This is a genomic window from Chryseobacterium arachidis (genome assembly GCF_900129245.1).
In the GTDB taxonomy this organism is placed as follows: domain Bacteria; phylum Bacteroidota; class Bacteroidia; order Flavobacteriales; family Weeksellaceae; genus Chryseobacterium; species Chryseobacterium arachidis.
Genome location: NZ_FQUT01000013.1, coordinates 1 through 57,671, shown reverse-complemented (window position 1 = coordinate 57,671; position 57,671 = coordinate 1). Strand labels below are relative to the sequence as shown.

Below are 57,671 nucleotides of genomic sequence, written 5' to 3'. Positions count from 1 at the left end.
ACAAAGGACAGTCTTACATATTAGACGGAAATGGAATAAATACAGGAAATTCCGACGGATTTATAGGAGCTAAAATTGTCGCCAATAAAAATGTAAATGTTACCAACGGAAATTTCAACGGACAATATGCAGGCAATTTCCCTTCAAGTTCGGATATCCTTATGGATCAGGCAGTTCCTGTCGACCGGCTCGGAAATGAGTTTGCATTGGTAAAAGGTAACGGCAGCATCGGCTCAAACATGGAAGGAGCTTTGGTAATCGCTACAGAAAACAATACTGAAGTTCGTGTAAATAACGAGCTTACCCCAATAGCAACATTGAATATCGGAGAATATTTCATGATTCCAGACTCTAAATATCAGCTTCAGGGAAGCGGCCATTATAATTTATATATCAGAACTTCAAAAAATGCTTACATCTATCAGATTTTAGCAGGAGCCAATACCGCAGGAAATGAAGTTGCAACCGGAGGTTTTAATTTTATTCCGGCTCTCAACTGTTATTTACCCAAACAAATTAATGAGCTTGGTTTAATTAATGAAAATTTTGTGTATTCCAACGGGAACCCGACCGGAATTCTTAATATCCCTACAAAATTAAACCTGATTACAGAAAGAGGAGCAGTCGTTACAGTAAACGGAAGTGTTCCTCCTGCTACCACCGGACCTTTTGACATGACAGGTACAACGAATTGGGTAACCTACGGAATTCCTAACGTAACAGGAACAATTACTGTCGTTTCTACCAAAGCTATTACCGCAGGAATCAATGCAGGAACCGACGCAGTTGGGTATGGAGGCTTCTTTGCCGGATTCCCGACTCAACCGGTTATCTTGAAATCAGGAGGAGATTGTATTCCGGGTATCGTCCTTACCGTCGATCCAATTATCTATGATACTTATCAATGGTATAATGGTGGAGTTTTAATTCCTGGAGCTACAGGATCTTCCATTACGCCTACCCAACCGGGATATTATACCTGCTCGGTTACAATGGGAAGTTGTGCCCCTTTGGTAACAGAACAATTTAAAGTATTAAACTGTACAAAACTTTCTTCAGTAACCTATGATGTATGTACAACAAAAACGATTACGCCGGCATTTACAAGCTCAACACAAACACCGGTTGCTTCAACAGTTGCTATTCTTACTGCTCCTACTTTAGGCACGGCTACCATAAACCCAGCCACCGGAGTTATTACATACACAGTAACCAACCCTGGAACTGTGGGAACAGATACCTTCACTTACACATTTTGTGGAAATAATCCTGATTTTCCGGACTGTGAAACAATAACCGTAACAATTAATATTCAGACATTAACTGTAACCAATGCGACAATAAAAGCGTGTGACAATGGATCAGGACAGGGAGTATTCAATTTGACAACAGCGAATGTTACCACAAATAATCCGGTAACCATTACCTACTATCCTTCTCTTCTTACTGCTCAGAATGAAACTCCAGGCACTTCTATTACAGCCCCTACAACCTATACTGCCACAAACGGGACTATTGTATATGCTGTCGTTAAAAATACCATCGGATGTAAAGAGATTGCAGAGATCACCTTAAACTTATATCCTTTTGCAACGGTTGTCAACAATTACACGGGAACATTTTGTGATGATAATTTTGATGGGACTGTAACCGTAGTCTTACCTAATATCACCCCTATTGTATTAAGTAACCCTACTTATTTTACCGGAGTGAGATATTACGGCGATATCAACGATGCCAATGCAGGAAATAACAACACCCTCCCGAATAACTGGAGCTATACTGCGACAACAACAATATACATCAGAGTGGATTCTCCGGACGGTTGTCCGCCTGTCATCAAACCGCTTATATTTACAATAGGCGCAAAACTTCCTCTGATAAAAACAACGCATACAGTAAGCATCTGTGATGAGGACCTGGACGGTATAAAAGAAATGAATCTTCTGACCTTCATCAATCAGTTTACGACCGATCCTTTGGTAACCGCTACCTTCCATCCTACTTTATTGGATGCTCAGAATAATACGGCTCAGATTACCAATCCAATGAACATCACGGGGACCCAGACTATTTTTATCAGGTTTGAGAAACCGGGAGCTTGCCCAAATGTGGCTTCAATTACCATTACAATCAGAATTCCTAAACATTCTGTTGTTTTAGATAATGTGGTTATTTGTCCTAAAACACTGACAACTTTAGATGCAGGCCCCGGATTTGACTCATACCTTTGGAGCACAGGAGCTACCACACCTTCAATTTCAAACGTCGGCCCGGGAAGTTATTGGGTAGATCTTACTTTTAACGGATGTACATATAGACAAAACGTTACTGTTACAGAATCTTCGGTTCCGGTAATCACCACCATCGAAATTAATGGAACTACGGTAACCATTGGAGCTTCAGGTGGAACTCCTCCATACGAGTATTCTCTGGATGGTGTCAACTGGCAGGATTCTAATATATTTATGAATGTACCGCGCGGAAATCATATAATCCATGTTCGTGATTCTAACAGATGCGAAGAAGCAACAAGACCTTTCGTGATTATCAACTTAATTAATACGATTACTCCGAATACTGACGGATACAATGATGCGATTGACTATTCAGCTTTAATGGACAATGATAATATTGTCTTCAGAATATTCGACAGATACGGAGCAGAGGTTTTCAGAGGGAGTAAAACCAATAAGTTTATCTGGGACGGTAAGATCACCGGAAGGCCTGTGAATACGGCAACCTACTGGTACTTTATCAGCTGGACAGAATTTGGCGGAACAACAACTGTAAAATATTCAAGCTGGCTTCTTGTAAAGAATTATTAATCTGAAAAAGTATGGAATTGATATTATTTATCATAACCCCATGAGATTATAACATTCCTTAACAATTTGAAACTAAAGTTTAATATAACTTTAACCACATTAAAGCCCTGAGACAGCTATAAATTGTTGTAATTCTGTGTAATTTTGCCCTAATTATATGAAGAAGCTATTTACCTTATTCCTGTTGGTTTTTCTGGCAAAAATTAACGCTCAAATGTATTCCGGGGAAGTTTTTTTGAGAGACAACTCTGTTTTATATCTCAACCAGGTGTATGTTACCAATCTTAATACACAAAAAACAGTTCTTACCGATTACAATGGTGATTTCAATATTCCTGCGGTTCCGGGAGATGTTATCCGATTCACTTCTATTGTCACAGAAAGAAAAGATATTAAACTGACTCCTCAAATGATGGTTCAAAAAAATTTGCTGGAACTAAAAATTGCTTATTACGAAATTCAGGAAGTTGTGATCAACAGATTTAAACCAACCGGTAATCTGCGATACGATGTCAACGCTATCCGAAAAGAAGATAAGGGCTTAGCCATTAAAAAAGTAATTGGATTGCCGGAACCGAAAGGTGACGGAACGCCTCCACAACTTCCGGTTGCCGGGCTTCGTGACGGAGGGCTTACCTTCAGCTTAGAAAGCATCTACGACATTCTTTCGGGGGAAAGAAAGAAAAAACAGCGTTATGTTGCTTATGAAAGAATGAACAATTCGGTTACCCAAATTAAAAACTATTTAGGAAAAGACTACTTTACAAGATTTAAAATTCCTGAGAATCTGATTGATAATTTCCTTCAGTTCGTGTATAGCTCGGAAAATATCGAAGCTTACGTATTAGCAGGAAATTTTGAAGCTGTTAAAATTCCGATTGAAAAATATTTGCCTATTTACCAAAAAAGGCTTAGAAACTCTCATCTTCAGGAAGTTGTAAAATAATTAATCTCCTTTTTACGAAGAATAAAGAATGTATATTGTATAAATGCGATATACATTTTTTGTTTTTCCCCAAATAGTGTTTAATTTTATTGCGTCTATAAAAGATTGGTGCGATTTTCGCTGCCTCTTACAGACTGATAACCAAAGAGCAAACACAATTAAAAGAAGAATAGAATTTTATTTTTTAATTTAATATTAGTGAATGAAAAAGCTACTTATACTTTTTAGTGCAATACTTTCCGTACAACTTTCAGCCCAATCCAGAGGCAAAGATTACAGTGACATTCTGAAGAGCAAAAACATCTATGAAATCAATGCTTTTTTAAGAGATGCCCATCCGGATGATCCTAAAAGATCTGTCCTTAAGCCAAGAGTAATGGAAATGATGAAAGAGTATATTAAAACGGCTAAACCCGGAGATCAAAAAGTAAAGCAGATGCAGGAGTGGCTTGCAATGCTTAAAAGAAGACCTTCCACCAAGATATCTTTTGATGAAATGAACGCCATCATCAAACAAAAACAGATTGCCAGATATCAAAAAGAATTACAGACTGGTCAGTCTGCAGTTGCATATACACCAAGTTCTCCTCAAAATGTTTATGTTTCTGCTTCCGTATCAAAACCCGCCGCCGCCATTCCCGACACGGAAGCTTCTGAATTTAACATGCTGATGGCAGAAAATCCTGTAGAGCATAAAAACAAAACAGTAAAAATCTTAAACTCTCTTTTTGATAACGATCCTAACGCCAAAGAATGTATCGTCATGATTGAAAACAGATCAGACTGCAATATTATTGTCAGAATAGAGGGAATCGGGACAACGAAATACAGGCTTCCCATTCCGGCGCATGAGGATAATTCAATTGTAGTACAGAAAGGAGATTATTTATTCACAAGTATTGTTTGTGGCGCACAATATGCTTCGCAGAAAACGATTCAGAAACCTATCATGGTTGCATTAGGAAGCTCATCTAAAAAATAATATTTTTAGTATTTAAGACAAAGCATTTGCCTAATTTTCATTAATTTTGCAAGATTTTAGAAATGTCTCATGGGTAAAAATAAATTAGCAAGATTCGCCGAAAACAAAATACTACCAAATGTTATTCAACCGACAAGAGAAGATGCTTTGAACGGCTTCGATCTTAAAGGAAAATGGAGAACGGATTTCTTTAAAAATGATCATCCTATCGTTTTGGAACTGGGTTGTGGGAAAGGAGAATACTCGGTAGGCCTTGCCAAAACTTTCCCTGAGAAAAACTTTATCGGAGTCGATATCAAAGGAGCAAGATTCTGGTTTGGGGCGAAGGAAGCTGTGGATAACGGAATGACAAACGTAGCATTTCTGAGAACTCAAATTGAGCTTGTAGATTATTTCTTTGGTGAAAATGAAGTGGATGAAATATGGATCACCTTCCCGGATCCCCAGATTAAATACAAACGTACCAAGCACAGGCTTACTCATCCCGATTTTTTAGAACGATATAAAAAATTCTTAAAACCGGGAGGAATTGTTCACTTAAAAACAGATTCTGAGTTTCTTCACGGCTATACTTTGGGATATTTACAGGGTGCAGGTTATGAAATCATTACTGCTCACCACGATATTTACGGCGCACCGGAATACGATCCGAATACACCCCATTTAAGAGATATCAGAACATATTATGAAGAATTGTTTTCTGCTAAAGGAAAAACAATTACTTATATAAAATTCAGAATAAACTAAAAAAAACGATAGAGGATGTATTTTTACATCCTTTTTCAATTGAATACAATATGAAATTGAATACTTATCCTTCGAAAATTTTCATGAGAACCACTACTTTCCTTTTGGCTTCAATGATGGCAACAATATTCCTGAACAGTTGTGAAGCAAGGCAGTACAGAACAACAAATATTCCGGTAAAGAAAACTCAACCTGTTTCATCCAATACAGGAACCCGTATTTCTCCTGCCGCGCAGACTGAAACAGAATATCAGACATTAATGAAGACCTATAAATCTGAAACGGCAGCCGTTTTAACGGATCTTTTAAACGGTTCCGATGACAGTCCGAATACGTCAATTACGGTAGAAAACAAATCCCGTTGCAATATGGTTTTAACAATAAGCGGTAACAATTACTTTAAAAAAATTCCGATCGGAGCCAATAAAATAGGTTCGGCAATGGTCCCAAAAAATCAGAATTATAACCTTTCTGGGATGATATGCAATGTAGTGTATCAGAAAACTAAGTTCATCAGTTCTTCTTATAATATTACACTTTCGAATTAAGTTAAATAATAGATTAAGCCTACTATAAAATAAAATTGAGCCCTTATCAAAAAATAAAAAACCGCTGAATTTAATCATTCAGCGGTTTTTCTATAGTAAAGAAAATCTTTAATTATTCAGCATCGAAATCAGCATCTTTATCAGCAGATACTACTTCTCCTTCTTCTTTAGATTTTTCTTTATCAGCTTTTCTCTGAGACTGACCTTCTTTGATAGAATCTGAAACAATGCTCAGGATCATATCGATAGATTTAGAAGCATCATCGTTTCCAGGGATAACGAAATCAACTTTTCTTGGGTCAGAGTTTGTATCAACAATACCGAAAACTGGAATACCTAATTTCTTAGCTTCAGTTACCGCGATGTGTTCTCTCATGATATCTACAACGAAGATTGCAGAAGGAAGACGAACCATGTCTGAGATAGAACCTAAGTTTTTCTCCAAGTTAGCTCTTTGTCTGTCTACCTGTAATCTTTCTTTTTTAGATAAAGTTTCGAACGTACCATCTTTTTTCATTTTGTCGATAGCGTTCATTTTCTTTACAGCCTTTCTGATTGTAACGAAGTTCGTTAACATACCACCAGGCCATCTTTCTGTAATATAAGGCATATTAAGTTCAGCAGCGTGTTTTGCAACAACTTCTTTCGCTTGCTTTTTAGTAGCTACGAAAAGAACTTTTTTACCTGCAGAAGTTAATTTTTCTAAAGCGTTACAAGCTTCATCCAATTTAACTACTGTTTTATGTAAGTCTACAATGTGAATACCGTTTTTCTCCATAAAAATGTATGGAGCCATATTTGGATTCCACTTTCTAGTCATGTGACCGAAGTGTACACCAGCCTCTAGAAGGTCTTTTACATTTGCTTTTGCCATGTTTTCTGTTTTTGTTAGTTTACTTTCCGTTTTTTAAACAATCAACAACTTCTTTAGATGGGAGAAGTGTTTGGATGCTAAACGTAACGGGCAATTTTTAAAATTAGATTAATAGATTTCAGATATAAGATAGCAGACGAAAAAAGGTCTGAAATCTGACATCTCCAATCTGATGTCTGAAAAAAATTAACGTTTTGAGAATTGGAATCTCTTTCTTGCTTTTTTCTGACCTGGCTTCTTTCTTTCCACCATTCTTGCGTCTCTTGTAAGTAAACCAGCTGGTTTCAATGCTAATCTGAATTCAGCGTTGATTTCGCATAAAGCTCTTGAAATACCTAATCTGATAGCTTCTGCCTGACCAGTATTTCCACCACCGAAAACGTTTACAGTAACATCGTACTGACCAACAGTTTCAGAAAGGATGAACGGTTGGTTCAATTTGTAAACCATCACGTCTGTAGAGAAATAAGTTGCAGCTTCTTTACCGTTTACTGTAATAACACCAGTTCCTGGCTTTACATAAACTCTAGCTACAGAAGTTTTTCTTCTTCCGATTTTGTGAACTATAGACATAAATTAATTATTTAAATTCGTTAACATTAATTGTTTTAGGCTGTTGAGCTTCATGTTTGTGCTCAGTTCCTTCATATAAGTAAAGGTTCTTTAATAAAGCAGCTCCCAATCTGTTCTTAGGCAACATACCTTTTACAGATTTTTCCAATACTTTTAAAGAATCTTTCTTTTGAAGTTCAGCTGCAGTCATAGACTTCTGTCCTCCAGGGTAACCTGTATGCCAGATATAAGTCTTGTCGTTCCACTTGTTTCCAGAAAGAGTAACTTTCCCAGCGTTCAAAACGATTACGTTATCACCACAATCTACGTGAGGTGTGTAGTTCGTTTTGTGCTTACCTCTCAAAATCTTTGCAACCGTAGAAGCTAGTCTTCCCAACGGTTGTCCTTCAGCGTCTACCACAACCCATTCTTTATTAGCAGTAGCTTTGTTCGCTGAAACAGTTTTGTAACTTAATGTATTCACACGTTTTAGTTAAAGATTAAACATAATTTTCCCTTAAAAGGGTGTGCAAAGGTACAAATTATTTTCGGAATGCAAAAACATATTTTATTTAATCCGCTGATTAACTGTTTTATTTTAAAAATACGCATCTCTGCCAATTGTAGCACAACCTTGAATATAAGGTAAGTTATTAATAATGTGATCGGTGTTTAGAGAAAAATTTCCAGATTAGCCTCGAAGCGTTTTATTCGCTCTGAAACTCGCTATTAAATAATACGCCACAAATACGGTTGAAAATTTTAAAATGGAAGGAATGGCAAGCTCCAAATTGAAGATCACTGTTCCGACAGCCACTAAAATTCCCATCGCCACGAAAGACAGACCTAGCTTTTGCGGTAACGTGAAATTCGGTGTGTCCAGATAATAGGCAACTCCCCATGCAAAACCAAAAGCAAGAGCATAATAAATATCAAGCCCGATATTTTCTGAACTGTAAAAGAAATAATTGATCAAAAAACTCAGAACCGTTCCCAACGCAAAATAGAGCAATGCTTTTTTCATACCTTATATATATGATGCAAAATTAGAGAAATTAATTTGAGATTCAGAATAGGAGTAATCTTAAAATAATACCTCAACTTAACCTTTACCTTTACTATAAATCTTATTTTAAACGAATGTTTGTTCTGTTGGTTAAATTCCAACACCTTAATTTTAATTAATTATTTAAAAATCAAAACATTAAACTTAAATCTCAGGTTTCTATTTTATTATTATATTTGAAAATTCAGAAATTTTCTAGTTTTTTATGGAAACCCAAAAATATACTCCCAAAAATAAAGTCAGAATCGTGACCGCTGCATCATTGTTTGATGGTCATGATGCTGCAATCAATATCATGCGTCGTGTGATTCAGGGAACAGGATGTGAAGTCATCCACCTTGGTCACGACAAATCTGCAGAGGAAGTTGTAAATACAGCTATTCAGGAAGATGCCAATGCGATTGCCTTAACTTCTTACCAAGGTGGTCACAACGAATATTTCAAATACATCTACGATCTTTTAAGAGAAAAAAACTCGCCGCAAATCAAAATCTTTGGCGGCGGCGGCGGTGTAATTCTACCTGAAGAGATCGAAGATATTATGGCTTACGGAATCGACAGAATTTATTCTCCGGATGACGGCCGTGAGCTTGGTCTACAGGGAATGATTGACGATTTGGTTCAACGTTCAGATTTCGCAACAGGAAAAGAAGTGGAGGCAAGTGATTTAGATTCAATCAGTTTTGAAAACTCTACAAGCATTGCAAAAATCATTTCTGCCGTTGAAAACTTCTCAGAAGAAAAACCGGAATTGGTTGCTGCTATCGACGAAAAATCAAAAGATTTAAATATTCCGATCATCGGTATCACAGGTACTGGTGGAGCAGGAAAATCTTCATTAACAGACGAATTGGTAAGACGTTTTATCCGTTCAAATCCTGATAAAAAAATTGCCATTATTTCAATAGACCCTTCGAAAAAGAAAACCGGAGGTGCACTTTTGGGAGACAGAATCCGTATGAACGCGATCAATGATCCAAGAGTTTATATGCGTTCGATGGCGACAAGAGAAAACAACGTTTCGGTTTCTCCGTTCATCCATTCTGCTTTGAATGTTTTAAAATTAGCTCATCCAGATGTTATCGTCCTTGAAACTTCAGGGATCGGGCAATCTGGTTCGGAAGTTTCGGATTTTGCTGATGTTTCAATGTATGTGATGACTCCTGAATATGGGGCTTCTACACAGTTGGAAAAAATCGATATGTTGGATTATGCCGATTTGGTGGCTTTAAATAAATCCGATAAAAGAGGAGCTCTTGATGCACTTCAGGCGGTTAGAAAACAGTTCCAGAGAAACCATTTATTATGGGAACAGCCATTGGATGAAATGCCGGTTTATGCAACAAAGGCATCTCAGTTCAACGATCACGGCACAACTGAATTATACAACAGATTGGTTTCTAAAGTCAACGATAAATTTGCTGGTTTAAATCTACAAGGTTTTGTTGAACAGGAAATTACAGACGAAGTAACGATCATTCCTCCAAAAAGAGTTCGTTACCTTTCTGAAATCGTTGAAAACAACAGGCAATATGATGCCAACATTGAAAAACAAGCTGAATTAGCAAGAACAATGTATCATATTGATGGCGTTAAAAAAATCATTTCCAATGAAACTTTAGACGCTGAATATCAAAAAGCAGAAAAAGAGCTTCAACAGGAAAACATCGACTTCCTAAAAACCTGGGACGATACGAAAAAGGCTTTCCATGAAGAGTTTTATTCCTATTTTGTGAGAGGAAAAGAAATTAAAGTGGAGACCTCAACAGAATCTTTATCCCATTTAAGAATTCCAAAAATTGCGTTACCAAAATACAACGATTGGGGCGATTTGATTAAATGGAAAGGTCAGGAAAATCTTCCGGGAGGATTCCCTTTCACAGCGGGAATTTATCCTTTCAAAAGAACCGGAGAAGATCCAACGAGAATGTTCGCCGGAGAAGGTGGGCCGGAAAGAACCAACAGAAGATTCCACTACGTTTCTGCGGAAATGCCTGCAAAACGTTTGTCTACGGCTTTCGACTCGGTAACATTGTATGGACAAGATCCCGCTTTACCACCGGATATTTATGGTAAAATCGGAAATGCAGGAGTTTCTATTGCGACTTTAGATGATGCTAAAAAACTATATTCAGGTTTTGATTTGGTTAATGCATTGACATCCGTTTCAATGACCATTAACGGACCTGCTCCGATGTTGTTGGCTTTCTTTATGAATGCGGCTATCGACCAGAATGTTGAAAAATATATTGCTGAGCATAAGCTTGAGGCTAAAGTTGAGGAAGTTTTAAAAGCAAAATTCGACGATAAAGGTTTAGCAAGACCGAAATATAACGGCGAATTGCCACCTTCCAATAATGGTTTAGGTTTAAAATTATTAGGAATCACGGGAGATGAAGTCATTCCTGCAGAAGCTTATGCTGAAATTAAAGCTAAAACCATTGCAACCGTTCGTGGAACCGTTCAGGCTGATATTTTAAAAGAAGACCAAGCTCAAAACACGTGTATTTTCTCTACTGAATTTGCTTTGAGATTAATGGGTGATGTTCAGGAATATTTCATCAAAGAAAAAGTAAGAAACTTCTACTCTGTTTCAATTTCAGGATATCACATTGCGGAAGCCGGGGCCAATCCGGTTTCTCAGTTGGCATTCACGTTGGCAAATGGTTTCACGTATGTGGAATATTATTTGTCGAGAGGAATGGACATCAATGATTTTGCACCGAATTTATCGTTCTTCTTCTCCAACGGTATCGACCCTGAATATTCAGTAATCGGGCGTGTGGCGAGAAGAATATGGGCAAAAGCTATGAAGTTGAAATACGGCGCTGATGAAAGAAGCCAGATGTTGAAATATCACATTCAAACTTCAGGACGTTCACTTCACGCTCAGGAGATTGATTTTAATGACATTAGAACAACCCTTCAGGCGCTTTACGCAATTTACGATAACTGTAATTCATTGCACACCAATGCTTATGACGAGGCAATTACCACTCCGACTGAGCAATCGGTAAGAAGAGCAATGGCGATCCAGTTGATTATCAACAAAGAATTAGGATTGGCGAAAAATGAAAATCCGCTGCAAGGTTCATTTATTATTGAAGAATTGACGGATTTAGTTGAGGAAGCTGTATATGCAGAATTCGACAGAATTACAGAAAGAGGTGGAGTTCTTGGTGCAATGGAAACGATGTATCAACGTTCAAAAATCCAGGAAGAATCGATGCATTACGAATGGTTGAAGCACACTGGAGAATATCCAATCATCGGAGTAAATACTTTTTTAGGGAAAGACGGCTCGCCAACCGTTCGTCCGGGAGAAGTGATCCGTTCGACTGAGGAAGAAAAGCAATTCCAGATTGAAATGCTTCATAATTTCCAAAATTCTAATCAAGATAAATCTGCAGAAGCTCTGAAAACTTTACAACACGCAGCAATCAACCAACAAAACTTATTCGAAGTGATGATGGATGCCGTGAAATACTGTTCTCTTGGACAGATTACCAATGCTTTGTTCGAAGTAGGTGGTAAGTACAGAAGAAATATGTAGGCCGGTCCATAGCCGGATACGCAATTATTGACTACTAAACGTATCAATAATTATAAATCAAAACCTCAAGGAATTTTCTTTGAGGTTTTTTTGTATTTTTATAAACTAAACATCTATTTTATCCGTTACCACACTACAAAATAACTATTATGAAAATTAATTTTAAAAGTATATCACTTTTAATCGCCATCAGTCTATCTTCAACCATACTAGCCCAAAAGCGGACGGAAGATTTTACCATCAGTCTTCCTGCTCAAAAAGCAGATAAAAGCTATTATAAAACCATTACAGTTATTGATAACAGAATGGATACAACTTCCATAGGAATTGTTCAGCAAGGAGCTTTGAACGCAAAAGCAAGAGTTGTTCCTACCTCACCTCTATCCAGCCAGTTTCAAAGTGTATTAAATAGTGTAAATGGTGAAAATACAGAAAACGGAAGTCTGGTTTTATATCTCAAACAATTGTATTTCGCCGAAGTTTCTAAAGCATTTACAGAGTTTGGCTATTGTTATTTTCAAGGTTTCCTGTTTGCTAAAAATGAAAATGGAACCTATTCCCTACTCGAAAAAACAGATACCGTTGTAGATCATAAAGACTCGGACGTCACAAAAGACATCTTAAGAAAAGGCAGTGAAATGCTTGGTCAATTTATTGCTAAAAATGTATCCAAAAAACCTGAGACAACTGAACAATATACTTTTGATCAGATTAAAAAATTCGATGATATTGATAAACAGTCGATAAGTCTGTTTAATTCATCTCAATTAAAAGATGGTGTTTATAAAGATTATGCTTCCTTAAAAAATCAGCAACCTCAACAGGAAATCACCAATGCAAAATTTTATGGAAATATGCCAAAGATTGTAAGAATCTACGAAACTGCTGACGGGAAAGAAAAAGAGATCAAGAAAGATGACATCTATGCCATAGTTTACAAAGGTGAACTTTACATTTATCTTCCTATTGAAAATCTTTTTACCAAAGCAGAAAAAAGAGACAATGATTATTATTTCGTAGGAAAACTAAGATCCGGAGGCCTCAATATGGGTAATGTAGGTATCGGAATGTTTTTTGGAGCCATGGGAGTTTTACTAGCCTCCAATCCTGCTTATCCTTTCGAACAGAAAATAGATTATATCAACGGAGCTTTTATTCCTATTAAAGAAATTCAGTCTAAAAAATATTAGCACAAAACTGCTTCAAGAGTTATAAACACTGACTACTGTTATGTAATTAAAAATAATATTTTAAACCTCCCATTATATATCCATGTAAAGCTGTGACAGACGCCTCATCAGTTCCTAAAAGCGAGACTGAGCTATTGATATAATGGAATGAATTCAGATTCAAAACATTATTCATAGTTAGGTTGTATTCAAACAAAGAATTTTCTTTTCTATAGGAAATTTGTCCTCCTAATAAAAAGTTTTTAATTGTATTCTGTTGTGTTTTCTGAATAAGATATTCACCAAGAAAACTGCCTATCCACTCTTTTTGAATATTCGTTCGAATTCCCGCAGATAGTTTTAAATTCTGCTGGCTCGAAGACGTATTAAAAAGGCTCTGCTCAAAGAATGATTTGGTAAATGTGTATCCTACATCGAACTGAACAGAACTCTCTTTAAAATTTGTTCTGAGTCTTTGACCAATTTCAAAATTTTTCAGGTCTGTCTGATTATGCTGATGATTAATAAAATTGTTGGTACGGGTATACAAACCTGTAAATTTCGATTTCAATGAAAAATAACCGCCGATTCTCCGGTCATCCGAAACAATCAGAAACCATCGGTCATCCAAGTTTCCGATAACATTCAACGTTTCTGAAAACTGTCCGTAATTACTTACATCCGATGAAAAATTAGAGTTTGCTTTTTCATATACCAGCATGGCAAGAAAATGATTTCCTTTGTTTAAATTAAAACGAATAAAATTAAGCTTGAAAGCATTTGTACTCATCAAAGTCTCAGGAAGCAAGGAACTGTTTGCGATGTAAGACAAATTGCGATTATAGTTTCTATTGTATAAAAGTTGTATAAATTCAGGAGATTTGTATTTATTAGCATACTCCAGGGCGAAAACAGTTTTCACATTAGCCTTGGGTTGGAATTTTATTTTAAAATTTTTCTCAAAGTATGTTTTTTCAACCTGATTGAAATTGAGAAAATGAGCGCTGAATGTTCCAGAAAAATCAAAGGCGCCCACAAATTTCTGTGCAAAGATTTCGTTGAGAAAATGATTTGTTTTTAATATTCTGCTTTCTGCTTCATCGGTAAAAATTTCAGACATTGAAGCATTCTCATTTTTGTTGGAATACCCGGAGCGCAGATTGACTGTCATGAAACTGAATTTATTTTTCAAATAAAAATCTAACGCATATTTTTTAGAATCCGAATCTAAAATCTGCCCCAAGCTATTGAATGGATTTTGAAAAAGATTTTCTGTGGAATTGATATCAAGATTGGACTGGTAATTATTTTGTTGTTGTGAAAAAGCAAACGTCATTTTAGAATTCCCGAAATTCTTGTTCCATGAAAGAAAATTTCCAAAGTTTGAGCTTTTAACACTATTTCCAATGTCAAAAAAACTGTTTTTAATAAATGTATTTCTGTCAATATCCTGATTAAAATGATCTTCAGAAGGATTGTATCCAAAACTGTAATACAAAAAGCTATTGTCTGTAAAAATTCTTTTTACTTTAACCTGAAGTGTCCCAAAATATCCGTTATTTTTTTCAGATTTGCTTTCGAAAAAGTTATAGTTTGCCGGCTGCCCGGGAAATGCAACCCTGTTAATTGTTGAAAATTTTTCCAATTGCGAGGTATCAAAAATTGAAAAAGCAGTTACTGATAGTTTTTTTCCCGATTTTGAATATTGCAGAGCTCCGAATAAATTGTCCTTAGATTTTATTCTTCCGTCATTATTTAAAAAACTCGGAGTATCTACACTGGTAACACCATCTGTATTATCTATTTCTTCCTGCTTATTCATTTCATAAAAATCCATAATTCCGATAGGATCTTTAGCAATGGAATTGGCATCCGAAATTAAAGCTAAGTTACCTGCCTTGCCAAATTTAAAAACATTGGCATGTCCGAGATAGCTTCCTTTATTTCCATAGTTAGCTTCAGCATTCCCTGTAATTCTGGCCTTGTATTCATCTTTAAGCTTTAGATTAAGCGCACTGGACTGATTGCCGCTGATGGTGGTATAGTTCTGCCAAAGATCAATACCTTCAATCATATCGGCCGTTATATTTTGTGTGGCCATTTTATGATTTCTCCCAAACAGCTCGTTTCCCTCCACCAGAACCTGCCCCACAACATTACCATTATTGGTTACTTTTCCGTTTTCATTGATGTCAAGTCCGGGCAATTTTTTAAGCAGATCTTCTACTGTCCTCTCTGTTCCGTCTTTTACAGCTTTTATATTATATGAAATGGTGTCTCCTTTCGCCGTTGCAATTTTAGGTCGCGATTTTATTTCAACTTCTTTTATTTCTGTGATTTGATTTTCTAAAACAACTTCAAAATCTGACCTATCATTCGTATTGATTTCAACCAGTTTTGCTTTATAAAGTATTGAGGTAAATTTTAATGTATAAATTCCTTTTGTGGGAATATTAAAATCACAACTTCCATTCTGATCAGTTTTTTTAAATTGTAATGTCTTCCCATTTTCCTGAAGCTGGACATTAACATTGCTAAGCTGCTTTCCAAATGAATCTGCAACTTTAATTTTAATATTCTGTGAAAAAAATATCTCAAATGAAAAAAAAAGTAATAATGATATAATGTTTTTCATCCCCGATTAAAACACATTATTATTTAGAATTTTCCATTCTTTTTTTATTCATTTCAAATACTTCACGACTGTGATTTCTCATTTTTTCCAAACCTTCTTTATTTTTTAATTTTAGCTCTTCTCCTTGATAGACTTTAAGATTTGGATCCATTTTTTTCAGATCTGTAGGTTTAACATCGTTTGAAATATGAGTTGCATAACATAGATAGTTAGGAGTTTCAACTTTTAAAACCAATCCGGGTAAATTATTGTAATTAAAAGGACCTACAGAAATAGGAATTTCTTCCGTATACCAAACTCTACTCACTGATTTACCGTTTTTTAGTATTGCTAATTTACAGGTATAATTCTCAATTTTCAGAGTTTCATCTTTATATTCAATTTCAAAATTGTTGTCCGGATAATATCCGTAAAACTCTTCTACTTTAAAATCATTTAAACGAAAAAAACCGTTTTTATCTTTTACTTTGAAATATTCGTCTGCCTGCTTATCATTGAAAGATTTATCATTAAAATTATCTTTAGTAAAATAAGAATTACCGTCAGAATAATATAGTACATATTTTTTTGCCTGTTTATTCTGATTTTCAATTTTTTCAAGTATCTCTTTTTTTACACTTTCCGCTAAACTAGCCTCTCCTCCAAACGAAGTTTTCATATGAAATACCGCTTCATAATTAACCTTTAATTTTTCTTGGGAATATGCTAAAAAAGAATAGCAAAAAAAGAATAATATAATATATTTATGCATTTAGAGAAACTTCTATAAGTCGTTTATATTCAGTATTTATGAGTGTATTTAATACTATTTTTTGAACGTCATTCTTAGAAAGTCTCAAAGTGATCCCTGCAAGTAATTCCGTTGCAAAAAGATTTTTTTTCACGGTTTATTTATTTTTAATTATTCGACAAATATAGAGGTAAACTTCAAATTACTCTAATAATGTGTGATTTAATATATTATGTTAAACATCAATATACATGAAGCTACAAGAATTGATATTGAATTTTAAATTCTCAATATTAAAAAACTTGGCATCTCCATTCTATTACTTTTTTAAATTGGGCTCACTAAAAATGAGAATTACTATTTTTGAAAGATTTTATTTATTCATGAGACCAAAAGCCATCTTCAACTGGAGCAGCGGAAAAGATTCTGCGCTTGCCTTATACAAAACTTTACAGGGAGACCAATTTGAAATTACCTCTTTGCTGACAAGTATCAATAAAGAATTTCAAAGAATTTCTATGCACGGCGTTCATGTTTCATTACTGGAAAAACAGGCTGGAAGTCTGGGCTTTCCTTTAATTAAAATGGAGCTTCCGAAAGAGCCATCCATGGAAGAATATCGTGAGATTATGAGCAAAACCATGAGTGAAATAAAATCTCAAGGCGTTACTTACTCCATTTTTGGGGATATTTTTTTGGGAGATTTAAGAAAATACCGTGAAGATCAATTACAATCCATTGGAATGGAAGCCGTTTTTCCGTTATGGAAAATCAATACAACAGATCTCATCTGCGAGTTTTTAGATTTAGGCTTTAAGACAATTATAACCTGTGTTAATGAAACTTATCTGGATAAAAGTTTTGCAGGAAGAATTATTGATCAAGATCTCATTAGAGATTTACCCGAGAATGTTGATCCTTGTGGAGAAAACGGAGAATTCCACACCTTTACTTTTGATGGACCTATTTTTAAAAGCCCGATTGATTTTGAAATTGGCGAAATTGTTAAAAAGACGTATCCTAAACCCAAATCCGACGACAATCAGGGAGAAGAAGAATATGTCTTTTGGTTTTGTGATCTGATTTCAAAATAATAATCAGAATTTTTCGTTTTGGCTGTAAACTAAAATTATGAAAAACTATCTGAGAATTGAAAAACCCTGCGAAGAATCATTAGAAAATATGCATGATGTTCCGGGAGGAAAATTCTGTGACTTGTGCTCAAAAAAAGTGATTGATTTTTCGAAACTAAATGATGTTGAAATTTCAAAAATTTTAGAGGAAAACACGAGTAAAAAAATTTGTGGAATTTTCCATAAAAACCAACTGAATCGTCCTTTACATAAGGAAAAAACATTATCTTATCCACCAAGAAAAATAACATTTTCAAAAGTTGCGGCGGGATTGGCTTTAACAGCAAGCATCATTAACTCTTACCCTGCCCAAACTAACAATTCCGTTACAAAAGAATTGGTAAATTCTCCCATTTCAAAAAGGCAGGCAGACAAAAAACAGGATAAAGTAGATGAAGGAAAATTTATGATTTCAGGAAGAATTATTTCGGGAGACAAACAACAACCTCTTGTGGCAAGCGTAAGTTTAGTAACAGCTTTAAAGGCTTACAGTACAATATCGGATAAAGACGGCTATTACTCTTTGGAAGTTCCCAAAGAAATAGTAAAGCAGGAAAATTTGCTGGAATTTAGTCCTGGTCAATACATGTATGATAAAAAATTAGTGATTTATACGATCAAAGATCTTGAAAAAAAACAACTGATAAAATTAAATTACAATAGTCTTGACACTTTGATGGGTGAAGTTTCTGTCGGTCCGCCGGGAGCCGGAGAAAAGTCACTTGTTATTGTAGATGGAAAAAAATTAGACTATAAATTGTTCAACAAAAGCCGCTGGCTGTATTATAATAAATACCAGATTTACTACATCCCGAAGGAATTTGTTAAATTTTTCACTACTAATGATACCATTCAAGACCTCTTCATTGTTTTTGTAAAACCAAAATAGCTATTCTTCTTAAAAGAATTTCCACCGGCGTAAGTATTTTTTGATATAAATTCATTCACCATCTTCATCGTAGGCATACATATTGCTCAGAAAATGAAAAACAAATAATGACCAGAAAATTACTTTTCCCTTTCCTATTAATTTTGTTAATTAACCTGATTTCATGCCAAAAAGAAATTCCGGTAAAAACCATTGATAGAAGTGCAGTCGTCGACAGTACCATCACAGCATTCCAAAAAAAACTTCTGAAAAATGAAATTGATTCTGTTTTTAAAAAATATCAGTTCAACGGAAGCATCGCAGTTTTTAAAGATTCAACAGAACTTTATAGAAATAATCAGGGATTGGCTGACTTTAAGCATAAAATTCCGATTGACAACAATACCCTTTTCGCTATTGGTTCGGTAAGCAAACAGTTTACGGCAGTTTTGATTTTACTCCAGATGGAGCAGGGAAAACTGAATATTCAGGATAAAGCATCAAAATATTTAAAAGAATTTCAGAATAAAGAATACGAAAATATTACCGTCCATCAACTGCTGAATCACAGTTCAGGGCTTAATACTTTAGGCGGAAAACTTGAGTTCAAAAGTGGTTCCGGATTTTTTTACTCCAATGACGGTTTTAACGCTTTAGGAAAAATCATAGAAAAAGTATCAGGAAAATCCTATGATGAAAATGTTCTGGAGCTCTTCAAAAAAGCAGGAATGAAGCACTCTTCCACAGGAAATGTTTTTGAAGGAAATGATTTCGCAGGAGCTTATCTTGGAAACGCAAAAAATTTTGAGAAAATTCAGAATATGCCGAAAAGATTAGGCAACAAAGAAATCGGAATTCCTGCAGGCGGAATTCTCTCAACCATTGATGATCTTCACATTTGGAATAACAGATTATACAGCGGAAAAATTATCAAGCCGGAAACCTTACAGCAATTCGGAGCCAAAAGCGCAGAAAGAAACCATCCTGTTTTTGGAAAAATGGGTTATGGCTACGGAATTATGATGAATACCGGAAACCCGGAAGCTTACTTCCACAGCGGATATATCAAAGGCTCTCCTTCTCTTAATATCTATTATCCCAAAACAAAAACCTCAGTGCTTATTCTCTCTAATATTGCCGACGAACAGAATGGAAAAGCCTTTATTTTTAAACCTCATAAAGACATCAAAACAATCACTGACATAATTGAAAGCACAATAGAAAATATGAAAAATGACACTCTAAAAACTTTGGCTAAAAAATAATTTTTATTTGGAAGAAACGCCGATAAAATTTTTCATTCTGGCTAATGTTTTTTTATGTTCGAAAAAATTAAGCAGCCCGAAAATAACCATTACCTGGATGATAAAAGGAATAATTAAAGTAGCCAGAACATACAGCATCTCACGATCGTCATGCATTCTGAAAAACAGATACGGATAAATTCCTTCCTTTGCAGTAACCTGTCCCATGGAACTCATGCCAACAATCAGCAAACCCACATTCTGCTGATACATGGAATAAAACAGCCTGCCTCTGTATTTAAAATCCTGCTTTATGTACTTCCAGATTTTATAGTTAAAAGCCCATACTCCCACCGTAAAAAGAACAAATGAAGCATTCTGTACTCTGAAAAGTGCACTATAAACCTCCTGATTATCTGCTAAAAAGATAAAAATAATATTAACGGCAAAAGAAACCAACCCCAATAATAATGATTTCTTAAGAAGGCCATTGTATTTTGCTTTCACGATTTTCTTGACGATCACCGGAATTTCTTCTTTAAAAAATGCCGTGTATTTGGTCATTTTGAATTCATCTGCCCACAATTTCTGAGTTTTGTGAAAAGCTTCCTCAAAATCCAGGTTTTCATTTATCTGAATGTCTAAAATCTGAGAAACCATGTGATCTTTCACTTCCAGTAAAATATCCAGTGGAAGCTTATGAAGCATAAGATAATCGGTTACCTGCTGATCCTGTTCCTTGTTGATCATACGAATAAAACATTTATTTTTTTGATTCTGAAATACAATAGCTGAATCTGGATTATGAAAGCATATGTAAGAGCCATGTGGTTCAATGGAGATTTCCAGAGAATATCTTCAGAACCGGATATCAGATTAGTTAACGGAATAATAAGTAACATCAATACTATATTTTTCAATAATAATGGGTGAAAAGACATCCTTTGATATTCTGAAAATTTCATTTTTTTGATGATGAAATTGTAAAAAGCAAACCCGAAATGTAAGATAAGCAAACCTCCCTGTAAGCACAGATATATATTTTCATTGAAATAAAAAACACAGATCATCACCAAAGAACATGCAAGCGCAACCATCATCATTTTCCGGAACCTTCTCTGTATAATTTCTTTCTCGATTCTTGTAATTCTTTTAAAGGAAAACAGATCCGCTTTTACCATTTCAAGTTCTTTTGCCCAGCTTAATTTGGCTTCCAAAAAAGCTTCCTGAAAACCAATATTATTTTTCATTTTTTCAGAAATTTGTGAAATAAAATGGTCTTTAATCTCAGAAAGTAAAGCAGGACTCAACTGTTTTGAGATCAGATAAGATATAATTTCTTTTTCTTCTAACGGAGTCATCATATATTAAAAATCGTATTGAGGTTAAATAAATAATTCTTCATTTCAAGCTCCTGCTCTGCCTGCTGCTTTTTCCCTTTATCGGTCAGCAGATAATATTTTCGGTTTCTACCGTTAATTTCCTGAACTTCTGATGTGATGATTCCGTCTGCCTCCAGCTTATGCAATAGCGGGTACAGCGCACCTTCTGTCATTTCCAACTCGCCTTCCGTCAATTCCTTCGCCCGCTGAGTGATCTGATATCCATACATCTTTACTTCTTTTGAAAGCAGTTTTAGGATAATATTCTGAAGCGTCCCTTTGTAAAGGCTGTTCTTTTTCATCTCAAAGATTTAATACCTTACAAATCTATGCATAATTTTCTTATGTATTACGTTTATTTTTAAAATTTCTACCTTTATTCTATGAAAAAAATGTATTTCATTGCTGTTTATCCGCCACAGGAAGTTATTGACGAAATAAAAATATTCAAGAAAGATCTTGCAGAAAACTATGACAATTCGAAAGCGCTGAAAAACGATGCGCACATTACTTTATTTCCACCATTTTCGAGAGAGTTGGAACTGGAAGAGGATATTCATGAAGCTTTTCAAAAAATTAACACCAATATCTCACCTTTTGAAGTTGTACTGAATGGCTTCGGAAGTTTTGTCAATCCTAAAAATCCTGTCCTTTTTGTTCGGCCTGAAAATAATGAGAATTTACAAGAACTTTATTCAAAGGTTACGGAGAAATTTAATTTTATAAAATATTCGTTTCATCCGCATATTACTGTCGGGTATAGAAATCTTACCCACGAAAATTTCTTAAAAGCATGGGAAGCCTATCAGCATAAAAATTACAAAACTAAATTTATAGTTGACAAAATATTACTCCTTCGTCATGATGAAAACTGGGTTCCAATTGCCGAAAAAAAGCTGGAAAAGCTTTAGTGATTCATAAAAAAATCGACTGCTGGAGCCGATTTTAATTTTATATCTCCAATGATATTATTCGATAACAATCTTCTGAGAAATGATCAGTCCTTTATTTTCCTCCACATTCAGCATATAATTACCGGCCGGCAGTTTATTAATATCCACATAAATCGTGGAAGAGTCTTTTAATTCAGATTTTACCGGAATTAACTTCCCTGAAACATCATATAACATCACATGGATATTTTTAGAGAAATCCTGTTTCCCTTTAATATAAAATTCATTATCCGCAGGATTTGGGTAAATAGCAAATCTTCTTTCTGCAGCTTTTACTTCTGAAGTTCCCAAGGTTGTTTTATTTAAAGTCCAGGTAATATTGGTAAAATGAACCGTACTGTGATTATTTACTTTCACTAAAGGATTATTATCGTTCACCGAAAAAAGTAGTGTATTGTTTCCGCTGTTCAGCTGATTCGGGGTGATGGTCACCGTATTGCCCGTTGAAGAAAGCGGAGTTCCGTTCAATGTCCAGGAATTGACTAATGTATTGGGAATCGGAAGAATTTCATTTACCGTAAAAGTAACATTGGCATTCCCATTTACAGAAGAGCTGTTTACCGGAGTATAAGAATCTACGGGAGAAACCAATGCATGGATTTTTTCAATAATTGCTTCCTTACAGACTGAACAAAACTGCTGGTTCAGATACCTCATCTCACAACTTTGGTGCGGACGGTACCAGGAAGGGCTTTCGGCATGAGCATATACTCCTACCCCATTCAGCCCTATCCAATTGGCCCACTTTATCGTTGCCGGATTTGAAGTCTGTGTTTTGTTGGCTCTTTCACCCGTACCTGCAAACCAATATTCATCCGCTAAATTACCAAAAGAATGCCCCAATTCGTGCACAACAATTTCATTAGCCGAGCTGTTTAAAGAAGCAAAAGCATACGTTCCTCCACATCCGCCATATTCTGTAGTATTCCCTAAAATATAAGCAATATCAAAATCCGGAAGATTAGCAGACAGCACCTGGGTCACTTTAGTCGTATTTCCGTAATAACAACGATGTACCCCGTTATCAAAAGAAGAACTGAAATAATTATTGGGATTGGCTACAGGAAAAGCAGGTTCTGTAACATCAGTAGCTGTTCCGGGATGCTTTACTCCTGATTCAGGAGAAATAACCTTTATGGCATATGCATTAAAATAATTTTTATATTCTACGTAAGGACTTTTTGTAAAGAGATAATTAACCGTATTCTGGGCCGAAGTTACAAAAGACGGAAGTTCAGCCGAAGTGAAGCCATCTCCCAACACGGCAATATTGATTCTTTTATTATTCGCTCCGTTCTGCAAAACCGGAACTGTCTCAAAAGTCTGGGCACAGCAGAAGCTTCCGATAAAAAGAGATAGTATAATTTTTTTCATGATTATAGTCTTTGAGTGAATAATAATTGTTTACCTGTTGTCGTAATCTTTTCCACTTTTACCATTTGATTTTCTTCAGCACAAGAATATCTTACACTAAATTCAGCATCCTGCAAAGAAATCTTGTTTCTGCTGATAACTTCTCCATAAATTTCTCTTGTAGGGTTCAGCGGATTTTCAATAACCTGTCTTGTAATTTCTTTTCCGCTTGCATCGGTTATGGAAATAACAAAATCCCCAATTTCGCCATTGCTTTCATCAGAAAGTGGGTTGGATTTTAATATTCCATCCACCATTTTCTTTTCCTGTAACGTGATTTTTTCCAAACCGGAACTTGTTTTTTCTGCTTTAAAAAAGAGATAAATAATCTTAGAATTATTCTCAATGCCTGTAATAGCAACAGTCTTGTCGTTTTCCTGTAAATATTGAACCTGCAAAAAATTGGAAGACAAATAAAGAGGAAGACTCAGAAAAATAATTAAATTTCTCATAGTTATATTTTTATGTAAGTTAAGAAGTTTTTTAATTGTATTATATTCAATTGAATTTTTTCATTTTGAAAAATTTTAGAAAGTCATATCTTTGAAGCAATGATTGCAGAGAAAATTATTTTAGGTATAGACCCGGGAACTACGGTGATGGGATTTGGAATTATTTCCGTGAAAAAAGGTAAAATGGAGATGATTTCCATCCATGAACTTTTACTGAAAAAATATCCCAATCACGAAACCAAGCTTAAATATATTTTCGACAAAACATTAGCCTTAATTGATGAGTTTCATCCCGATGAAGTTGCTCTGGAAGCTCCTTTCTACGGGAAAAATGTTCAGAGTATGCTTAAATTGGGGCGGGCACAGGGCGTTGCCATGGCGGCAAGTCTTTACCGAAACATTCCTATTACAGAATATTCTCCGAAAAAGATTAAAATGGCCATCACCGGAAACGGAAACGCCAGTAAGGAACAGGTGGCAGGAATGCTTCAAAATTTATTGAATTTAAAAGAATTTCCCACAAAATACCTTGACGCTTCCGACGGTCTTGCAGTTGCCGTTTGCCATCATTTCAACTCGGGCACGATTGCTGACACCAAATCTTACACAGGCTGGGAAAGCTTTTTAAAGCAAAATCCCGATCGCCTGAAATAATTTATTGAGTTTTATATTCTGAAGGAGTAATCTTAAAATCGGTGGTTGGCTTTCCGTTTTTGTCGTAATAAAAATACTCCATCGTCACATCTCTATCCCGGAACTCTTTTATTTCTGCCGAAGTTTTGATAATTTTAAGAGCACCGACTTTTGCCTCACTTTTAAACGCTTCTATCTCTTCAGGAGTTACATTTTCTTTGACATCATCCGTTAAAGTATAGCTGTATCTTAGCGTTTTACCAGGCTGTGCAGAAACACTGTCGAGACGCACTCCGTCACTTAAAATCTGCGGTGTCATTTTATTCATACTCGCTGCGACATCTTTAAGTTCATCATCGGTACTCCGTTCTTTTTTACAGGATACCAACATCAGCGATACAGATAGTAATGTACATTTAAATACGTTATTCATAATTAAAATTTTTGTGGATTGTTACCTAAAGATAAGATTATTTAAATTAATATTTTAATTTATTGAAATTCAAACATTTAATTTAAAACCTCAACTTACTTGGTAAAACATAATACTATCTTTTACATTGGTATGATTTTTAATAGTACATTTGTATAAATTTTCTGTCATGAAAAACAAGCAACAAACTATAAATCAGGTAAATCATAAGATCAATTGGTTTCAGAAATTTCTGATGGTATGCTCCGGAGGAAATATTCATATTTTGAGAAAAACACCCAGCGAATGGAACAAGTTTGCAGGGATCGGAGGCATCGTCCTTTTTACCGCCGTATTTGCCACTCTTTCTGCCGGCTATGCGATGTACACAGTATTCGACAACATTTGGACGTCGATCGGCTTCGGTGTTTTGTGGGGTTTAATGATTTTCAATCTTGACCGGTATATCGTTTCGTCCATCAAAAAAACAGGAACCTGGTGGAATCAGATTCTGATGGCTATTCCGCGTCTGGTTTTGGCTACTTTCTTAGGAATTATTATATCCAAACCTTTAGAGCTGAAAATTTTTGAAAAAGAGGTAAACAAACAATTAAATACCATTATTCAGAGAAATAAAAAACAGCTTCAGGGAGAAATGAGCGGAAGAATCCTTCAGCAAAGCGGACCATTTGAAACGGAAAAGAAACAGATTTCTGATAAGATTGCACAATATCAAAAATCGTATGACTCTGCATCAGTAGAACTTGAAAAAGAGATCTTAGGAAAACAATCCGGCCTTACCAGCGGAAAAGAAGGCTTCGGACCGAATGCCAAACGAAAACAGGAACTGAAAGAACAAAGAAGAAACGATCTTGAAAACTACCAAAAACAGGTGGCTCCAAGGCTGGAATATTTAGACAAAGAAATCTCTAAAGTCTATACCAATCTTGAAACCGAAAGAAAATCTACGGAAACTTTTGAAGATAAATTCAATGGTTTTGCAGCGAGATTGCAGGCTTTGGATGAATTAGGAAAAAATTCTGCCATTATCGGTTTAGCCGCCACTTTTATTATGGGATTATTTATCTGTCTGGAAATTTCTCCGGTTCTGGTAAAGCTGATCTCTCACGTGGGGCCTTACGATCACCTTTTGGAAAAAACGGAAAATGATTTCAGATTGTATTCAAAAGAAAAAGTAGAAAAAGGAAATGCCCTGACCGACTTCAGGATCGATGATTTTAAAGATAAACTGCATAAATAATTTTTTATAAAAATAATTCAACCTTTCGGCTCATCTGGAAGGTTTTTTATTTTAATAACCAAAATATGTAGAATTATCTCTAACTTTACGTCACCTAATTAAAACTAATTTTTTATCATGAAAAAACTTGCACTCGGATGTACTTTGCTGTTAAGCATTGCATCAACTTCTATTGTAAAAGCACAAGCTTCAGAACCTTTCTTAGGACAAATCGCATTCGTACCTTATAATTTTGTTCCTGCAAACTGGGCTCCATGTAATGGTCAAATTTTATCCATTGCACAGAATACAGCCTTATTTTCGCTTTTAGGCACCACTTATGGAGGAAATGGAACCACAACATTTGCATTACCTGATATGAGAGGAAGAGTTTTGGTGCATGAAGGACAAGCTCCCGGAGGGCCTACAAACTATACAATGGGCCAAACAGGCGGAACGGAGTCTGTAACATTATTGGTAACACAAATGCCTGCTCACTCTCATACTGTGAATGCGGTAACAGCAGAAGGTAATCAGAACTCTCCTACCAATGCTCTTCCTGCAGATACAAAAGGTTTGGATAAAGAATATTCTGATGCCAATGCTAATACGACCATGAAAGCAGCAATGGTAAATACAACAGGAGGAAGCCAGCCTCACGAAAACAGACCTCCATTTGTTACTTTAAAATGTATTATTGCATTATACGGAGTTTACCCATCACACCCATAAGCTATGAAAAAAATTTCTTTTTTGTGTCTTGTTCTCGGGAGTTTAGCTTTCGGACAGACTATCATCTTTAATGGTTGTCATAATATATTTGATGATCAGAATTTTGTTTTTACAAAAACAGGAGTAGATGCCTATAATAAAGGTATTTATATTACAACACCTCTGGATGGACAACCTTGTGGCGGTTTAGGATCTTGCGAATTTAAAATCCAATGGAATAACACTTTAAGTAGATGGGAGTTTCTTGCCGATGAAGGCTATGGGACTTTTACAAACCCTAACTTAATTTATTATAACTCTACAGGAAATAATAATTTCGCACAAAATCCACCCGCAATTACGTTTGGAACATGGGTAGAAAATACATTGTTTACATCACAATCCGGAGGATGCGGAGGAAATTTAACCCCTTCTAACGCTACAATGACAGGAGACTTGCACAGTACTTCACTCGCAACGTCTGATGTAAATGCAGATATCTCTAAAATACAGATTTTCCCGAATCCTGTTGCCGATGTAATCCGAATTTCAGGGATTAATAACGGACAATCTATTCAGATTTATAACATGACCGGACAACTGGTGAAATCAGAAGTGTTTGATTCAAAAATAAATGTTTCTGAACTAAGTTCCGGAGTCTATTTATTAAAAATCAATACTAAAAATTTCCAGTCTCATGAATTCAAATTCGTGAAAAAGTAAATTATATTGTCACTATTTATAGATAAAGCCTTCGGTTTCCGGAGGCTTTTGTTTATTTCATAAACTTAAAAAAAGAACGCTTCACAACCGTTATTCAATAAAATAATTTCTATAAAATTTAAAAAACAAAGAATCTCATTATTCATAAATTAAATTATTCCTAATAATCTCCTAACACAAAGATTAATAAGTGATTAATTTTCGTTTTCCGAAAAGCAATTGTATAATCCTATATATTTGTATTACAGTAAAATAAACACATATGAATAATACAAGAAACTCTACAAGTGAAACCGGTCATGCAAAAAACATTGCCAATTTTCAGGATCTTATCTCTTTTTGCAAAGGATATGGCACAAATTATAATCCGGTAAAAGAAGAATTAAAAATCCCAAATCTAGAAGCACTGTATCAAAACGCACTTCTATCGCTTGAAGACACATACTCTAAAAAGATCAGTTTTAATAGTGCTACCAACCAGAGAGCAGAGGCTTTTAAAAATCTAAATCCACTTGCTACAAAAATTATCAATGCATTAGCCGTATCGGAAACCAACCCTATCATGCTGAACAATGCAAAATCTTTCAACAAAAAGCTACAGGGAACCCAAAAAACCAAACCACAAACCACCATTGCCGAAGAAGAAACAGAGCAGGTAACAAAATCAATTTCCACATCTCAACAAAGCTATAACAGTAAGATTAATAACTTTTCCAATCTTATTCAGGTACTCATGCAGAGTGAAGCATATAATCCCAATGAGGAAGATCTTAAGGTGTCTTCTCTACAAAACAAATTACTGAATATAAAAGATAAAAACACAGCACTTATCATTGCCTATACAGAATATTCCAATGCCAGAATATTAAGAGATCAGGTACTATATCACACAACAACAGGATTATTTCAGACAGCAAAAGAAATCAAACAGTATGTAAAATCTGTTTTTGGTGCTACAAGTCCCCAATACAGACAAATTTCAGGAATTCAGTTTGTGAAAGGAAAATAAACTTTCAAATTTATTATCAGATAATATAAAACCCTTGCATAGAAATTAATTTTTCAGGCAGGGGTTTTTCATTTTCTAATTCCTAAACAGTACTTTTTTATTCCTAATCACATATGTTCCTATTCTCAAATTATATTTTTATATCCTAGTATATGTAATTAAAAAAACCAAAATATTTTTTTTTATTCTTATGGAATATTTTCTTAATCCTAAATTATATTTTATCAATCTCGTTTACTATTTTTACATTCACGGTTACTATTTTTGTATTCTAAAAAACTAAATTCTCCTCCCCATCTACACTTTTATTATTCTTTGATAATATTTTCATACCTCCATTCATCTTTTTTATATTCTTAACTAGAAATTTATGAAATTTGTTTTAAAAACCACTTTTAAATATTAATATTTTAATTAATCAAAATTATATTTCCTTCTAAAAGATAGAATTATTAAAGAATGAAAATATCTCAAACAATATTGAGATAATAATATTTCAATTTGTTACAATTATGTAATTATCAATGGATGAAAACATATCTTTTCCGAAATTATATAAATCAAATTTCCGAATTCCTCTTTCATTACATAACAGCCAAAAGCCTTTTTAAAGCGAACTTTGCCAAAAATTAGTAAAAGTTATAATTATGGCAAAAATTAGATTTTTTAAAAAGAAGACAAGAATAGCAGCATTCAGCTTACTTATGTTTTTTTTAAGTTTAAACGTTAATGCGCAATGTTCTTTGACAGGATGGTCAAAGTTGGCACAGGGGGAAAATTTTAGTATTGCACTAAAACAAGATGGTACTTTGTGGATATGGGGAAGAAATTTGTATGGTATCCTTGGAGATGGCACAGGGGCACATACACAAATCCAGCACCCTACACAGATTGGAACAGATAATAACTGGACAGATATCTCTGTAGGTCGTTATTTTGCATTAGGAAAAAAAGCTAATGGAGACTTATACGGATGGGGAGCTAACGATTATGGGCAATTAGGATTAGGAAACAATACCAATGTATTCACACCTACATTAATTCAGCAGAATGTTACTGCATTTTCTGCCGGATACTTTCATACATTAGTTGTGAAAGCAGATGGTACATTATGGGGTACAGGATATAATGACTGGAGCGGTCTTGGAGTAGGAACAAGTGTAGGATGGTACAATACATTCCAGCAGGAATCAAGTCAAGCTACAAACTGGGCATCCGTTCTTGGTACTTACTACAATTCATTTGCCATTAAAACAGACGGAACATTGTGGTCAGCTGGAGCAAATGTTGAAGGGCAGACAGGTTTAGGAACTCCAGCATCTTTAGGAACTAATGAAACTGCAAACTTTACACAAATTGGTACCGATACCAATTGGAAGTCGGTAGCAGGTGGTATTTACCATACTTTAGGATTAAAAACCAATGGAGAATTATGGTCTTGGGGACATAACAATAACGGAAGACTAGGATTGGGTACCACAGGAGGAATTCAGTATACACCACAACAGGTTGCTGGTAATACTTGGGCATCCATAGGTGCTACAAACGAAGCTTCTTCTGCTATTAAAACAGACGGTTCTTTCTGGACATGGGGTAACGGATCTTATGGTGTTTTAGGACAAGGGACTCCATATAGCGGAGCCGTTAATGTTCCTACACAAGTAGGTACAGATACCAACTGGCAATCAATTCCTGTAAGATCAGGAGAGGTTTCTGCCGGAGGGATCAAAGCAGATAGCACATTATGGTCTTGGGGATGGGATACATACTGGCAATTAGGAAATGGAGACGGAGTTGCTGCTGAAAAAGGAAGTCCTACGCAGGTTACTTGTGTTGACAATGCAGTATTAGCAGTTAATGACAATATCATTTCTCAGAAGAAAACATCTTTATATCCTAACCCGGCAAAAGATATTGTAACTCTACAATCCGAAAAAGCTATTTCTGAAGTTAAAATTTATAACGTTGCAGGATCTCTTGTAAAATCATTCTCAAAACCATCAGACAATACAATCAATATTTCAGAATTATCTGCAGGGGTTTATTTTGTTAAGATCAATGATTCTGTAGAAAGCATCAAATTAATCAAGAAATAATTATCAATCACATGTTGGAATATAGAAAGAGCAAAAATAATTCATTTATACTCCTCATGTTTAAAAGATGATATAAGTTTTTACTTATGCCTGATAAAATACGAACCCACTTCTTCTTAGGAGTGGGTTTATACTTAGGATAAGTTTTATCAAGCCAATAGTTTAAACAGATTTAATTAAAAAACGGCGCAATTCCTTAATTTATTGAGGAACATTTTTTGTATAACCTTAGTATGCCTTCATCAGTAGTCAATACTTATACTTATTTTCCTCAGACTGAAACTTTACGAATCATTTATCAGTCGGGGGCGGTATATGATTACCTCAATGTCCCGGAGAAAATTTTTGAAAAATTTAAATCTGTACAATCCAAAGGAAGATTTTTAAATTATGTGATTAAAACAAAGTTCAGCTATAAAAAGATCAACTAACAAACATATTAAATACAAAACACGGCTGTCTCAATATTGAAACAGCCGTGTTTGTTATATTTAATTTATTATTACAAAGAATAATTAGGCGCCTCCTGAGTGATAATAACATCATGAGGGTGAGATTCTTTCAATCCGCTTCCTGTGATCATTACCATTTTGGTTTCGGTTTGTAAAGCGGTAACATCTTTAGCTCCACAATATCCCATACCTGCTCTAAGACCTCCGACTAACTGGAAAATAACTTCTTCCAATTTACCTTTGCTTGGAACTCTTCCTTCGATACCTTCCGGAACGAATTTCTTAGCTTCACTCTGGAAATATCTCTCTTTTCCACCTCTCTTCATGGCAGAAAGACTTCCCATCCCTTGGTACGTTTTGAATTTTCTTCCCTGGAAGATAATTTCTTCACCCGGCGCTTCATCAGTTCCTGCAAGAAGTGAGCCTAGCATTACTGCTCCTGCTCCACTTGCAATAGCTTTTACAATATCTCCTGAAAGTTTAATACCCCCATCAGCGATTACTGCAATGTTTTTAGTCTGAGCATATTCGTAAACGTTATAGATCGCAGATAACTGAGGAACTCCAACACCTGCAACAACTCTCGTTGTACAGATAGAACCTGGGCCCACACCTACTTTAAGAACGTTTGCTCCAGCGTCAATAAGATCTTTTGCCGCCTCAGCCGTTACGATATTTCCACCCACGATATCCAAATCCGGATATGCCTGTCTGATTTCTCTAATTTTATTTAAAACTCCGATAGAATGCCCGTGAGCAGAATCGATACCGATGATATCAACTCCCGCTTTTACTAAAGCTTCAATTCTTTCCAAAGTATCTTCACCTACACCAACACCTGCTCCAACGATTAACCTACCGTTTTGATCTTTGTTGGCATTAGGATATTCTAACTGATTGTCGATATCTTTAATGGTAATTAAACCTACCAATTTATTTTCAGCATCTACAATAGGAAGTTTTTCTACTCTGTTTTTAAGAAGGATTTCTTTAGCTTTTTCAAGGTTGGTATTTTTATCAGAAGTGATCAGATTTTCTTTTGTCATGATCTCTTCTACCTTTGCTTCAAGATTCTCCTGATATTTTACGTCTCTGTTGGTAATAATCCCGATCAATACATTATCTGCATCTACAACCGGTAAACCTGAGATTTTATATTTCGCCATTAATTCTTTAGCTTCACCTAAAGTATGATCTTTTGAAAGGGTAACCGGATCAGAGATCATCCCGTTCTCAGAACGCTTCACTCTGTTTACTAGTGCAGCCTGTTCCGCGATCGTCATATTTTTATGAATGAAACCCAAACCGCCCACTCTTGCCAGAGCAATCGCCAATTCTGCTTCCGTAACGGTATCCATCGCAGCGGAAACAATAGGAACATTAAGCGTAATTTTGTCGGTAAGTCTTGATTTTAATGAAACCTGATTAGGTAAAACTTCTGAATAAGAAGGGACTAGAAGCACGTCATCGAAAGTGATGGCTGTCTCTACAATTTTGTTATGAATAGACATCTTTACTTTCTTGCAAAATTAAGACTTTTCGGCGAGATACGAAAATTGATTTTGATAGTTTAAATAAAACTTAATAATCAATAACTTAAATCAAAAAAACCGCTTCAATTAGGAAACGGTCTTTTTTTACAAAATAAAATTTGATATATGATTGTATATGAATGTGTCTATTTATCGGATGCGGATGCAATCATTTTCGAAATATCATCAGCCGTAAAATTACCTTTTACATCTACTAAAATGATTTCTTTATCAGAATTCACAGTGATCAGCATATTTTTTATGACATCTGTTTTTTGCTTCACCCGGATATTCACCTGTTCGCCTTCATGCTTTATCGTGGCCCAATCTTCATAATGATTATCAAGTAAATAATCCGAAAAGTCTTTCAGCAGCTTTGGATTACTATTTTCTACGGTCATCACCTTTATTTTCGAAACCTTACTGGCAAGCCTGATCACGTCTTCACTCTCCCCGTCTTCTCTCAGTGCTTTTCTGATATAAGGTTTTGCCAACAGCATCGGAACATTGATACTTGTAAATTTTGCTCCTTTAAAATCACGGCCAGATTCTGAAAAATAGGCTATATTAGGCTTTTCTGAAACAATACACGACTGCATTAGACCTAACATACAAATAATCAGAATAATGTTTTTGAAAGTTTTCATGGTTTTTAGTTTTTATATATATTCTAATCAATTTGCTTTAAAGCACCACCGGAAATTTTACTGATATTGGATTCTATCTTAGGATTTCCTCTGTATCTGATGATACCTCCAGAAGAAGCCTTTGCTTTCAGCTCCTCGACAGCATGTCCCGAAACAACTGCTCCGGAAGTAGATTCGGCATCCAAAACATTAAATTTAAGACCTTCTGCATTACAAACAGCACCACTGCTTACGTCAACAGCTCCCCAATTGGCCTTACCGCTGAGATTGGCAGCAGAACCGCTCGATCCTTTGATGTTGATATCTTTGGTATTAATTTCTGAATTGATTACAGCCCCAGAGCTCAACTCTACATTTGCTTTTTCTGAGACAGTAAAGCTGCCGTTCACTACAGATCCCGAAGAAACATCTACAGTCAGGTTATTTTCACGTATATTTTCAACAGCATTAAATATCGCTCCGGATGAAGTCTTGATAGTATTAATCTTCGGAGAAGAAACATTAATGTTTATATTTTTAAACTTTAAATTCTTCTGTCCTTTATTATCAACATATACTTTTAGTACCCCGTCTTCAACTTTGGTAACGATGTATTGAAGCTTATCTGCATCGGCAACGACTCTAACACTCGTAGGGTTTTCCTGCGTAAAATTAACAACCAGCCCGGTACTCACATGGATTCCCGAAAAATTGCCAACATTTCTGAATTCACCGTTAACATAAGAATTCGTCTTGCTTGAAGTAAAGCTGCTCGCTATTTTATTAACCGTAACCGTATTGGTTTTCGATTCGGCAGAGCTGATGATCCTGTTCACATCCTCCATTTTCATTTTCCCGTTCAGAATGAAAATAACATTCTCTTCCTTAGAATCAATATTAAATACAAGATTTTCAAGAATATTGTTTTTCTCGCTTTCAGCCAGGAACTTCATGGAAACATCATTGCTTTTTAACGACATCAGTTCATTAAAATTCAATTGGCTTAATGAATGGTTTACCCAATCGGTTTTTTTCTGATTCATTTCAATAATACCCAGGTTTTCAGACTTCAGATTATCCGGAAAAGTAGCTTTTGAAACAATCAGTACTTTAAACCCGTCAACCTGCTTCATGATCGGTTGGATCTTATTAAGGTATTCGCTGCTGATATCAATTTTATCCAATAGATTGAACATAGGCTTCTTGATATCAATGGATGTTACTCCTCCTTTATTTTCGAAAGACTGAAAGAGCTTATCGAGCTTCTCTGTCTGTGCAGAAAACGTCACAAGACTATTGAGAAACAAAAATAATATGGATAGTATATTTTTCATGACTTTAGTATTCGTTATCAAAGTTTTCATTTTTCTGGGCAGAGGCTACAGTTTTCTTAAACTCACTGCCCATCTTCATTAAGGAATAGGTGGCTACATCTATTGCCTCTTTTTCGTTGGTAATTCTCTTTCCGTTGACGATGACGTAAGTATCCTTATATCCTGCAGAATCCGTTTTTACATCAGAATTATAGACATATTGAGGTTTTCTGTCTTTTTTCATTCTCCCTCTTTTAGGCAGAATATCATCCAGATAATCTTTCTCTGCCACTTGGCTTTCCTGAAAAACAGAATCTTTTTTCGCCTTTGGGAGAGTATCATTGACATGGTTTACCGCTACCTGCTCTTCAGGATTGCTGTTTTCTGCAATAAAATCATTCTTTTGATCTTTAATCTGATTTTCGACCAAGTTTGCCCTATCCTGAACAGCAGATGTTTTATTGTAATTAAACATAAAGCCGATACTAAAAAGCAAAACAAGACTTGCTGCCATCCAGAACCATTTCGGAAATGAAGGTTTTGTTTTAGTGTCTATCGGGATAACCGGAGTTTCGGCCTCATCAGATTTTCCTTCTGCTTTTTTAAGGAAATCCTCAAAATCCCAATCCATTTTCTCTTCCTTTATATGTTGGAAGACCTCATCGTATTTATCTTGAAATTTGTCTTTGCTCATAGCTCATCAATTGTGAGATTTGTTCTTTTACTTTTTGTCTGGCCCGCATAAGATTTACTCTTACTGCATTCTCTTCCATTTCCAGCATTTCGGCAATTTCCGAAACTTCGTATTCTTCTACATCTTTCAAATGGATTACCATTTTCTGTTTTTCGGGAAGCTGATTGATAAAACCTATAATATGATCTTTCAGATTATTCACTTCCATACTGTAAAGTTCCGACCGGTGAAGCTGCATATCAGCGAATCCCAATTTTACATCGTGATGCTTCAGCCGGTTCAGGCATTCGTTCCGGACGGCTTTCAAAGCATAGGACTTTAAGTTTCCGCATTGTTCGAGCTCCTCTTTTTTCTGCCAGAATTTCAGCATCAGATCCTGTACGACATCTTCCGCCTCATCGTTGCTCATGATAAACCTTTTCGCAAAGCGATACATCTCATTTTTGAGAATGAATACCGTATTACTAAAAGTTTCTTGGGTCATAAGTTTTGTTTCTAATAATAAGACAATCTGTTTTTACAATTTATTACATTAAAAACAAAAAAACTTCAAAAAATTTTCTGAAGTTTCTATTTTATTTCAAAAACATACCCATTTTAAACCATTAAGTCGGATAAGAATTTTAGAATTATTAAGTTAAAACTTTGTTGTAAGACATGTAACTTAATGAGTTAATTTCATCTTAAAGCTCAAATATATTTTAATAATTTTCAAAAATATGTTTAAAAATAGACTTATCCTCATCCGTTAAAGACACTTTTCTTCTTGCCATGACTTTTTCCGCAACCTCGTACGCTTTGTCTAATTTAAATCTTTCATCATCTTTAAAACCACCCCATGAGAAGTTTTCAATCAGGTTTGGAGGGAAACCTTCTTTGAAAATATTTGAAGCAACTCCAATTACCGTTCCTGTATTTAACTGAGTATTGATAGCCGTTTTAGAATGATCCCCCATAATCACTCCCGCAAACTGCAGGCCTGTATCCTGAAAATCTTTGGTTCTGTAGTTCCAAAGCTTTACGTTTCCGTAATTATTTTTAAGATTGGAAGAATTGGTATCGGCTCCCAGATTACACCATTCGCCAATCACAGAATTTCCTACAAAGCCGTCGTGCCCCTTATTAGAATACCCGAAAATAATAATATTGCTTACTTCTCCTCCAACTTTCGAGTGTGGACCAACTGTAGTGGCTCCATAAATTTTTGCACCTAAATTAAATTTAGAACCTTCACAAAGTGCAATCGGACCACGAAGATTACAGCCTTCCATCACCTCTGCATTTTTCCCGATGTATATTTTTCCGGTTTTGGTATTGATGGTTGAAAATTCTATTTCTGCACCTTCTTCAATAAAAAGATCTTCTCTATTTCCTAAAAATCCGTTGGTAGGTGATAATTCCTGCGACGTTTTTCCTTTGGTTAATAATTCAAAATCAAAATCTATGGCTTCTCTATTATACGTAAAAAGATCAGTCGGTTTTTTAAAGAAAACAAGTTCTTCTTTAATGTCCGTCATTTTTTCGATCTGATGCAGAGAAAAACCATCCATATTGATTTTCGCAGCCACCAATTCATCTTCATATACCAATGCTTCACCCTGCTTTAAATCTTTAATCTGCTGTACAACCGTTTCTGTCGGCAAAAAATTCGGAACTAAAAACAGGCTTTCTCTTTTTTCCGGTTCATTGTATTTTTGCTGAAGATACATTTCCGTAAACCAGGAAACTTCTGTATTATCTAAAATTTTCTGCCATCTTTCGGAGAAAGTAAGAATTCCGCATCTCATTTCTGCAATCGGGCGGGTAAAAGTAAGCGGAAGAAAATCTTCCCAGTATTGTGCATCGGAAAATACGAGTTGCATCGTCAGTTTTTAGTTTAATGTTTAAAATTCAAAGTTTAAACAAAAATACAAATAAAAAAGTCTCCCAAAAATTGGAAGACTTTAAATATTTTTAATAACAAAAATTACTTAGCGAATTTTTTGTATTTGTTCATGAACTTATCAACTCTACCTGCAGTGTCTACTAATTTAGTTTTACCAGTGTAGAAAGGGTGAGAAGTTGAAGAGATTTCCATTTTGATCAATGGGTATTCTTGTCCTTCGTACTCGATAGTATCTTTTGTTTCTGCAGTAGATTTGCAAAGAAACACCTCGTCGTTACTCATATCTTTGAAAACAACAAGTCTATAATTTTCTGGGTGGATTCCGTTTTTCATAATACAATTTTTAAAAAATTAAAGTTTGCTTTCGAAATAGTAATGGATATTTCTCTGCTAATTTTAGGGTGCAAAAATACAATATTTTTTCTAATTTCCAAATACCGTCTTAATATTTTTTTCTTCACAAGAAATTTCAAGTATTTTCGTTACATTTGAAACCTATTTAAACTTTAATTTCGATGAAATTCAAATTATTACTGGCTTTTTCTTTCTGGATGCTTGTTATGACTGTATCTTGTAATAAAGACGACATCAGTTTTGACGCTCCTTCTCAGGAACTTAGTTTTTCAAAAGATACGGTATTCTGCGACACCGTTTATCATCAGGTTCGTTCTGAAACCTATGCGGTGAAGGTCTATAATAATGAAGATAAAGATGTTCTAATCCCAAGAATCCATCTTGAAAAAGGGGCTGCTTCTTTATATAAAATCAATGTGGACGGAAAGCCCGGCTATGATTTTAAAGATATTCCTTTAAGAAAAAAAGACAGCCTCTATATTTTTGTTGAAATAGCGCCCACAGCTACCGGCCCTGAGGCTATTGCAGAAGACAAAATATTATTCCAGACTCAGGCGGGACAACAGCAGGTAGTTTTATTCTCTGTGGTGCAGGATGCAGAATTTTTTATTAAAACGCCTACCAACCCGAATATTATCAGTACCAGCACGACATGGACCAATACTAAGGCTAAAATTATTTACGGAGATTTAACGATCGATCAAAATACGATTTTAAATATCCAGCCGGGGACAAAAGTATATTTCCACAAAAACAGCGGAATGAAAGTTCTCTCCGGATCTACTTTAAATATCAACGGAACTCTGGCCAATAATGTCATTCTTCGTGGCGACAGAAACGATCTCGCTCATGACACAATTCCTAAAAACTGGAATTCTATTAAAATGGACGCCGGCTCTACCCTTACTATGAATTACGCAAGACTTTTCGGAGGGATGAGAGGACTGGAAATGAAACAGACCAATGCCACCATCAATAATTCTTTCATCCACACATTCCAGGAGTACGGAATTTATGCGGTGGGCTCTACAGTAACTGCCAACAATTTGGTTATGAACAACTGTGGGGAATCGGCAATCGGGATTTTCAGAGGCGGAACTCATAATTATACTCATGCTACCATTGCCAATTATTCAGATCTTTTGCATTCTTACAACAGAAACGGGATTTTTGCAACCAACGAATGGAAAAACGAATCTAACCAAACAGAACAGGGAGCATTGATTCTTAATGTAAGAAACAGTATTGTATATTCAGACAGAGAGAATTCTGTAGTTTTTGAACAGACCCCCGGACAGCTGTTTAATTTTACCCTTCAAAACTGTCTGATTAAATATTCGGGTACATCTGAGGCCGGATTTAATTTTGATACCAGCACAAGTGTTATTCAGTCCGATAAAAATCAGGATCCTTTGTTTGTTAATTATTTTGCGGCTCAGATGAATCTGAGAGTCAAGCAGGGTTCTCCGGCTATCGGAAAAGGAAGTACAGCGGTAGCTGCAACAGTTCCGACTGATATCGCCAATGTTTCAAGAACATCAAATCCTACCTCAGGAGCGTATCAGTATTTCTAAAATGAAAGTTAAAAAATGGAGATCAATATCTTTAAAATAGCAGTTTTCTTACTATTAATTTTGGTATATCTTACTGTAAGAAAACTTTTCAAAAGGTTTACAGATTTTACCGAAAATATTGGCAATTCTGTATATAATGAAGAAGAGCTTAAGAGATTAAAAACAAAAATTGTTCAATTAGAACAACAGATTAACAATGAACCTTAATGGAAATTACAAATCTGCAACAGCAAGTTGATGAATGGATAAAAACCATTGGTGTCCGTTATTTTAATGAACTCACCAATATGGCCATGCTGACGGAAGAAGTTGGCGAAGTCGCAAGAATCATCGCAAGAAGATACGGTGAGCAAAGCGAAAAAGAAAGCGATAAAAGCAAAGATCTGGGTGAAGAATTGGCAGATGTTCTGTTTGTAACCTTATGTTTGGCCAACCAGACCGGAGTTAATCTGCAGGAAGCTTTCGACAAAAAAATGAAGATAAAGACTGATCGCGATAAAGACCGCCATCAGAATAATGAGAAACTGAAATAATGAAGATGGATGATGGAAGCCTGAGGTTTAACACTATTCTTAAACTTCCAGCTTCCTGCATCCAGCTTCCAACTTAGAAGAACAATGAAGAAGCTAGAAAAATCAAAACTACAAGGAAACAAAACCATACAAATCAGCGGTTCGAAAAGTATTTCGAATCGTTTGTTGATTTTAGAAAGTTTGTTTAAAAACATAAAAATCGGGAATTTGTCGAATTCTCAGGACACCCAATTGCTGAAAAAGGCACTTTCGGAAGAAACTGAAACGGTAGACATCCATCATGCGGGAACGGCGATGCGTTTTCTAACTTCGTATTATTCCATTCAGGATGGAAAAACGACGATTCTGACAGGTTCCAAAAGGATGCAAGAAAGACCGATCAAAAATCTGGTAACGGCTTTACAAAATCTTGGCGTTGAAATCGAATATTTAGAAAATGAAGGTTTTCCGCCTTTGAAAATTACAGGTAGAAAAATTACCGAGACTAAAGTTGATGTTCCCGCAAATATTTCAAGTCAGTTTATCACTTCCCTCCTATTGATTGCGGGAAAATTAGAAAATGGTCTGGAAATCAACTTAGTGGGTGAAGTAACTTCAAGGTCTTATATTGAAATGACTTTGGATATTTTAACCAAATTCGGAATTAAAAACAGCTTCGTTGGCAATACGATTAAAGTAGAATCAACAATCAACCAAGAATTATCACCCGTCAACTACGAAGTAGAAAGCGATTGGAGTTCGGCTTCTTATTTCTATTCTTTTGCGGCGTTGGGAAGAGAGACAATTTATTTGAAAAGTTTTTACAAAGAATCTACACAGGGAGATTCGGCGATTGCAGAAATTTACGAGAAGTTTTTCGGAATTAAAACAACTTTCACGGAAGAAGAGCATCAATTAAAGCTTCAACCTATTGAAAATTTCCAGTTTCCTAAAAAGATCGTTTTGGATATGAACAATTGTCCGGATATCGCACAAACGCTTTGTGTAACAGCCGCAGGTTTGAAAATACCTTTTGAAATTTCAGGATTGGGAACGTTGAGAGTAAAAGAAACCGACCGATTGCTGGCTTTACATAACGAACTGAAAAAACTGGGTACAGAAACAGAATTTACGGATTTAACGATAAAATCAATCAGCTTTGGTGAACCACAGGAAAATATCTCCATCGCAACCTATCAGGATCACAGAATGGCAATGAGTTTTGCTCCATTTTGTCTGATGAAAGAATTGCATATTGAAGAAGAAGATGTAGTGGAAAAGTCATACCCAATGTTTTGGGAAGACCTGAAGATTATTTTAAATGAAAATTAAATGAAAAAGCTTCTTCTCATCATATATCTTTTAATTTCTTTGACATTTCGGGCGCAGCATCTTTTACCGAATGAAGAAGTCATCTATTCATTTGAAACCAAAAATGGAAAGAAAATGACTTTGGTAAAAGATAAAAACAATAAATACATTCAGTATCGTTTTGGAACTAAAAACAAAATTGAAATGGAATTTCCAAAAGAAAGAAATAAAGAAAGCTGGAAGCAGTTTACATACAATTCTTATCATAGAGGCGGAGGAAAACAGAACGCAGGAATGGATCTTAATTATTTATTATTTAAAAATAACAATTATAAATATCAAATCTTCAGAACCTATCATGCAGAAGATGAATCATTTTCTACTGGAATTACAATAACAGATACTAATGGTAAAGAAATTGAGATTACGGGACTTTACAAAACTCAAAAAGGCTGTATGTGTTATTTGGAAGATACAGAAGTAAAAAAGGAAGATTTCGGGTTATAATTACTAAAAAAATAATCTCTTTCTTAATCATTTTACCAATATCAATTCTTAATACTCAAGAATTGGAAAACTTTATAATTCTAAAGGTTATACTAAATTTGTAAAAACAAACATGATTGAAAGAGAGGATATTGGCTTAACATTTTAAACTTAAAAAATTGAATAAAACTATAATCATCACCGGAACCTCATCAGGAATTGGTTTCGTATTAGCAGAATATTTCGGGAAGAAAGGTCATAAAGTCTATGGCCTGAGCAGAAAGCACACCGAAAGTCAGTATTTCAAATCTATTCCGACCGATGTTACGGATAATGATGCCGTGCAGAATGCGATTGCGGAAGTTCTGAAAACAGAAAACAGGATTGATGTCCTGATCAACAATGCCGGAATGGGAATGGTAGGAGCTGTAGAAGATTCTTCGAAAGAGGATATTTTAAAATTATTTAATCTAAATCTTGTCGGAGCCGTTCAGATGATGAGTGCGGTAATGCCGAAAATGCGAGAAAACAAGTTTGGACAAATCATCAATGTTTCCAGTATCGGAAGTGAAATGGGACTGCCTTTCCGTGGATTTTATTCGGCTTCAAAATCAGCTTTAGACAAAGTTACTGAAGCGATGAGATACGAAGTTTACCCTTGGAATGTGAATGTCTGTTCGTTGCATTTAGGTGATATCAAAACGAATATCGCCGAAAACCGGGTGCGAACAAAAGTTTCAGAACCGTATAAAAATGTCTTTGATAAAGTTTATGCTTTGATGAATTCTCACGTGGGCGACGGAACGGAACCTTTGGAAGTGGCTGAATATATTGATGTGCTTTTAAGCAAAAATAAATGGAAAGCTCATTATTATTTTGGTAAATTCGGGCAGAAAATCGGAGTTCCTTTGAAATGGATTCTTCCGCAGGGGACCTATGAGAATTTGATGAAGAAGTATAATAAACTGGCGTAGTTTCAGTTATTAAAACAAATTTTATTTTAAAAATTAAATATATTTTTAAACCATTAAAATATATTTCAAGAATTTAAGATGATTAAGAGAGATTTTATTCTCACTCCGATTAAAATCAGAATGATTAATCTTAATGGTTAAATAAATTTAGCATTGAAGTTATTTCTAAAAATATTTTTTGTATTGTTTTGCGTTTTTGTAAAGGCGCAGAAGAAACATTATTTCCTCATCGACTCAGAAACTAAAGTCAAAAAGAAGGTAAAAGATTCTGCTTCGGCTGTAAAATTTCTGGATTCATTAGCCCAAAACAACTATTTTTTCACCCAACTGAAAGAGGTAAAGAAAAAAGGGGACAGCACAGAAATTATTTTTGATAAAGGAAAAAACTTCAACGAGACTTACGTTAATCTTTCGGATTCTATTTCTCAGAAAACTAAAATACAGAAAGAGTTTTTCACTAAAAATCTAGATTCAACAAAAAAAAGCATCAATAAAACCTATATTGACGACGGTTTTGCTTTCAGCAGAATAAAATCTAAATATAAAGGGCAGAAAAACGGTTATCCCATTGTTGAGCTTGATATTAATAAAAACGATAAACGAACGATCAATAATTTTGTAGTGAAAGGCTACACCAGCGTTCCCAAAAGGTTTATTAAAAATCTCGAGAAAGAATTCAAAGGAAAAACCTATGACGATAAAAACCTGATTGCAATTAATAAAAGTTTTCAAAGCCATCAGTTCGTAAGTCTTGAACGTCCTCCGCAGACTTTATTTACTAAAGATTCCACGAGTATTTATCTCTTTATGGAAAAGAAAAAGACCAACAGCTTCGACGGGGTAATTGGTTTTGGAAATGATAAAACGGATAAATTTACCTTAAACGGAACCCTGAATGTTAATTTCAGGAATATTTTCAACGGCTTTGAGTTGATTAACCTGTATTGGCAGAGAAACCCTGATAAAGGTCAGAATTTCGACCTTCAGACGGATATTCCTTATCTGTTTAAATCCAATGTCGGCTTAAATATGAAAGTGAATATTTTCCGTCAGGATTCTACTTTTGCCAATGTGAAGGCACTTCCTGCGTTTTATTATCACATTAATTCCAGAAATAAAATAGGGCTTAGAGGAACTTTTGAAAGCTCCAGCATTATCGATACACTGTACGTTCAGGGAAAAGATTATAATAAAAAAGGGATCGGGATCTGGTTTGAAATGGTAGAACCTACCGACATCGACCTGTTCCTTTACAAAACAAAAATAAATGGCGGCTATGATTATCTGACGACGACGTATACCAAAGACAACATCAGATCCCCGCAAAATCAGTTTTACTTTTTCGGGGAACATAATTATCACATCAACGGAAATCATTTCCTCAACATTAAAGCGGAAGGTGCCATGATGGATTCCAAGATTGAGTTTTCTGCCAACGAATTGTATCGTTTCGGAGGATGGAATTCCATGCGGGGATTCAATGAAAGTTCCCTCGCCGCCGACTTCTATTACTACGGAAGTTTAGAATACCGGTACCTCATTGGAAATCAGGCGTTTTTTGATGTTTTCGGGCAATACGGGCAGCTCAACAATAAGTCCCTAAATGTGAAACCCAAACTGTATAGTGTCGGACTCGGTTTCAATTTCTTTATTCCGATCGGTTTGATGAGTTTCCAGCTCTCGAACGGTAATGAATTCGGAAATCCTTTTAAGTTTAATGACATCAAAATCCATTGGGGAATATTGAGTAGATTTTAACGGAAAGTACTTTTATACCTATATAAATAATACTATTAAAAAAAGCAAAAAATTTCTGATACTACCACAATTTCAGATTTTATCATTGTATTAATTTTTATTATTGTCTCATATTGAAATCATATATTTATTGTAATATCAGCTTAAAATTCAGGTAACAGTACCTCGCTAAATTTGCCTTCAAAAAAATGAAGAAAACGTTAGCTACGTGTGCTGTATTTTTACTTCCTCTTTATCTTTCCGCTCAGGAAACTCATATTACCGGAAATGTGAAATCCGAAAACGGTACTTCCCTATCCGGAGTAAACGTTACCGATAAAAATACCGGAAAATCTGCCACAACAGATGAAAACGGAAATTTTACCATTTCTGCAAATCCAAAGGATATTTTGGAATTTTTCTCTCCGGATTTTTCTGCCTACCTCATTGAGGTTTCAAATAAAAGAAACTACACTATTGTTCTGAAAAAAGTCAATGAAAAACAAATTGACGGAGTGGTGATCACAGCATTAGGGATCGCCAAAAAGAAAGAAAAGATAGGATATTCCACTCAGGAGGTAGGAACCAAACAATTTGAAACCATTACCACACCGAGTATCGGAAATTTATTCTCCGGACAAGTGGCAGGTTTAAATGTATCAAACCCTACAGGAATGCAGCAGGCTCCGGAATTTACATTAAGAGGAAACTCGAATCTGGTTTTTGTCATCGACGGGGTGATTGTAGAAAAAACAGTTTTCCAGAACTTAGATCCAAATAATATCGACAATATCAACGTGTTGAAAGGAGCCACTGCCTCTGCTCTTTATGGTTCGAGAGGAAGGTTCGGAGCTGTTTTGATTACTACTAAAAGCGCTAAAAAGAAAGGTTTTACAGTCGAGTTTTCTCAAAATACAATGGTAACGGCAGGATTTACCAACCTTCCCAAAACACAGACAGAGTACGGAAACGGTTCGCATGGAAAGTATGAATTCTGGGACGGGGCAGACGGTGGAGTAAACGATGGAGACATGATTTGGGGGCCTAAATTTGTTCCCGGATTAAAGATTGCGCAATGGAACAGCCCGATCAGAGATAAGCAGACGGGAGAAGTTATCCCTTGGTACGGAGGTGTTGCCGGAAGCCAGTACAATGACAAATCGAGATATGAAAGAGTTCCGATCGACTGGAAATATCATGATAACCTTGATATTTTTCTGAAACCTGCGGTCATCAACAATAATAATTTTGCGATAAGTTATAAAAACAATAAAGACGTTTACAGGCTTTCCGGGAATTTTATGAATTATGATGATCGGGTTCCTGAATCGTATTTACAACGTTACGGAGTGAACTTTTCTTCCGAAAATCATATCGGAGAAAAATTGATTTTTGATACGAAGTTTAATTTTAATCAGACTTTCACTCCCAATATTCCCAACTACGATTACAACCCAAGCGGGCACATGTATACGATTCTGATCTGGATGGGAGGCGATGTAGACGGAAGAGATCTTAAAAACCACCTTTGGATCCCGGGGCAGGAAGGCAAAGCACAGGCAAACTGGAACTACGCATGGTATAATAATCCGTGGTTCGGAGCCGAATATTATAAGAATAAAAACAGAACCAATGTCATCAATGTGCAAACCGGTTTAGAATATAAAGCGACAAAAGATTTTTCGGTAAAAGGAAAAATTTCATTGGTTGAAAATCACAATAAGCAGGAAATTTTAAGTCCCTATTCTTATTTCAACTACAGTGCTCCGAGAAGCGGAGGATATATTTTGAACGATACCAAAACCTGGAACCTTAACTACGATGTATTAGCAACGTATAAAAAGAAAATTTCGGAAAACTTTGATTTCACCATCAATGCCGGAGGTTCGGCTTTTTATTATAAAAATGATGTTGATAATGCTTCAACGGATGGTTTGAAAATTCCGGAACTGTATACATTGGAAAATTCCAACGGAGCGGTAAAGTATTATGATTATCTAAAAGAAAAGCTTATTTACAGTGCCTACACAACGATTGATATTGGTTTGTACAATGCCTTTTTCTTAAACGTTTCAGGGCGTAACGACTGGTCTTCTACCTTACCGAAAGCCAACAGATCATACTTCTACCCTTCTGCCTCATTAAGTGCCGTAGTTTCGAATCTGGTTACAATGCCTGAAGCTATAAGCTTATTAAAATTATCTGCTTCCTGGGCAAAAGTAGCATATGATTTCCAGCCTTATTCGATAAGGAATTATTATGTTAACAATAACGGAATTACCTTCAACGGAAACCCTACCTATTATTACCCGACTACTTTAAATGTTGAAAATTCATTAAAGCCGGAACAGACAAAATCGTATGAATTAGGTTTAAGCGCAGGTTTATTCAACAATAGAATCACTTTAGATGCTACCTATTTCAGAACATTGGATTACAACAATATTCTTCAGTTCCCGACAGCACAATCTTCAGGCTTTACTTCTCAATACGTTAACGGAAACAAATATACAACGAAAGGTCTTGAAATTTCATTAGGTTTAACACCCATTAAAACTGCCAACTTTTCCTGGAAATCTTTGATCAACTGGAGTACTTACGAACAGAAACTGACTTCCATTTACAATAATATGCCGAATTATAACAATATTAAATTAGGTGAAAGAATGGACAGCTATTACGATTATACATGGCAAAAATCTCCGGACGGAAAAGTGATCCTGAATGCCAATACCGGTATGCCGACAAGAGCTACAACGCCCACAAATCTGGGACATTTTAATCCCGACTGGACGTTTGGTTTCAGCAACACCTTTAAATATAAAAAATTCACTCTTAATATCGGAATCGACGGAAGCATTGGAGGCGTGATGAGATCGCAGGTGGTAGAAAAAATGTGGTGGGGAGGTAAACATCCGAACTCTACACAGTTCAGAGATCTTGAATATGCGAATCCGGGGACTTATTATTTCGTACCAGATGGTGTGAATTATAACGCTGCAACCGGAACTTACACTCCACACACCAAGGCTATCAGCTTCCAGGATTGGGCACAGAACTATCCTTATCAGGCGAGAGTGACGGAAGATGAAAGCGAATTATTTGCCAACGTGTTCGACAGAACTTTCGTAAAACTGAGATCTGTAATTCTTGAATATGATTTCTCTTATCTGCTGAATCCAAAAGGATTTGTGAAAAACTTCACGGTAAATGTTTCAGGATACAATCTTGCAATGTGGAAAAAATCTAAAAACCTGTATTCGGATCCGGATTACAAAGTTGGAACTTCAAATGATATTCAGGATCCTTCCAGCAGATGGGTCGGAGTTGGGTTTAATCTTAAATTTTAATTAAAACGTCTAAATCAAAATGAAAAATATTATAAAATCAATTTTTGTTGTCGGATTATTAGCTTTGACTTCTTGTGAATCAAACCTTGATAAGATTAACGAAAATCCAAATGATCAGGCAAGTGTAGATCCAAAATTTTTGCTGACATATGTTTCATCCAATGCTTTTCAGGTAAACGGTGACAATATGTATGCTTCAAGAATGATGATCGGAACCGACGGGGAAAACACCTACCAGTATATGAAATGGAGCGACGCTTCGTTTGACGTATACACCAAAGGTCTTTTGAATACCGTAAAAATGATGCAGGAAGCAGAAAAGATCAACAATAAAAATTATCAGGCGATTGGGAAATTTTACAGAGCCTATTATTTCTTTAATTTAAGCTTAAGGTTCGGCAGTATTCCCTACACGGAAGCGGTAAAAGGAGAATCACAAATCACTCAGCCGAAATATGATTCTCAGGAAACAGTGATGGCAGGAATTTTAACGGAATTAAAAGAAGCCAATGATTTAATTAATTCCAACGATAAAATTGAAGGTGACATCGTCTATAACGGAGATGCCACCAAATGGAAAAAGTTAATCAATTCTTTCCGTCTGAAAATTTTAATGACGATGTCTAAAAAAACAACTCTCGGAAGTTACAATGTCGCTACAGAATTCGCTTCTATCGCGGGAAGCCAGTCTTTAATGACTTCTGTTACAGACAACGGTGAACTGAAATTTGCAGATGCCGCCGACAGTAGATACACGATGTTCAACAACAGTGGGTACGGTTCCAGTTTATATATGGCAAATTATTTTATTGATTTGTTTAAAGCAAGACAGGATCCGCGTTTGTTTACATTCGCAGCGCAGACAACCGGAGCAAAAGAAGCCGGAAAACCGATTACCGATTTCACGGGTTACAACGGAGGAAATCCTACTTCTCCGTATTCTGACAACGCAGCTTTGATTACCGCAAAAAATATCTCTAAGGTCAACGACCGTTTTTACAAGGATGCGACCAACGAACCTTCATCCATTTTAAGCTATTCGGAATTGGAATTTATTTTGGCTGAAGCTACAGCAAGAGGCTGGATTTCCGGATCGGCAAAAACACATTATGATAACGCGATCAAGGCAAGCTTCACATTTTATCAAACCTATGTTAAAAATTCAAATCAATATTTTGCAGGATTTGATGTGAATAATTATCTGGCAACCCCATTGGTTATCTACGATAACAGCGCGACATTACCGACTCAGTTAGAAAAAATCATGACCCAAAAGTACATGACGATGTTTCACCAGGCACAATGGACTTCCTACTACGATTATCTAAGAACCGGTTTCCCGAATTATCCTTTACAGACAGGAGTTTCGGCACCTTTCAGATTCAGATATCCACAGTCGGAGTACAATTATAACAGTGCTAATCTTCAGGCTGCTTTGGCTGCACAATACGGAGGAAATGACAATATCAATTCTAAACCTTGGTGGTTACAGTAAAACGTTGAACTTTGTTTAAAATTTTATACATATTTTCAAACATTAAGAAATTAAGATTTGAAATAACTCCTGCTTAAAAAGCTTAAGAAAATCAATTTATTGACTTAATTCTTAGCAATATAAAATTTCTTAAATCCTTCATGTTTAAATAGAAAATAAACTTCGCTTATTAAGATTAAAAAAATTGAGATTATAATTTTTAAACAGAGAATAAATAATTTTAATATTAAATAAAAGAAATCGCAAGGAAAAACCTCTTAACTTGCGGTTTCTTTCTATTACCATTCAATATGAACAGAAGAGAATTTTTAGAAAAATCGAGCCTTTTACTGGCTGGTTTGGGAACTTCGAGTATTTTACACCCAGCAATTTTAAAGGCCTTGGAGATTGAACCTGCCGCTCTGTCCACCTTTTATGATGCGGAACATGTGGTTATTTTAATGCAGGAAAACCGGTCTTTCGATCATGCTTTCGGAGCGCTGAAAGGGGTGAGAGGATTTTTAGATCAAAGAACTTTTATCAAACAGGATGGTCATTCGGCATTCTTTCAGAAAAATGATGCCGGAAAATATGCCGCTCCTGCCCGTCTGGATTTGAGAAATACAAAATCTACCTGGATGAGCTCGCTTCCCCACTCTTGGGACAATCAGCAAAAAGCTTTGAATAAAGGAAAATATGACAAATGGTTACAATCGAAAGCTTCCGGAAACAAAGATTACAAGGATATTCCGTTGACGTTGGGCTATTACAATCGTGAGGATTTACCGTTTTATTATCAGCTGGCGGATGCATTTACGATTTTCGACCAATATTTTTGTTCGTCTTTAACAGGAACGACGCCCAATAGACTGTTTCATTGGTCGGGAACGTTGCGTGAACAGCAAAGCGGAAAAGTAAAAGCAAATGTTTACAACGAAAATATCGATTACGATAAAAACCATCAGGCAAGATGGAAAAGTTTTCCGGAGATTTTAGAAGAAAATAATATTTCATGGAAAATTTATCAGAACGAAATCAGTCTTCCGAAAGGAATGTCCGGCGAGCAGGAAGCCTGGCTGAGCAATTTCACAGACAATCCGATTGAATGGTTTTCAAATTTTAATGTAAAATTTTCGAAAGGATATTATCAGAACATTCCGAATATTATTTCTTATTTAAAAAAGGAAATTGAAAAAAATCCAAGCCAAAAAGAAAGACTGGAAGGAATGATTGCTGAATTAGAAGAAGACAAAATTAAATATCACCCGGATAATTACGCTAAACTTTCGCAGGAAGAAAAAAACCTTCACGAAAAAGCATTTACCACCAATTTCAACGATCCGGATTTTTGGAACTTAGAAATCGGACAAGATGAAACCGGTGAAAGACTGGTTGTTCCGAAAGGTGATGTTTTATTCCAATTCAGAAAAGATGTTGAGGATAAAAAATTGCCGTTGGTTTCCTGGCTGGTTGCCCCGGAACATTTTTCCGATCATCCCGGTTCGCCTTGGTACGGGGCCTGGTACATTTCTGAAGTATTAAATATTTTAACCAAAGATCCTGAAACATGGAAAAAAACAATCTTCATTATTAATTACGATGAAAATGATGGATATTTCGATCATGTTTTACCTTTCGCACCCCCGATGAATCCGAGTCAACCTGTTGATATCAACGGGAAAGACGGTGTAGAATACGTAAATAAGAACCAGGAATACATGCTGAAGGAAAAGCTGAAAGATCACGAGCGAATTGAAGGAACGGTTGGATTAGGTTTCAGGGTTCCGATGATTATCGCTTCTCCTTGGACAAAAGGCGGTTTTGTAAATTCTGAAGTTTCAGATCATACGTCTGTGTTGATGTTTTTAGAAAATTTTATTCACAAAAAATTCAATAAAGATGTGAAGGTTGAAAATATCAGCGATTGGAGAAGAGCAATTTGCGGAGACCTGACTTCAGCGTTTAATTCATCGAATGTAAAAATTCCTCAGATGGATTATTTAAATCAAAAAGATTACACAAAAACCATCAATGCAGCCAAAAATAAACCCATTCCTAATCTGAAATGGTATGCTGAAGAGGAATTGAATCACAATTTACTGGAAATTCAGGAGAGAGGTTTAAAACCATCGAATGCGCTTCCGTATAATTATCACGTGAATTTTGAAGAGGGAAAAATTAAAATGGTAAATCTCAAAGAAAGAGCCGTTCCGTTATTAATGTATGACAGAACCAATTTTGATAATGATAATTTCCATTTTTCTTATGCTTTATATTCCAAACAGCAATTGTCACACACCGTAAAAGCGGGAAAATATGATTATGAAGTTTTCGGTCCGAATGGTTTTTACAGAAATTTCAAAGGAGATCAGGTTCCTCAGGTAAAAGTCTCGTTAATGAACGGTCTTTCGGCAAATGAATTAAAATTAATGATCACAAACGATTCTGCCAGCAATGCTTATTTTATTATTGAAGATCTGTATAAAAATACGCAAAAGAAAATCTCCATACAGCAAAACAAAACCGAAGTTCAGATTGATATAGAGAAAACAAAAGGCTGGTACGATCTTAGAATAAAATCCGGGAATAATATCTGGTATTTTGCCGGAAGAACAGAAACCGGAAAAACATCTGTTTCAGACCCGCATTGGGCATAAAAATATACAAACTGCTATTTAAAGTCTTATACATTATGTATGAGACTTTTTATTTCTATGCTCCGGATCATAAATTATCTGCTGTTTCCTTCGTATTATTCGGAATAAATTAAATGTATTTAATATATTGATAACGAAACAATAAGTATAAAAAATTATTGTTAAAAATATTTCATACTTTGTTGAATTTTATTAACTTCACGCTACTTAATATACCACCATGAAAAAATTTAATTCAATTTTAACATTGTCCTTAATTGCATTTGCTTCGGCGAATCTGTATGCGCAAGACACGAACACAGACAATCATACAATAACGATTTCTGTACCGGAGGTAGCCTTGGTAGACATTGAACCTGCCGCTACAAAAAACATCACACTAGGATTTACAGCACCTACTGAAGCAGGTAACCCGGTTGTTGCAGATGCAGCCAATAACACGCTTTGGCTTAATTATTCTTCTATTAAGTCTGTTGCTGATCCCACTCGTAACGTATCTGTAAAATTAAATGCTATTATTCCCGGAGTTGATATCCGTGTAACTGCAGCGGCGGCTACAGGAGCCGGAGGAGGAACATTAGGAACTCCCGCAGCTCAGCTTACACTGAGTGCTGCAGACCAGACTATTATCTCGGGAATAGGAAGTGCTTATACAGGCAATGGTGCTAATAACGGTCATAACCTGACGTATTCATTGGCTCCGGGAAGTGGTCCTGGTGGAGTTGCAGTTTATGCAGATCTACAGGCAACTGCTACCACTGTTGCAACAGTTACTTACACTATTTCGGACAATTAACCTGTCCTAAATTCCATCTTATACAAGCAAGAAGAAATTGTCATCTTTTTCTTCTTGGTCTTGTATTATCAACGTATCAAACACTAAACTTTACATCCTTATGCTAAAGCGGATTCTTTTATTGGCAATTTTTATTCTTCAGTTATCTTTTTTAAAAGCGAGTATTGTAGTTCTGAACGGGCTTTCCCATAGTTATCAGGTAGAACATGGAAAAGTATACAAAGGAAAGATTGAAATAGAAAATACAGGCCAACAGTCACAAAGCGTAAAACTTTTTCTCCAGGACTACAGTTATAATGCAGACGGCACCACCAACTATACAGCCCCTCATACCAATCGCAAAACCAATAGCGACTGGATTAAAATGAACACCAATCTGGTTACTTTAAAAGGGAAAGAAAAAACGGAAATCCATTATGAAATTCTTGTTCCTGATAAGATTGCCGAACCGGGAAGCTATTGGAGTGTAATTATGGTAGAACCGGTAGAAGAAATAAAGCCTGACAATAATAAACAGGGCGTAAATATTACTTCAATTATCCGTTATGCCATTCAGGTGATTACAGATATAGATTCGGAAAATGCAAAACCGGATCTGAAGTTTGAAGGCGTAAAAATCGAAAAAGAGGAAGGAAGGCAGATTGTAAAAGTTGCTATGGCCAATAAAGGAAATCTTTATTGCAAACCAACGATAAACGTTGAAATTTATAACAAAAAAAACGGACAAAAGCTGGGGAGTTTCTCTAGTCTTGCGTCGGGATTATTACCACAAACCTCAAAATCTTTCCATATTGATATCAGCGGTATAGCTCCGGACAGCTACAATGCAGTACTGATTGCTACGGATGAAAATGAGAATGCATTCGCCCTCAATGTGGAACTAGACGTAAAGAATGATTAAAAACTGTGCTTTATATCTATTTATTTTATTTCCGGTATTCATTTTTGCTCAGAAAAAAAATTTTGTAAGCAAAAAAGATAGTCTGCTGCCGGGAGTTACTACTTCTATTTCTTTTACGCTGGAAAATCAGGCTTCCGAAAACAAAATCTACGATATTACAATTGAGACTTCAAATTCTCATATTGCCCCTATCTTACAACATGGAGAATTAAAAATCTCCGCCAACGGAAATAGCGTCTACATTGTTCCTTTAAAAATTGCCACCGAAACTCTACAGGGAAAATATTCTGTAATATTAACCGGAACAGAAAAAAATACCGGTGAAAAACTGATAAAAAAAACAGAGTTTTTTGTTGCCGGAAGCAGAAAACTTACAGTGAACCATCTTCATACTCCTGAATTTGTAAAAGCCGGAGAAACGATTACATCTACTTTTCTGTTAAAAAATAATGGGAATGTTTCTGAGAATTTGATTTTAGAAAGTAAAAACGCCATTATTGAAGAAGGTTCTTCATTAATTTTACCTCCGGGAGAAAGCAAGATCATTACCGTAAAAAAAACAACCAATTCCGATCTTGGTAAAAATGAATATCAAAACCTGAATCTTACGGTATATTCTGCAGATCATTTAAAAGAGAATCAAACTGCATATTCAAGTGTAAAAATCATTTCGATAAAGCCTGTTGAAGACGATATTTTCCACAGATTACCTGTGGCAACCTCAGTCAATTTTATTGGTATGGAAAACAGAGGCGATTATCAGGATGGTTTTCAGGGGGAGATTTACGGAAAAGGAAGTTTGGATAAAGACAATAAAGGCCAGTTGGAATTCCATGCTATTACAAAAAATCCTGTGGAATTCAATTCTTTTACCCAATATGAAGAATATTTTGTGAACTACAGACGAGACAATTTATATATTCATCTCGGAGACAAAAATTATTCGTCTTCCTTTCTTACGGAATATGCCAGATATGGCCGTGGTGCTGAAGTCCGTTTTGATTTCAAAACAGTAAGCTTTGGTGGTTTCTATAATCATCCAAGATTTTTTAAAGATATTAAAGATGAATTTAACATCTTTTCGAAAGTTAAAATAGCCAAAGAATCTGAGATTACTGCCGGATATTTATACAAAATTCCCAGAAAAGAAGATTTCGGATTAAGCTATTCTAATATCAGGCTGATCTCTAATGCACATCTGCCGTATGTTACAGGAAAATTTAAACTGACCGATCAAATAGAAGTTTCCGGAGAAACATCCTACAGCAAAACCAAAGAACATGATGGAACGGCTTATATGATCCAGACTGCGGCAAATTTCGAAAAACTGACCGCAAATCTGATGTATATGAAAACAAGCCCGCATTACGCAGGATATTTTAATAATACTGAAAATTTTAACGGAAATGTTCAATATAGCCTTTCAAAAAAAATCAGTTTACTGGCAAATTTCGTCCAGGATGCCAAAAATTTCCAACGGGATACCTTACTGTATGCAGCTCCCTATCGGAAATTCCTGCAATACGGAATTCAATACCGTTATCTGAAGAATGGAAATATTCAACTTTACGGAGGCTACCAAAGATATGAAGACCGTTTGCTGCCGAAAGAATTTGATTATAAAGAAAACTTTTTGAGATTTACTATCGATCAGCAGTTGGGTATCTTTAATGTCAATGTACAAGGTCAGTTCGGGAAAACCAACAATTATCTGACCGGATTTTCAGGAAACACGAGTTTTTATACGGCAAATATCAACTTTATAAAATTCAATACTTCCTTTAATATTTATGGAAGCTACGCTCTTACATCGCGCTACGAACTGCAGAAACAGGAGCAAATCTATTATGGTGCACGTATCTTAAGCAGACTTTCGGATAAGACGAGTTTCAGCATATTTTATCAAAACAATTATATTCCTGAAGATTATTACCGAGACAGAAATCTCTTTGAAATATTATTTCATCAACAGATTTTTCCGGGACATGAATTTGATCTTTCAGGAAGATATTCCCTACAGCGTGGAGAATTGGGAAATAAAGATTTTATATTCTCCCTGAGATATACTTTTCGTATGAATGTTCCGACGCAAAAAATTGCAGATTACACAACACTTTCCGGAAATATAGAAAATCTCGGGGTAAGAAAAGTTGAAGGCATCAGACTGTTGTTGGGAAGCCATCTATCCATAACAGATAAAAATGGCAATTATATTTTTAAAAATATTATCCCCGGAGATTATGTTTTAGAAATTGACAGATCGAGTACAGATATTAATGACATCTCTACTGTAAATATTCCTGCTTCATTAGCTTTAACCCATAAAGAGAATATTTTTAATTTTGGGATGACAGGTGCCGCAACGGTTCAGGGAAATATTCAATTTACGGAGGCAGACAATCAGGTAAACTTCGCACAATATCCTATCAAAAAAGATAAGAAAAGAAATGATAATATTATTGTTGAAGTTTCAAGTGACGACCTTATTTTTAGAAAGATGGCAGTAATTGGTGAAAGTTTTGACTTCACTTATCTCCGCCCCGGCGACTGGAAATTAAAAGTATACAGAAACGGACTAGACAAAAGATTTAAAATACCGATCGATACCCAGCAGTTTACCCTGAAAGCTTCTGAAAAGAAAAAAATTACAATTAATGTAATCAAGCAAAAAACAGAAGTGAAGTATCAACAGGAAAATATAAAAGTAAGCTATAACGACGCAAGAAGAAGATGATGAGTTTTATAAAATTTAATATACTAACCTGTCTCATTTTATCCTGTGGTGTTTTTTCACAAACTTCAGGGAATGCTGATATTTCCTTAACATTACCTTCTGTTACTCTAATGGATGTCGAACCTTCCGGAACAATTGCTATGAATTATACGGCCCCTACAGAAGCAGGAAATCCGGTAACCACTCCGGCAGCAAATACGACCAAATGGATTAATTATACATCAGCTTATCCTACCACCGGAGTCAGCCGCAGAATAACAGCTTCTATTAATCCTGTTATTCCCGGGATTGATATAAGGATACAGGCTTTAGCCGCATCTGGCGGTGGCGGAACTTTGGGAACACCAACAGCACAAATTACTTTAGGAACAACAGCACAAAACATTATCACCGGAATCGGCAGAAGTTTTACCGGAAATGGGAATACCAATGGACATCGATTAACCATTACTCTTACAACTAATACGTATGCTAATATAACAGCCCGAAATTCGACTCCTGTTATAATAACCTACACTATCACCGAATAAAGTAAAAAAAAAATGAATTTCCACAATATTATTACCCAGCTAAAAATATTTACAGTAAAAAGTATTTTGGTTGTTATTTTTACAATCAGTTATCATTTGCTGGCTCAAACCCGTTCCATTACCGTAACAGGAACCTGGGCACCCACAATTCCCGCCATTACTGAAGCAGGAAATAATTATCTCGGAACCTATGAAAGTGCAACAAACCAAGTTCTAATAACGGCTGCCGTACCTGCACTTTCAACATCAAAAATTTCTGTTCATTACCTACAAAACCCAACCTGGAATTCATCTCTCATTCTTTCCGTTAAAAGAACGGGAACCGGCGGTAGCCTTTGTATCGGATGCAGCATGACCGGGGGAAATACAGCCTATATCCCTGTCCCACTAAGTACGTCTGTTGATTTTTTTTCAATTATCTCCGGTGTATCGCTTTCAACATTTTCAAACATTCCTATACAAATACAATTATCAGGAGTTTCTGTAACCATTCCTTCCGGAAATTATAATAGCCGTTTAGTTTTTACAATTGGCCCATAAAAATAAAACTATTTTCAGGAGCTAAATCCCGCTTTCTGCTATATCTTTTTTGCCATTTCAAAATCCTTGCAAAAAAGGATGTCGCGGCAATCGGGGCTAGGTTTAAGTCATAATTATTAGCATCTGTTGTCATCATGAACGCTTCTAGCAATAGGCGATAGGCAATAGGCAATAGGCAATAGGCAAAGCTAACTCTTTGAGTTTTAAGCCTGGATTTCTTTGAGTTTCAAACAAAAAAAAAGTCCCACAGAATAATCTATGAGACTTTTAATAAAAACTGGCGGCGACCTACTCTCCCGCGTTAGCAGTACCATCGGCGCTGGTGGGCTTAACTTCTGTG

52 protein-coding genes (1 of these 52 running past the window's edge) are annotated in these 57,671 nt (G+C 35.6%); 33 read left to right on the top strand and 19 right to left on the bottom strand.

What is annotated here, in order from left to right:
• From BUA89_RS18290 to BUA89_RS18270, 5 genes are all read left to right on the top strand, one after another.
• Window positions 1–2,828, top strand: partial view of a T9SS type B sorting domain-containing protein gene (locus BUA89_RS18290; RefSeq protein WP_072961866.1) — the 3' portion only. 574 nt of this gene lie to the left of the window's left edge; the window shows 2,828 of its 3,402 coding nt (coding positions 575–3,402); its start codon lies beyond the left edge, outside the window; its stop codon occupies window positions 2,826–2,828.
• A gap of 157 nt (window positions 2,829–2,985) precedes the next feature.
• Entirely contained in the window at window positions 2,986–3,774 is a 789-nt protein-coding gene (locus BUA89_RS18285; RefSeq protein WP_083531737.1) for a hypothetical protein, read from the top strand.
• A gap of 202 nt (window positions 3,775–3,976) precedes the next feature.
• A complete protein-coding gene (locus tag BUA89_RS18280) occupies window positions 3,977–4,756 on the top strand; it encodes a DUF6759 domain-containing protein (RefSeq protein ID WP_072961864.1) in 780 nt (259 codons plus the stop codon).
• A gap of 69 nt (window positions 4,757–4,825) precedes the next feature.
• Entirely contained in the window at window positions 4,826–5,503 is a 678-nt protein-coding gene (gene trmB / locus BUA89_RS18275; protein WP_072961861.1) for a tRNA (guanosine(46)-N7)-methyltransferase TrmB, read from the top strand.
• 50 nt (window positions 5,504–5,553) lie between these two features.
• Window positions 5,554–6,051 carry a DUF6759 domain-containing protein gene (locus BUA89_RS18270; protein ID WP_228420624.1) on the top strand — a complete coding sequence of 166 codons (498 nt, stop codon included), beginning with the start codon at window positions 5,554–5,556 and terminating at the stop codon, window positions 6,049–6,051.
• Window positions 6,052–6,163: 112 nt separating this feature from the next.
• Here the strand turns inward: BUA89_RS18270 and rpsB are convergent, their stop codons facing one another.
• The 4 genes from rpsB to BUA89_RS18250 form a co-directional block, all read right to left on the bottom strand.
• Window positions 6,164–6,925 (bottom strand): 30S ribosomal protein S2, encoded by a 762-nt coding sequence (gene rpsB, locus BUA89_RS18265; RefSeq protein ID WP_072961858.1) that lies wholly within the window; start codon window positions 6,923–6,925, stop codon window positions 6,164–6,166.
• A 186-nt stretch (window positions 6,926–7,111) separates the two neighbouring features.
• Window positions 7,112–7,498, bottom strand: a complete 387-nt coding sequence (gene rpsI, locus BUA89_RS18260) for a 30S ribosomal protein S9 (RefSeq protein ID WP_056028995.1) — start codon at window positions 7,496–7,498, stop codon at window positions 7,112–7,114.
• Between the two features lie 7 nt (window positions 7,499–7,505).
• The gene (gene rplM / locus BUA89_RS18255; RefSeq protein WP_072961855.1) at window positions 7,506–7,961 is read right to left on the bottom strand and encodes a 50S ribosomal protein L13; all 456 of its coding nucleotides are present in this window, start codon (window positions 7,959–7,961) and stop codon (window positions 7,506–7,508) included.
• 207 nt (window positions 7,962–8,168) lie between these two features.
• Window positions 8,169–8,501, bottom strand: coding sequence for a hypothetical protein (locus tag BUA89_RS18250; protein ID WP_072961852.1), 333 nt, complete (start codon window positions 8,499–8,501; stop codon window positions 8,169–8,171).
• Window positions 8,502–8,748: 247 nt separating this feature from the next.
• On the opposite strand from BUA89_RS18250, the gene BUA89_RS18245 reads away from it, so the two are divergent.
• Together BUA89_RS18245 and BUA89_RS18240 are read left to right on the top strand one after the other, a co-directional pair.
• On the top strand, window positions 8,749–12,096 hold the full coding sequence (locus BUA89_RS18245) for a methylmalonyl-CoA mutase family protein (RefSeq protein ID WP_072961848.1): 3,348 nt from the start codon (window positions 8,749–8,751) through the stop codon (window positions 12,094–12,096).
• Between the two features lie 149 nt (window positions 12,097–12,245).
• Window positions 12,246–13,286, top strand: coding sequence for a hypothetical protein (locus BUA89_RS18240; RefSeq protein ID WP_072961845.1), 1,041 nt, complete (start codon window positions 12,246–12,248; stop codon window positions 13,284–13,286).
• Between the two features lie 46 nt (window positions 13,287–13,332).
• Here BUA89_RS18240 and BUA89_RS18235 read toward each other — a convergent pair whose 3' ends face one another.
• Both BUA89_RS18235 and BUA89_RS18230 read right to left on the bottom strand, forming a co-directional pair.
• Entirely contained in the window at window positions 13,333–15,900 is a 2,568-nt protein-coding gene (locus tag BUA89_RS18235) for a DUF3659 domain-containing protein (RefSeq protein WP_072961842.1), read from the bottom strand.
• 19 nt (window positions 15,901–15,919) lie between these two features.
• On the bottom strand, window positions 15,920–16,651 hold the full coding sequence (locus tag BUA89_RS18230; RefSeq protein WP_072961839.1) for a GLPGLI family protein: 732 nt from the start codon (window positions 16,649–16,651) through the stop codon (window positions 15,920–15,922).
• A gap of 362 nt (window positions 16,652–17,013) precedes the next feature.
• On the opposite strand from BUA89_RS18230, the gene BUA89_RS18225 reads away from it, so the two are divergent.
• The 3 genes from BUA89_RS18225 (at window position 17,014) to BUA89_RS18215 (ending at window position 19,896) form a co-directional block, all read left to right on the top strand.
• Window positions 17,014–17,724 carry a Dph6-related ATP pyrophosphatase gene (locus tag BUA89_RS18225; RefSeq protein ID WP_072962060.1) on the top strand — a complete coding sequence of 237 codons (711 nt, stop codon included), beginning with the start codon at window positions 17,014–17,016 and terminating at the stop codon, window positions 17,722–17,724.
• Window positions 17,725–17,761: 37 nt separating this feature from the next.
• Entirely contained in the window at window positions 17,762–18,652 is an 891-nt protein-coding gene (locus BUA89_RS18220; protein ID WP_072961834.1) for a hypothetical protein, read from the top strand.
• Window positions 18,653–18,759: 107 nt separating this feature from the next.
• Window positions 18,760–19,896, top strand: coding sequence for a serine hydrolase domain-containing protein (locus BUA89_RS18215; RefSeq protein WP_072961831.1), 1,137 nt, complete (start codon window positions 18,760–18,762; stop codon window positions 19,894–19,896).
• A gap of 3 nt (window positions 19,897–19,899) precedes the next feature.
• Here the strand turns inward: BUA89_RS18215 and BUA89_RS18210 are convergent, their stop codons facing one another.
• The 3 genes from BUA89_RS18210 to BUA89_RS18200 are packed head-to-tail and all read right to left on the bottom strand — an operon-like array spanning window position 19,900 to window position 21,559.
• Entirely contained in the window at window positions 19,900–20,625 is a 726-nt protein-coding gene (locus BUA89_RS18210; RefSeq protein WP_072961828.1) for a hypothetical protein, read from the bottom strand.
• Window positions 20,622–21,239 carry a hypothetical protein gene (locus BUA89_RS18205; protein WP_072961825.1) on the bottom strand — a complete coding sequence of 206 codons (618 nt, stop codon included), beginning with the start codon at window positions 21,237–21,239 and terminating at the stop codon, window positions 20,622–20,624. Before BUA89_RS18205 ends, BUA89_RS18210 begins: the two co-directional genes overlap by 4 nt.
• Window positions 21,236–21,559 carry a PadR family transcriptional regulator gene (locus BUA89_RS18200; RefSeq protein WP_072961821.1) on the bottom strand — a complete coding sequence of 108 codons (324 nt, stop codon included), beginning with the start codon at window positions 21,557–21,559 and terminating at the stop codon, window positions 21,236–21,238. The genes BUA89_RS18205 and BUA89_RS18200 overlap by 4 nt, the downstream gene beginning before the upstream one ends.
• A gap of 81 nt (window positions 21,560–21,640) precedes the next feature.
• Here BUA89_RS18200 and BUA89_RS18195 point away from each other — a divergent pair, with 81 nt between their 5' ends.
• Window positions 21,641–22,168, top strand: a complete 528-nt coding sequence (locus BUA89_RS18195; RefSeq protein ID WP_072961818.1) for a 2'-5' RNA ligase family protein — start codon at window positions 21,641–21,643, stop codon at window positions 22,166–22,168.
• Window positions 22,169–22,225: 57 nt separating this feature from the next.
• Here the strand turns inward: BUA89_RS18195 and BUA89_RS18190 are convergent, their stop codons facing one another.
• Together BUA89_RS18190 and BUA89_RS18185 are read right to left on the bottom strand one after the other, a co-directional pair.
• On the bottom strand, window positions 22,226–23,584 hold the full coding sequence (locus BUA89_RS18190) for a M64 family metallopeptidase (protein WP_072961814.1): 1,359 nt from the start codon (window positions 23,582–23,584) through the stop codon (window positions 22,226–22,228).
• Between the two features lie 2 nt (window positions 23,585–23,586).
• Complete coding sequence (locus tag BUA89_RS18185) at window positions 23,587–24,075, bottom strand: hypothetical protein (RefSeq protein ID WP_072961811.1); 489 nt, start codon at window positions 24,073–24,075, stop codon at window positions 23,587–23,589.
• 99 nt (window positions 24,076–24,174) lie between these two features.
• Between BUA89_RS18185 and ruvC the strand changes: the two genes are divergently transcribed.
• Complete coding sequence (gene ruvC, locus BUA89_RS18180) at window positions 24,175–24,729, top strand: crossover junction endodeoxyribonuclease RuvC (RefSeq protein WP_072961808.1); 555 nt, start codon at window positions 24,175–24,177, stop codon at window positions 24,727–24,729.
• 1 nt (window position 24,730) lies between these two features.
• On the opposite strand, the gene BUA89_RS18175 is transcribed toward ruvC, so the two are convergent.
• Window positions 24,731–25,141 (bottom strand): hypothetical protein, encoded by a 411-nt coding sequence (locus BUA89_RS18175; RefSeq protein ID WP_143152393.1) that lies wholly within the window; start codon window positions 25,139–25,141, stop codon window positions 24,731–24,733.
• A gap of 169 nt (window positions 25,142–25,310) precedes the next feature.
• Between BUA89_RS18175 and BUA89_RS18170 the strand changes: the two genes are divergently transcribed.
• From BUA89_RS18170 to BUA89_RS18145, 6 genes are all read left to right on the top strand, one after another.
• Window positions 25,311–26,381, top strand: a complete 1,071-nt coding sequence (locus tag BUA89_RS18170; RefSeq protein ID WP_072961800.1) for a DUF4407 domain-containing protein — start codon at window positions 25,311–25,313, stop codon at window positions 26,379–26,381.
• Window positions 26,382–26,498: 117 nt separating this feature from the next.
• Entirely contained in the window at window positions 26,499–27,092 is a 594-nt protein-coding gene (locus tag BUA89_RS18165; RefSeq protein ID WP_083531736.1) for a phage tail protein, read from the top strand.
• A gap of 3 nt (window positions 27,093–27,095) precedes the next feature.
• On the top strand, window positions 27,096–27,794 hold the full coding sequence (locus BUA89_RS18160) for a T9SS type A sorting domain-containing protein (RefSeq protein ID WP_072961797.1): 699 nt from the start codon (window positions 27,096–27,098) through the stop codon (window positions 27,792–27,794).
• Window positions 27,795–28,056: 262 nt separating this feature from the next.
• A complete protein-coding gene (locus BUA89_RS18155; protein WP_072961794.1) occupies window positions 28,057–28,803 on the top strand; it encodes a hypothetical protein in 747 nt (248 codons plus the stop codon).
• 647 nt (window positions 28,804–29,450) lie between these two features.
• Window positions 29,451–30,899, top strand: coding sequence for an RCC1 domain-containing protein (locus BUA89_RS18150; RefSeq protein ID WP_072961792.1), 1,449 nt, complete (start codon window positions 29,451–29,453; stop codon window positions 30,897–30,899).
• Between the two features lie 233 nt (window positions 30,900–31,132).
• Window positions 31,133–31,330, top strand: a complete 198-nt coding sequence (locus BUA89_RS18145) for a KTSC domain-containing protein (protein ID WP_072961788.1) — start codon at window positions 31,133–31,135, stop codon at window positions 31,328–31,330.
• A 71-nt stretch (window positions 31,331–31,401) separates the two neighbouring features.
• Here BUA89_RS18145 and guaB read toward each other — a convergent pair whose 3' ends face one another.
• The 7 genes from guaB to BUA89_RS18110 all read right to left on the bottom strand — a co-directional run bounded on the left by guaB (window position 31,402) and on the right by BUA89_RS18110 (window position 37,734).
• Window positions 31,402–32,862: an IMP dehydrogenase gene (guaB, locus tag BUA89_RS18140; RefSeq protein WP_072961785.1), complete on the bottom strand. Its 1,461-nt coding sequence runs from the start codon at window positions 32,860–32,862 to the stop codon at window positions 31,402–31,404.
• A 167-nt stretch (window positions 32,863–33,029) separates the two neighbouring features.
• Window positions 33,030–33,530: a DUF4252 domain-containing protein gene (locus BUA89_RS18135; protein WP_072961782.1), complete on the bottom strand. Its 501-nt coding sequence runs from the start codon at window positions 33,528–33,530 to the stop codon at window positions 33,030–33,032.
• Window positions 33,531–33,553: 23 nt separating this feature from the next.
• The gene (locus BUA89_RS18130) at window positions 33,554–34,843 is read right to left on the bottom strand and encodes a DUF4252 domain-containing protein (RefSeq protein WP_072962051.1); all 1,290 of its coding nucleotides are present in this window, start codon (window positions 34,841–34,843) and stop codon (window positions 33,554–33,556) included.
• Between the two features lie 4 nt (window positions 34,844–34,847).
• Complete coding sequence (locus BUA89_RS18125) at window positions 34,848–35,516, bottom strand: hypothetical protein (RefSeq protein WP_228420622.1); 669 nt, start codon at window positions 35,514–35,516, stop codon at window positions 34,848–34,850.
• On the bottom strand, window positions 35,491–35,952 hold the full coding sequence (locus BUA89_RS18120) for an RNA polymerase sigma factor (protein WP_228420626.1): 462 nt from the start codon (window positions 35,950–35,952) through the stop codon (window positions 35,491–35,493). Before BUA89_RS18120 ends, BUA89_RS18125 begins: the two co-directional genes overlap by 26 nt.
• Window positions 35,953–36,217: 265 nt before the next feature.
• Window positions 36,218–37,378 carry a GlmU family protein gene (locus tag BUA89_RS18115; protein ID WP_072961775.1) on the bottom strand — a complete coding sequence of 387 codons (1,161 nt, stop codon included), beginning with the start codon at window positions 37,376–37,378 and terminating at the stop codon, window positions 36,218–36,220.
• A 104-nt stretch (window positions 37,379–37,482) separates the two neighbouring features.
• Window positions 37,483–37,734, bottom strand: coding sequence for a type B 50S ribosomal protein L31 (locus tag BUA89_RS18110; RefSeq protein WP_072961771.1), 252 nt, complete (start codon window positions 37,732–37,734; stop codon window positions 37,483–37,485).
• Window positions 37,735–37,916: 182 nt separating this feature from the next.
• Here BUA89_RS18110 and BUA89_RS18105 point away from each other — a divergent pair, with 182 nt between their 5' ends.
• The 15 genes from BUA89_RS18105 to BUA89_RS18035 all read left to right on the top strand — a co-directional run bounded on the left by BUA89_RS18105 (window position 37,917) and on the right by BUA89_RS18035 (window position 57,331).
• On the top strand, window positions 37,917–39,329 hold the full coding sequence (locus BUA89_RS18105; protein ID WP_072961766.1) for a hypothetical protein: 1,413 nt from the start codon (window positions 37,917–37,919) through the stop codon (window positions 39,327–39,329).
• Between the two features lie 15 nt (window positions 39,330–39,344).
• Window positions 39,345–39,536, top strand: a complete 192-nt coding sequence (locus tag BUA89_RS18100) for a hypothetical protein (RefSeq protein ID WP_072961763.1) — start codon at window positions 39,345–39,347, stop codon at window positions 39,534–39,536.
• On the top strand, window positions 39,536–39,862 hold the full coding sequence (locus BUA89_RS18095; RefSeq protein ID WP_034678907.1) for a nucleotide pyrophosphohydrolase: 327 nt from the start codon (window positions 39,536–39,538) through the stop codon (window positions 39,860–39,862). Before BUA89_RS18100 ends, BUA89_RS18095 begins: the two co-directional genes overlap by 1 nt.
• Window positions 39,863–39,946: 84 nt before the next feature.
• On the top strand, window positions 39,947–41,173 hold the full coding sequence (locus BUA89_RS18090; protein ID WP_072961760.1) for a 3-phosphoshikimate 1-carboxyvinyltransferase: 1,227 nt from the start codon (window positions 39,947–39,949) through the stop codon (window positions 41,171–41,173).
• Entirely contained in the window at window positions 41,174–41,659 is a 486-nt protein-coding gene (locus BUA89_RS18085; RefSeq protein WP_072961758.1) for a hypothetical protein, read from the top strand. It abuts the gene before it with no gap.
• A gap of 158 nt (window positions 41,660–41,817) precedes the next feature.
• Window positions 41,818–42,612, top strand: a complete 795-nt coding sequence (locus tag BUA89_RS18080) for an SDR family oxidoreductase (RefSeq protein WP_072961755.1) — start codon at window positions 41,818–41,820, stop codon at window positions 42,610–42,612.
• 153 nt (window positions 42,613–42,765) lie between these two features.
• A complete protein-coding gene (locus BUA89_RS18075; protein WP_072961750.1) occupies window positions 42,766–44,370 on the top strand; it encodes a BamA/TamA family outer membrane protein in 1,605 nt (534 codons plus the stop codon).
• 188 nt (window positions 44,371–44,558) lie between these two features.
• Window positions 44,559–47,699 (top strand): SusC/RagA family TonB-linked outer membrane protein, encoded by a 3,141-nt coding sequence (locus BUA89_RS18070; protein WP_072961747.1) that lies wholly within the window; start codon window positions 44,559–44,561, stop codon window positions 47,697–47,699.
• 19 nt (window positions 47,700–47,718) lie between these two features.
• Window positions 47,719–49,194, top strand: coding sequence for a SusD/RagB family nutrient-binding outer membrane lipoprotein (locus BUA89_RS18065; RefSeq protein ID WP_072961744.1), 1,476 nt, complete (start codon window positions 47,719–47,721; stop codon window positions 49,192–49,194).
• 290 nt (window positions 49,195–49,484) lie between these two features.
• Window positions 49,485–51,830: a phosphocholine-specific phospholipase C gene (locus BUA89_RS18060; RefSeq protein ID WP_072961740.1), complete on the top strand. Its 2,346-nt coding sequence runs from the start codon at window positions 49,485–49,487 to the stop codon at window positions 51,828–51,830.
• A gap of 220 nt (window positions 51,831–52,050) precedes the next feature.
• Window positions 52,051–52,626: a hypothetical protein gene (locus BUA89_RS18055; RefSeq protein ID WP_072961737.1), complete on the top strand. Its 576-nt coding sequence runs from the start codon at window positions 52,051–52,053 to the stop codon at window positions 52,624–52,626.
• Between the two features lie 100 nt (window positions 52,627–52,726).
• On the top strand, window positions 52,727–53,527 hold the full coding sequence (locus BUA89_RS18050) for a WxL protein host-binding domain-containing protein (RefSeq protein ID WP_072961734.1): 801 nt from the start codon (window positions 52,727–52,729) through the stop codon (window positions 53,525–53,527).
• The gene (locus tag BUA89_RS18045) at window positions 53,520–56,261 is read left to right on the top strand and encodes a COG1470 family protein (protein WP_072961732.1); all 2,742 of its coding nucleotides are present in this window, start codon (window positions 53,520–53,522) and stop codon (window positions 56,259–56,261) included. The genes BUA89_RS18050 and BUA89_RS18045 overlap by 8 nt, the downstream gene beginning before the upstream one ends.
• A complete protein-coding gene (locus BUA89_RS18040) occupies window positions 56,258–56,791 on the top strand; it encodes a hypothetical protein (protein WP_228420620.1) in 534 nt (177 codons plus the stop codon). Before BUA89_RS18045 ends, BUA89_RS18040 begins: the two co-directional genes overlap by 4 nt.
• Window positions 56,792–56,803: 12 nt before the next feature.
• Window positions 56,804–57,331, top strand: coding sequence for a hypothetical protein (locus BUA89_RS18035; protein WP_083531735.1), 528 nt, complete (start codon window positions 56,804–56,806; stop codon window positions 57,329–57,331).
• Window positions 57,332–57,671 lie beyond the last annotated feature (340 nt).

Bases quoted from the DNA above. Each gene is read 5' to 3' on its own strand.
- BUA89_RS18270 (WP_228420624.1), top strand. From the start codon at position 5,554: ATGAAATTGAATACTTATCCTTCGAAAATTTTCATGAGAACCACTACT.
- BUA89_RS18195 (WP_072961818.1), top strand. From the start codon at position 21,641: ATGAAAAAAATGTATTTCATTGCTGTTTATCCGCCACAGGAAGTTATT.
- BUA89_RS18165 (WP_083531736.1), top strand. From the start codon at position 26,499: ATGAAAAAACTTGCACTCGGATGTACTTTGCTGTTAAGCATTGCATCA.
- BUA89_RS18120 (WP_228420626.1), bottom strand. From the start codon at position 35,952: ATGTATCGCTTTGCGAAAAGGTTTATCATGAGCAACGATGAGGCGGAA.
- rpsB (WP_072961858.1), bottom strand. From the start codon at position 6,925: ATGGCAAAAGCAAATGTAAAAGACCTTCTAGAGGCTGGTGTACACTTC.
- BUA89_RS18125 (WP_228420622.1), bottom strand. From the start codon at position 35,516: ATGAGCAAAGACAAATTTCAAGATAAATACGATGAGGTCTTCCAACAT.
- ruvC (WP_072961808.1), top strand. From the start codon at position 24,175: ATGATTGCAGAGAAAATTATTTTAGGTATAGACCCGGGAACTACGGTG.
- BUA89_RS18240 (WP_072961845.1), top strand. From the start codon at position 12,246: ATGAAAATTAATTTTAAAAGTATATCACTTTTAATCGCCATCAGTCTA.
- BUA89_RS18095 (WP_034678907.1), top strand. From the start codon at position 39,536: ATGGAAATTACAAATCTGCAACAGCAAGTTGATGAATGGATAAAAACC.
- BUA89_RS18160 (WP_072961797.1), top strand. From the start codon at position 27,096: ATGAAAAAAATTTCTTTTTTGTGTCTTGTTCTCGGGAGTTTAGCTTTC.
- BUA89_RS18130 (WP_072962051.1), bottom strand. From the start codon at position 34,843: ATGAAAAATATACTATCCATATTATTTTTGTTTCTCAATAGTCTTGTG.
- BUA89_RS18045 (WP_072961732.1), top strand. From the start codon at position 53,520: ATGATTAAAAACTGTGCTTTATATCTATTTATTTTATTTCCGGTATTC.
- BUA89_RS18185 (WP_072961811.1), bottom strand. From the start codon at position 24,075: ATGAGAAATTTAATTATTTTTCTGAGTCTTCCTCTTTATTTGTCTTCC.
- BUA89_RS18110 (WP_072961771.1), bottom strand. From the start codon at position 37,734: ATGAAAAACGGAATCCACCCAGAAAATTATAGACTTGTTGTTTTCAAA.
- BUA89_RS18190 (WP_072961814.1), bottom strand. From the start codon at position 23,584: ATGAAAAAAATTATACTATCTCTTTTTATCGGAAGCTTCTGCTGTGCC.
- rpsI (WP_056028995.1), bottom strand. From the start codon at position 7,498: ATGTCTATAGTTCACAAAATCGGAAGAAGAAAAACTTCTGTAGCTAGA.
- BUA89_RS18040 (WP_228420620.1), top strand. From the start codon at position 56,258: ATGATGAGTTTTATAAAATTTAATATACTAACCTGTCTCATTTTATCC.
- BUA89_RS18150 (WP_072961792.1), top strand. From the start codon at position 29,451: ATGGCAAAAATTAGATTTTTTAAAAAGAAGACAAGAATAGCAGCATTC.
- BUA89_RS18090 (WP_072961760.1), top strand. From the start codon at position 39,947: ATGAAGAAGCTAGAAAAATCAAAACTACAAGGAAACAAAACCATACAA.
- BUA89_RS18230 (WP_072961839.1), bottom strand. From the start codon at position 16,651: ATGCATAAATATATTATATTATTCTTTTTTTGCTATTCTTTTTTAGCA.
- BUA89_RS18105 (WP_072961766.1), top strand. From the start codon at position 37,917: ATGAAATTCAAATTATTACTGGCTTTTTCTTTCTGGATGCTTGTTATG.
- BUA89_RS18070 (WP_072961747.1), top strand. From the start codon at position 44,559: ATGAAGAAAACGTTAGCTACGTGTGCTGTATTTTTACTTCCTCTTTAT.
- BUA89_RS18205 (WP_072961825.1), bottom strand. From the start codon at position 21,239: ATGATGACTCCGTTAGAAGAAAAAGAAATTATATCTTATCTGATCTCA.
- BUA89_RS18245 (WP_072961848.1), top strand. From the start codon at position 8,749: ATGGAAACCCAAAAATATACTCCCAAAAATAAAGTCAGAATCGTGACC.
- BUA89_RS18055 (WP_072961737.1), top strand. From the start codon at position 52,051: ATGAAAAAATTTAATTCAATTTTAACATTGTCCTTAATTGCATTTGCT.
- BUA89_RS18215 (WP_072961831.1), top strand. From the start codon at position 18,760: ATGACCAGAAAATTACTTTTCCCTTTCCTATTAATTTTGTTAATTAAC.
- BUA89_RS18285 (WP_083531737.1), top strand. From the start codon at position 2,986: ATGAAGAAGCTATTTACCTTATTCCTGTTGGTTTTTCTGGCAAAAATT.
- BUA89_RS18145 (WP_072961788.1), top strand. From the start codon at position 31,133: ATGCCTTCATCAGTAGTCAATACTTATACTTATTTTCCTCAGACTGAA.
- BUA89_RS18115 (WP_072961775.1), bottom strand. From the start codon at position 37,378: ATGCAACTCGTATTTTCCGATGCACAATACTGGGAAGATTTTCTTCCG.
- trmB (WP_072961861.1), top strand. From the start codon at position 4,826: ATGGGTAAAAATAAATTAGCAAGATTCGCCGAAAACAAAATACTACCA.
- BUA89_RS18210 (WP_072961828.1), bottom strand. From the start codon at position 20,625: ATGATCAACAAGGAACAGGATCAGCAGGTAACCGATTATCTTATGCTT.
- BUA89_RS18225 (WP_072962060.1), top strand. From the start codon at position 17,014: ATGAGACCAAAAGCCATCTTCAACTGGAGCAGCGGAAAAGATTCTGCG.
- BUA89_RS18170 (WP_072961800.1), top strand. From the start codon at position 25,311: ATGAAAAACAAGCAACAAACTATAAATCAGGTAAATCATAAGATCAAT.
- BUA89_RS18035 (WP_083531735.1), top strand. From the start codon at position 56,804: ATGAATTTCCACAATATTATTACCCAGCTAAAAATATTTACAGTAAAA.
- guaB (WP_072961785.1), bottom strand. From the start codon at position 32,862: ATGTCTATTCATAACAAAATTGTAGAGACAGCCATCACTTTCGATGAC.
- BUA89_RS18250 (WP_072961852.1), bottom strand. From the start codon at position 8,501: ATGAAAAAAGCATTGCTCTATTTTGCGTTGGGAACGGTTCTGAGTTTT.
- BUA89_RS18135 (WP_072961782.1), bottom strand. From the start codon at position 33,530: ATGAAAACTTTCAAAAACATTATTCTGATTATTTGTATGTTAGGTCTA.
- BUA89_RS18065 (WP_072961744.1), top strand. From the start codon at position 47,719: ATGAAAAATATTATAAAATCAATTTTTGTTGTCGGATTATTAGCTTTG.
- BUA89_RS18235 (WP_072961842.1), bottom strand. From the start codon at position 15,900: ATGAAAAACATTATATCATTATTACTTTTTTTTTCATTTGAGATATTT.
- BUA89_RS18220 (WP_072961834.1), top strand. From the start codon at position 17,762: ATGAAAAACTATCTGAGAATTGAAAAACCCTGCGAAGAATCATTAGAA.
- BUA89_RS18175 (WP_143152393.1), bottom strand. From the start codon at position 25,141: ATGAATAACGTATTTAAATGTACATTACTATCTGTATCGCTGATGTTG.
- BUA89_RS18050 (WP_072961734.1), top strand. From the start codon at position 52,727: ATGCTAAAGCGGATTCTTTTATTGGCAATTTTTATTCTTCAGTTATCT.
- BUA89_RS18060 (WP_072961740.1), top strand. From the start codon at position 49,485: ATGAACAGAAGAGAATTTTTAGAAAAATCGAGCCTTTTACTGGCTGGT.
- BUA89_RS18200 (WP_072961821.1), bottom strand. From the start codon at position 21,559: ATGAAAAAGAACAGCCTTTACAAAGGGACGCTTCAGAATATTATCCTA.
- BUA89_RS18155 (WP_072961794.1), top strand. From the start codon at position 28,057: ATGAATAATACAAGAAACTCTACAAGTGAAACCGGTCATGCAAAAAAC.
- BUA89_RS18100 (WP_072961763.1), top strand. From the start codon at position 39,345: ATGGAGATCAATATCTTTAAAATAGCAGTTTTCTTACTATTAATTTTG.
- BUA89_RS18085 (WP_072961758.1), top strand. From the start codon at position 41,174: ATGAAAAAGCTTCTTCTCATCATATATCTTTTAATTTCTTTGACATTT.
- BUA89_RS18280 (WP_072961864.1), top strand. From the start codon at position 3,977: ATGAAAAAGCTACTTATACTTTTTAGTGCAATACTTTCCGTACAACTT.